We start from the raw sequence: 57,671 nt of genomic DNA, 5'->3' as shown, positions 1-57,671 counted from the left end.
ACTGAGCGAAATACTCTCACAGGCTGTCGGCTATGGCCACATAGTTGTGATACCGAAAGTCAGCGATCAGACCGTCTGAGACCGCTTGTTTAACCGCGCAGTCCGGCTCGTGCGTGTGACTGCACGGTTGAAACCGGCACTGTTCATTATACAAATCAAACTCGGCAAAGTAGTAGGGCAGTTGGTCGGTGTCCACCTCCCACAGACCCATCACTTTCAGGCCGGGCGAATCGACCACAAAGCCGCCGTCGGGCAACTCATACAATTCAATATTGGTCGTGGCGTGTGTTCCGCGATCACTGAAAGCCGACACTTCTTTGGTTTTGAGTTCCAGCTTGGGGATAAGTCGATTGAGCAGCGTAGATTTGCCCACTCCGGAATGACCGGCAAACAATGTGCGACTGACGGCCAGATTGCGTTCCAGATCATCGACACCAACACCTGAGACAGCCGATAGCATGAAAACCGGGATGCCGATTTTTTGGTAAGCTGCGGCGATTGCCTTTAGACTATCGGACCAATCGAGATCAACTTTATTGATCACCAAAATCGGCTCAAGCGAGCCCACTTGGGCCGCGACAAGAAACCGATCTATCAATCCTGTTTTGAGAGCAGGTTGTTTGGCCGAGACGACTATCGCCAGTTGTTCGAGATTGGCCGCGATCACTTGCAGTTTGCCTTCGACTCCTTTGGCCGGCCTACAGAACGTGGTGCGACGTTCCAGCACTTTTTCGATGGCGCCGGAACCTTCGTGACTGCGGCTGAACAGCACGTCGTCACCGACTGCCACCGGTGTGGTGTGCGCCACTTCGTCTTTTACTTTCTGACGTACTTCGCAACTGATCCGACTGCCGTCTTGGGTGCGTACTTCGAAGACTTTGCCGCGGGTTGCAACTACGATTCCTGGTTCAAACTTATCCATGTTCATATTCAATCTACCGGACCGAGCGGTTGGCAGCAAGAGGAAAGTGTGGGGTGGTGTTCCGGACCTCACAACTCTCATTGCCTCAGATATCAAATTTTCGTATCCTCCCTGAGTATAAACTCCAAGGAGTCAAAAGAGGTATGAAGAGTCTTATTACGAAAATATTCGGCACCAAGCACGACCGTGACGCCAAGAAAATGGAGCCGATGGTGCTTGAGATCAACGAGCATTTCGCAAAACTCAGTGATCTCTCAGAAGATGAACTCAAAGCAAAAACGGACGAGTTCAAAACGCGCGTGGCTGAGGGCGAGACGCTCGACGAAATCATGCCGGAAGCTTTCGCCGTAGTCAAAGAAGCCTGCCGGCGGCATCTTGGAACGTCGTGGGATGTGGCCGGGATCGACACCGAGTGGAACATGGTGCACTTCGATGTGCAGCTAATCGGCGGTGTCGCTCTTCACGAAGGAAAAATCGCCGAGATGGCCACCGGTGAAGGCAAAACGCTTGTGGCTACCCTGCCGGTTTATCTAAACGCGCTCGAAGGCAAAGGTGTGCACGTCGTCACGGTCAACGACTATCTGGCTCGACGCGATCGCGACTGGATGGGCGCCATCTACGAGTATCTCGGCCTCACCGTCGGCGTGATTCAGAACCAGATGACCAACGCCGAACGTCGAACGATGTACGAGAACGACGTCACCTTTGGCACGGCCAACGAGTTCGGGTTTGATTACCTGCGTGACAACATGTCACAACGGGCCGAGGATCGCGTCCATCGAAACTACAACTATGCGATTATCGACGAGGTCGACTCGATCCTGATTGATGAAGCTCGCACACCGTTGATTATTTCCGGTCAGGTGGAGCAGTCAGGGCACGACCGTTACCGCGAGATGAAACCGACTGTCGAGCGGATCGTGCGCAAACAGACCACTCTGATAAACGAGATGATGACCAAAGCCGAGGAACTGCTGGACAGCGGTAAGTCGGAAGATGAGTTCGAAGCCGGGATCAATCTGCTGGCGGCCAATCGGGGAGCGCCCAAGAACAAACGGTTCATGAAACTGCTTAAGGAAACCGGCATCAAGAAACTGATGACCGAGGTTGAGTCCGCCTTCATGCGCGACAAGAAAGTGCATGAGATCGATGACCGGCTTTATTATTTCATCGATGAGCGCGAGCATTCTATTGCCTTAACCGATCTGGGTACCGCCCAACTGTCACCCACGGAGCAGAAGCTATTCGAGATTCCCGACATTTCCACGATGTTGTCAGAACTTGACGGCGATGAATCGCTCACGCCTGAAGACAAACAGAAAAAGACCGAAGACATCTACCGCGTCCACGGTGAGTACTCCGAAAAGGTGCATGCAATCAACCAGCTCTTGCGCGGCTACGCCCTGTACGAAAAAGATGTTGAGTATGTCCTCCAGGACGGTAAGGTGATGATAGTCGACGAGAACACGGGACGTATCCTGCCGGGACGGCGCTACTCCGATGGCTTGCATCAATCGATTGAGGCCAAAGAAGGTGTTCGCATTGAAGCTGAGTCGCAAACGCTGGCCACCATAACGCTGCAAAACTATTTCCGCATGTACGACAAGCTGGCCGGTATGACCGGTACCGCCGAAACTGAAGCGCAGGAGTTGTTCGATATCTACAAGCTCGACGTGATGGTCATCCCCACCAACGTGGCCGTCGTGCGTGCGGATATGGAAGATGAAATCTATCGGACGCGTAAGGAGAAATACGAAGCTATCCTGGCCGAGATCGTCGAGAAACGTGAGGAAGGCCGACCGGTGCTGGTCGGTACGGTTACGGTGGACGTTTCGGAAACATTATCGCGACTGTTGAAGCGGCAGAACATCGCGCACAACGTGCTCAATGCCAAACACCACCAGAAGGAAGCGGAGGTTGTGGCCAATGCGGGGATGGCCGGAAGTATCACCATTGCGACCAACATGGCCGGTCGTGGTACCGACATCAAACTCGGCGAAGGTGTTGTCGATGCCGGCGGGCTGCACATCGTAGGCACCGAACGACACGAGTCGCGGCGCATTGACCGTCAGTTGCGCGGGCGTTCCGGCCGTCAGGGGGACCCCGGCTCGTCGAAGTTCTTCCTCTCACTTGAGGATGATCTGATGCGACTGTTCGGCGGCGACCGGCTCGGCGCAGTGATGGATCGGCTGGGTGTCGAAGAGGGTGAGGTTATCGCGCACAAGATGGTGACGCGCGCTATTGAACGAGCGCAAAAGAAAGTCGAGGCGCAAAACTTCGCCATCCGCAAACACACTCTCGATTACGATGATGTCATGAACGTCCAGCGCAAATGGATCTATGAACGACGCCTGGCCGCGCTGGAGCGTCCCTCGATCAAGGACGAAGTGGTCGAGTTGATCGAAGAAGTGCTCGAGTTGCTGATAGATTCCCATTGTCCGGACAAGACCTATCCCGAAGAGTGGAATTTGAAAGCTCTATCGGATGATTTGCGACAGGTGTATCTGTTGAACCTCGAGTACAAGCCGGAAGATATCGAGTCACTCACGCGCGAAAAGCTCAAGGAGAACCTGCTCGGTGCTGTGATGGGTTTCTATAATCAGAAAGAAGCCGCCTACGGCGATGAGATCATGCGTCAATTGGAACGGTATGCGGTGCTGTCGACCATCGACCGCCACTGGCGTGATCATCTGGCCGAGATGGAAGAGTTGCGCACGGGGATCGGGTTGCGCGCATATCACGGCGGGATGGGCAAGCCGATTGATATCTACAAGCGTGAAGCGTTCCGGACTTTTCAGGAGATGGTTGAAACGGTCGACAAGGAAATCATCAACCTCGTTTACAAACTACAAATCAAGGAGCCGGACAAATCGCGCGAGGAACGACGGCGTGACAAGCAACTGGTTTCGTCGCACGCCGACACCACCGGTATGGGTATGACTGCGCCACCGCAACCGAAACTGGCCGATGGACAACAGCAGAAAAACCCGATGGCCGAGGCTTCGCAGGCTGGCCAGCAGGATCGGACTTTCAAGCGCCAGACTAAGAAAGTTGGCCGCAACGATCCTTGTCCGTGTGGGTCCGGCAAGAAGTACAAAAAGTGCCACGGGAAGGGGTAGTGGCGCATTTGCATGATAAGTACGCCAATGAAGTGATTACCTACTCGGTGGTCAAAGGAGAGGCTGTTTACAACGTTGCCCTTCCGGTGAGAGCTTGGCCATTGACGGACGGCCGAATCACGGCGGTCTATCGTGCTTCGGCACGAGAATTGGGTGAGTCGGACTGGCAACCGCAAAACGTCATAGCCGGTGAGTTGGCCTTGGCGCAGATTAAGAGAGCAGAGGGAAATGTAATAGCAGCTCGGGCTGTTTTTACCTTATTGGGAACGGGCAAGTTCGAGTGCACTCTGAGTAAGTCGGCCCTTGAAGATCTCATTGAGGGTGAGGGAACGTCAAAGAAGATCATTAGATTAGAGATTCTGGAGTATATCGATAGGAGGATGGAAGAATATCCGAAACCGCCTCCTACGCTGATAGAAATACTGTCTGCGCTTCCTCGCAACCCAAATAGAATCATAGAGTCTCTAAATAACCTGTCTATAAGAGGACGTTTATTATTGGCGTCCCTCAAGGGTCCTGACTTTCCTACCTCCTTTGACAGCATGTTGTCTGCGGGACACAATCAAGAGTACGAGATGTTGCAATGTGCTGTGAACATAATTCCAGGTGCTGATGACAAAGTACACCAGGAGGCGGAGGAGTATCGAAGACGAGCGAAAGATCAACCCGTGATCGTGGGCCCACTCCGTGCTTTCATCAGTTATTCGACGAAGGACGCGAAACTCGCGGGGCAAATCCAAATGGCATTGGAGAAGCATGGAGTCAAGGCATTCTTGGCACACGCGAGCATCGAACCGTCTAAAAAGTGGATGACCAGTATTCTGAACGAACTCAACGACTGCCACGTGTTTCTAGCACTGCTAACAGAGAACTACAGAGGATCCGAGTGGACCGATCACGAAGCAGGCTATGCGGATGCTCGCGACAAGAAGATCTTTCCCCTGAAAGTGCTTGATGATCCGCACGGGTTTTTGAGTAAGTTCCAGGCTGTTGACCTCGATGTCGAAAACGTCGCGCCTGCCTGCGAGAAGATCTTCGAGGTCATTCGTGATGACGCGGAACTTAGTCCGCTGTTAAGCCAGTCGGCGTCCAACCACGTTACATAGCCATAGATACAGAGCTTCTTCAAAGTCCCCTCTTGAGAGGGGATATAGGGGTGTGTTATTGGTTTGACACCGCGAAGAACACACCCCGCCCCGCCGTCGGCGGGGCACCCCTCTCGAGAGGGGAAAAGAAAAAGAAAAGATGATGGATTCCTGCTTGTACAGGAACGACAGAAGCCGGCAAGCGGAGTCGCATGACGGCACAAGAGAAGATGGATTCCCGCCTGCGCGGGAATGACTGGCAAGCCAGGTTTGTGGTGCTTCGCGCTCTCCCACTTGGTGAGCGGTGTCGAACCACAGGCAAGCCTGCCTTTCGCGCTTCGCGCGGGCCCAAGCCCCAGGAGTATTCGGTTTACTAGCTATCTCCCCCGTGCGAATTTCTGGAGCACGCCGATGGTCTTGTCGATGTCGCGTTCGTTGTTGTAAAGATGCACCGAGACACGGATAGACCCCTCGCGCTGCACCAGGATAATCTTGTTCTTCAACAACTCACGATGCAGTGATTTGTAATCATCGCAGGTGAAAGTGAAAATCGACGAGCGATGGGTCGGTTCCATGTTGGACGTGATGGTATAGTAGGGATGGCTGTCTATAAAGTCGGCCAGGCGGTCGATGAGAGCGTAGTTGTGTCGCTGGATGTTTCTGATACCGAGATCGACAAACATCTCAGCCGCAGCCTTCATCGCCATCATGTTCAGCACGACGTAGTATCCCATCTCGAACCGTCGCGCCGAATCAAAAAACGGTTGCTCATATCGAAACAGATCAGTGAAGTTCATCTTCCAGTCCGACCCCAACCAGCTCATGAACGGTTGTTTGAGCCGGTCACGGATACGGTCGGACAGATAGAAGAACCCACACCCCTGCGGCGCCAACATCCACTTCTGACATCCCGACGTAAAAACATCGATGTCGATGATCTTGGTATTGATCGGTTCCACGCCCATCCCCTGGATACCATCGACCACGAAAAACATGCCGTTTTCGCGGCAGAATTCCGACAACTGTTGCAGGTCGGCCTTGTATCCATTGAAAAACTGCACCCACGACACGGTCAGCACTTTGGAACGCTTTGTCACTCCGCGCCTGAGTGCATCCATATCAAAACAGCGGCCGCGTGACTTGAGCACTTTCAGCCTGAAGCCGCGCGCCTCAGCCGCGGCCCGCCAGGTGTATCGAATAGCCGGGAACTCAACATCGGACACCAGCACTTCGTCGGTCTTATTCAGCGGCAAACCAAAGGCGGCAATGTTCAAACCAAATGAAGTATTCAGCCCGATACCGACTTCACGTTTGCGTGCGCCGATCATGCGCGCATAGATCGCCCGCAATTCATCCTGGGTCTCGAAGGCATCGTGTGAGTCATCACGCTCGGCTGCCACTCGCTGGCTGATGTTGGCTTCAATCGCCTGTTGCACATCGATGGAAAACGGCCCATAGGAACCGGCGTTGAAGTAGGTCACCTTTTTTGTGTGCGGAAACCGTCGTCGGATAAGAGCGAACTTGTCATTGGAAGCCATGCGTGACCCTTCTTAGAGTGAGTACAAGTAGCCGATAGTGGCCATCACCGCGGCCAGTTTCAAGAGTACGCCCAGAAGAATATACAACAAATACGACACCGACAACTTGATGCGAACAGAAACCGCCAACAGTGTCGGCGCCGCACCCAGTGTGAAAGCCATCACCGCCGCGGCCAGGGCCGGCTTGATGCCCTCAAGCGGCAAGGCTACGACAAATACCAGGTAGGCGAAGGTCGGCACGGCCACCAGGAACAAGTACTCCATGACAAAATTCAACAGATACCAGGCCGGTGAGGTCGGTTCGATAAGGGCGACGGGCATGTCTCGTGAGGCTTTGATTATTCTGCCGAGCAACTCATAAAGTACAGTAACCACCAACAGCGCCGCCCCACCCAAAACGAGACAGTATACAACAAGCTCAGTGGAAATCATTTGAGCCACCCCATACGGATGTACCAGTCATAGGTATCTTTTGCTCCCTGCGCGAATGGAATGCGCGACCGGTAATCCAACTCGTTGTGAGCTTTGTCAAGCGACATCTCCCACCAGTCGAGCAGTTCGGCCGCTTTCTCGCGGGTCAACATCGGCGTGGTGCGAAACAGCTTGCAGGCTACTTCCGAAACTACCGCCGCGGCTCGGAACAGTGGGGCCGGAAGCTTCAGCGGAAAACCCTTTCGACCACACGCTTGTTGCAACAAGCCGATTAGTTCGGCCATGGTGTAGGACATGTTCTCGGCAATGAAGTATACCGCGCCGGGTTTTGTCTCCTTGGTCAGGGCCAGAAATATCCCACGGGCCAGATCGTCGACATGCACTATTTGTATACGTCGTTTGGTATCGCCGATTAGCGGACGGATCCCTTTGTGCACGGCCTCAAAGAAACCGAAGATCTCTCTGTCGCCCGGTCCGTACACACCAGGCGGACGGATCGACAGAACCGGCAACCGGTCCGAGAACCCAAGGGCAGTCTGTTCACCCCCAAGTTTGGAGCGTCCATAGGTCGTGATGGGATGGGGCGTGTCTTCTTCGGTTACCGGACGACCCGGCACCGAGGGACCGGCCGCGGCCAACGATGATATGTAGACGATTTTTTTCACCGAGTTATTATGTTCGGCAGCCGCATCGAACAGCGCCTGGGTCCCTTGTTCGTTTATCCTTCGAAAGTCATCTTTGTTTCGCGCCTTGGTGATGCCGGCGTTATGCACGATGTAATCGACACCGGTCACCATCTCGGGCAGGCTCTCAGGCCGCGTTACATCACCATAGCGGTACTCGATATTCATAGACTCAAGCGACTTCAAGTCCGAGCTTTTCCGCACACCGGCCACAACGGCCAGGCCTTCCTTCAGCAGTAAGTGGCACAGTCGCGTCCCCACGAACCCGTTGGCGCCGGTGACCAGTACGCTCGGTTTTCCATTCGACATGCCGCCAATTTAGCGAATGCACCGACGGCTGACAAGGGAAACACCCGAATCATTCTAACCGAGTCGGCATACTATTAGGAGACATGTTCCCCCGAGCTCCCATGCTGTTGGGTCAGCGCCGCGCGATGCGTGAGAAACAGGGCTTGACCGTGTCATTACGAGTCGGCATACCAGGAGGAGACATGTTCCCCCGAGCTCCCATGCTTCTGGTTCAGCGCCGCGCGATACGCGAGAAACACGGCTTGACCGTGTCATTACGAGTCGGCATACCAGGAGGAGACATGTTCCCCCGAGCTCCCATGCTTCTGGTTCAGCGCCGCGCGATACGCGAGAAACACGGCTTGACCGTGTCATTACGAGTCGGCATACCAGGAGGAGACATGTTCCCCCGAGCTCCCATGCTGTTGGTTCAGCGCCGCGCGATACGCGAGAAACACGGCTTGACCGTGTCATTCCGATTGACATTACCTTAGGAAATCGTACTTTCCCAACCATGAACTTTGCCGCCGACCATACACGGGCCGAGAAACTGCTGCTTGAGGCCAGCCGCACTTTCAATTCGACTCTGGAATATGAGGAGTTGATTGAGCGGGTACTAAGATTGATTATCGCCGCCGCCGGTTCCGAGGCCGCTTTGGTGTTTCGAGTAGACCATGAACGAACCGACATGAAGGTTCGTTTCATGAACTCAGCCGATTTCGAGATGAAACATTTTTACCTTGACGTGGGCGCCGGGGTGGTGGGCTGGGTGACCAACTTCCGAGAGCCGGTAGTAATCGCCGATGCCTCGACCGACCAGCGAGTAGACCAGGAGATCGGACGCCTGGCCGGAGTGGAGACACGTTCACTGGTTTCCGTGCCGTTGATCGGTAAGGGCCAGATGATCGGGGTGATAGAGGCGATCAACAAACAGGAGGGGCAGTTTGATTCGGGCGACATGGATGTTTTGATCGGCCTGGCCAACCAGATCGCTGTGGCTGTCGACAACGCCCACCTGTACCGCATGGTTCGTCGCGAGGCTTTGCAGAAAGACCTGCTGTTGGAAATTTGTCGGCAACTGTCAAGTTCGCTCGGTTTGGATGAAGTGTTACGCATGATGTTGGATTCACTTAAAAGGGCAGTCGAATTCGATGCCGGCGGCGTTTTCCTGATAGATGCCGATACCGGTGATATTCAGACTCTCTCCACACAGGGATACGATTCCGCAAGTGGACCCAAGATACACTTGAAAGTCGGGCAGGGTCTGGTCGGCAGCGTGGCCAAGTCGGGCCGGGCGGTGATCGTGCCCGATGTTGCGGTCGACGAACGCTATGTCAATTCGCGCGATGACACCCGGAGTGAGATGGTGGTGCCGATCATTTTGGGGGACCGCACCATAGGCGCGATCAATCTCGAATCTGATCGCATAGCCGCATTCACCCAACCGCAGGCGTCTTTGGTAGCGGCCTTTGCCTCTCAGGCTGCCGTATCGGTCGAACGGGCCAGGATGCACGAGCGGATGTTGTCGGCCCACAAACTTGAAGAGCAGTTGCACATTGCACGAAAAATCCAGCGGAGTTTTCTGCCGGGCGCCAACCCACAGATCGCCGGTTATGATCTGTGCGGGCGAAATATTCCCTCCTTTGAGGTCGGCGGAGATTACTATGATTTCATCAAGATTGTCGAATCTCAGTTTGGTGTGGCTATCGGCGACGTCTCCGGCAAGGGAATCCCGGCCTCGTTGATAATGGCTTCTTTCCGTGCTTCACTCATCGCCGAAATCCGCAACAACTACGCTATCCGTACTATCTGCAGCAAAGTCAACAACCTCCTGTGCGAATCGGTACAGCCGGGTAACTTCGTGACGGCTGTCTATGGTGTCCTCGATTCAAAGAACCATGTCTTTACTTTTGCCAACTGTGGTCACTGCCTGCCGATTTTGATTCGGGCCGACGGGAGTGTCGAATATCTGAGCGAGGGGGGACCTTTGTTGGGTGTGTCCCCGGAGGCTGAGTACGAAGAGCGTCCGGTGTACATAAATGCCTCAGACATAATCTTTCTGTACACTGACGGTATCAGCGAAGTGTTCGATCCGGACGACAATGAAATCGAGTTGGAGCAACTGACCGAGGTCATCCGGGAAAACGCTGATAAGTCGGCAGCCGAAATACTCGAGGCCGTCTACCGTGCTGTCACCAGATTCGCCGCACCACAGCATGTTTATGATGATCTGACCATGATTGTCGTCAAACGACTGTCCGAATAATTCGCTTTTCAGATCACTTGGTCGGCCTTATCTTGTATAATGTACGATTGATTATCATTCAGGAGGATGGAATATGAAAAAGCTCATTGTGTCGACAATCGCCCTTAGCACGTTGTTATGGATCGGTTGTGGTGACGACGACGAAGTAATTCCCGGCGACAACAGCATAACAGTGACACCGGGTACCACGGTTGCCCCGGCCTGGCCGTTGGTCTACAACGACGCCGCCTGGGACGACGTTACTGCGACTACCATCTCACTCTCGACCGGCGCTGCCCTGCCGGTCGGTCCGATCAAATCACCACTTGGCCCCGACAAATCTTTGGCGGCGCCTTCCTCGGTCGACCTTCAGGCTATAAAGATAGGTGACCGGCTCTACCTGAGGTTTCAGTGGGCCGACGCCAGCCGGAGCATTCAGCGAGACAATTGGGAGCTCAACAACAACGAGACTTTCCGATTCACGTGGTATGAGGGGACTCGTGGCGAGGACGAAGTCTTCGCTATGTTCGAAGGAGCGCCCGGCGGTGGATGGGATACCTGGAACTGGAGATTACTAACCACCGGGACACAGAATTTGGCCGAGGACTTAACATTTCGTAATGACTCCCTGATCGCGGATGCCGGGGCTAACTCAGTTGCCTTCCAAAACCGACCCAAATCGATTAACGATCCGACTCAACCCACATACGTTGATTCCAGTGAATGGGAGTTCACCGGCGATGTCATGTACAGCAACCATATGAGAAATCTGGATATCTGGGTACAAGCCAACGCCCGCAACTGGACGGTTGGTCAAACGGTTCCTGGTTGGTACATAGTCGCCGGTGTCGACTGGGAGAACATTGACGAAAGCCGCTGGGATGTTCGCACCGCTCACCACTTCGACGAGCAGGCAGGACAATGGACAGTTGTTATGTCGCGCACGTTGGCCGGTTCGACCGATGATGTCAGCATGGCGAATATTAGTCGGATCAAAACCAGGATCGGTGTTCTTGACAACTATACCGATATTGCGCCCGGCAGTTCGCAACGTGCTTTCTCCGCTGATTTCTGGATTGCCCTGCCGTAAGCGCCCTTCACCATACAAAGATTGCCAAAGCCGGTGTTCTGCACCGGCTTTTTTGTCTTAGCGTCGGATCGCCGGCCATCTCTTCGCAGGCGGCCAGGAGATCAGTCCGCCGCGGCGGATCGTGGGCCTGGCATGGCGGGTCCACGCCGCGGCGTGCAGGCGAATGCCGGAATCCAATCTTCACAATGTCACCCCGAGCGGAGTCGAGGGGTGAGGTGATTTGCAGGTGGTGTTGGGCGACCCCGCCCGACACCTGCTATTCCTGCGGGCCCATCATTCTGGTAAATGATTCAATGTAATCACCACTGAACTTGAAATGCTCGGAGTACATTTCCTTGAGCGCATGAAAGGTCTCCACCGCATTTCGGTACACCCGTTGGGTGGTCATGGCGTCAAAAACATCTGCGATCGCAACGATTTTCGAGTATGGATGGATTTCGTCCGCTGTTAGATGGTGCGGATAGCCGGAGCCGTCCTCGCGCTCGTGGTGTTGCAGGATCGGGTAGTGTGCTTCGTGGGGTAGGATGTCGGTCTCAAGTATGATCTCGAAGCCCCACTGCGGGTGCTTCTCTATCAGTTTCCATTCTTCGGGCGACAATGAGCCCTTCTTATTCAGTATGGACTCATCTATTCTGGTCTTACCCACATCGTGCAAGAGCGCACCCAAGCCAAGCCGGCTCAGTTCTTCGTGGTCGCTGATTCCGGCCGCCTGGGCCAGGGCCAGTGAGAACGTGCAGACATTTATACTGTGCGTATAGGTGCTGTAATCGAATTGCATCACCTTCAGCATATTGTGAAAGGCGCTGGAGTTTTTCAAATTGTGGAGCACGGTGGTTTCGACCAGTTTCATGCTGCGCTTGATGGACTCAACCGAACTCGGTTTGGTCATGACATCTTTGACCAAAAGTTGAGCCGTGTCATACATGATGGTGGCTTTGGAGGAATCATCGACGCTGTCGTCCCTTAGGATATCTTCCAAATGTTGTTCAATGTACTTCTGGTATCCGCCGCAATCGGTCGAAGATACGAAGATGTTTGGAACGTTGTGTTCCATTAGCGCTTTTAGGGAGTGTCCGGAGAAGGCCGTTTCGTTTGCCCGGTAAAGTATGTATTCGCCGTTGATCTTGATATAGAGATCGAAGTCCAGCACCGTATCGATACGGAGCGTCTTCAGCGAAACGGGTATATATGCTTCAGCCGCAACCTTGGCAGCTTCTTTGGTGAACACCATTTGCCTCCTGCTACTACTACTCACTATATCGACTCTGTCTGCTGGTAAATCCACACCTGCAGGCATTATGTCTGAGATAATCCATCGGCGTCCCGGGTATCGCAAGGATACCTATCCGTCGCTCTTGCCTGAGAAAGAAGAAACTCCCGGCTTTTCATTCCTATGGCCAAAGCAAAACGGTCTTCCGGACCTCCTGTCATGCCGGGTGGTCTCTCTATTTGATTGCACCAAAACAGACCAAATCGGCGATGAGCACCCGCCGACGGACTCGATCGATGTTCCCTGTCCCCAGGGGATATGCTAATACGATCAGGGGCAGGACAGTCTGCGCAGGTTTCATCAAGAACGAGCAACCGCTTCTGCCAAATAGGTTAACTGGGGCCTCGGCTACTCGGATGAACCGTCAAACATTCCGGGAACCATTGACTATTAGGTCCGGTTATTCAGGTCAATAATCGGCTGAAGCGAAAGACATTGACTCAGAAAGGCCTCACATAAATGACTGATGATGCAAAGCCGCTGGTTCTCGGGATTCCCAAAGAGACATTTCCCGGCGAACGTCGCGTTGCCGTAGTGGCCGACATGGTTCCGCTCTTCGGCAAGGCTGGGATGACTATCGTTGTCGAATCGGGGGCCGGCCTTCTTTCCGGGCTGTCCGATGACGACTATTCCGCCAAGGGAGCCGAAATCGCCCCGGATCGCAAGTCTGTCTTTGACAAGAGCGATGTCATTCTGCAGGTTCGCGGCTTTGGGGCCAATCCCGATTTTGGAAAGACGGACCTTGAGCTGTTGCGTAAAGACCAAACATTGGTGGCCTTATTTGAGCCGCTGACAGCCAAGGATGAGGTAACGGCGGTGGCCCAGCGAGGCGTCCTGGCTTTCGCCATGGAGTTGATTCCCAGGATCACGCGCGCCCAGAGCATGGATGTGCTTTCTTCGATGGCTACCGTGGCCGGGTACAAGGCGGTCCTTCTTTCGGCTCAGTTGCTGCCCAAGATGTTTCCTATGTTGATGACCGCCGCCGGAACTGTCTCCCCGGCCCATGTCTTTGTAATCGGCGCCGGTGTGGCCGGTTTGCAGGCTATAGCCACGGCCAAACGGCTTGGCGCGGTAGTCTCAGCCTACGACCTGCGCCCGGCCGTGCGGGAGCAAGTAGAGAGCCTGGGCGCATCTTTTGTCGAAATCGATGTCGAAGCCGCAGATTCGGAAGACAAGGGCGGATACGCCAAAGCGATGGATGAAGAATTCTACCGCAAGCAGCGCGAATTACTAACCAAAGTGGTTTCAGAAAACGATGTTGTGATTACTACCGCCGCCATTCCCGGCCGAAAAGCACCGGTTCTGATCACCGCCGATATGGTCCGGCAGATGCGTCGAGGCTCGGTGATCGTCGACCTGGCCGCCGAACGGGGCGGCAATTGTGAACTGACCAGGCTCGATGAAACGGTTGTCGAAAACGGCATCACAATCCTCGGCCCCAACAACCTCCCCTCCACGATTCCGTTTCATGCCAGCCAGATGTATTCACGCAACCTGCTGGCGCTGATGAAGCACCTGATCGAAGATGGTAAGGTCCGCCGCGATATGGAAGATGAGATCATTCGAGATACCCTGATGACTCACGATGGCAAGGTGGTAAATGCCCGACTGCGTGAGGCTTTCGGCATGGATACAACGACAGAAAGGAGCGAGGGCTAATGGATGGATTCGTGATGATTCTGACTGTCTTCGTGCTGGCTATTGTAGTTGGCTTTGAGATAATAACGAAAGTTCCACCAACCCTGCACACGCCGCTGATGTCCGGGTCCAACGCTATTTCCGGGATTACTATTATCGGTGCGCTGGTGCTGGCCGGTCAGATGGATTCGAGTCCTTTGGCTCAGATTCTGGCCTTTGTTGCCGTGATATTTGCAGCCATCAACGTTGTCGGTGGCTTCCTGGTCACCGACCGCATGCTCAAGATGTTTAAGAAAAAGGACTGATCGTGCTGAATCCAAGTATCGTCAATTCCGCCTACCTTCTTGCTGCCATGTTGTTCATTTGGGGTCTCAAAGGTCTGGCCCATCCCAGGACAGCCGTGCGAGGCAACCGCATCGCTGCCCTGGCCATGATTGTAGCGATCGCGGCGACTTTGCTCAGCGGCAGATTTGAGTGGCATTACATCTTATTGGGCGTTGCCATCGGTTCTGTTCTTGGTGCGGCTGCGGCCATGAAAGTAAAAATGACCGCTATGCCTGAGATGGTCGGGTTGTTCAACGGCTTCGGCGGGGCAGCCTCTATTCTCGTCGCCGGATCGGCCCTGGTAGCAGTGATGCAGCATGTAGGCGCCTCTCCCAACATGCAAATGAAAGTCGCCACCGTGGCTACTGGAGTAATCGGTTCGGTCACTTTCTTTGGCAGCTACGTCGCCTTTGGCAAGCTGGCTGAGTTCCTGGCCGTCAAATGGAAACTGCACACCTGGCAGAAAGTTATCAAGTACGGTTTTTCACTGATCGTAGCAGGCGGCGCGATTTGGTTTGGGGTGGTGTCATGGACCGAAGTGGGAATGCCGATCTCCGGCGGGATCATGCTATCCGGCGTCCTGATCGGGCTGCTGCTACTCAACAAAAAAGACCGCTTCCCTGGAATGAATGCGCTGAAGATAATCATGGCCATAGTGTCAGTGGCGCTCGGCATCATGGTGGTGCTTGATCCGGCCAATATAATGTTGTTCTGGTTGATGGTGGGCGCAGCCGGTGTTCTGGGTGTTTTACTGACACTGTCGATCGGCGGCGCCGACATGCCGGTAGTGATTGCGCTGTTGAATTCATACTCAGGTATCGCCGCCGCGGCCACCGGATTTGTGATTAACAATAACGTGCTTATCATTGCCGGATCACTGGTGGGTGCTTCCGGGATTATTCTCACGCAGATCATGTGCAAGGCGATGAATCGTTCTCTCGCTAACGTCCTGTTCGGTGTCATGGGACCCACCAGTGACACACCCTCCGACGATGAAGTATACGCAGGCAAGGTCAAAGCCACATCGGCTGAGGAGATCGCCATGCTTTTCGACGGCGCCCGTCGGGTGGCCATCATTCCCGGTTACGGTATGGCTGTCGCCCAGGCGCAGCATGCCGTGCGTGACCTGGCCAATCTGTTGGAACAGCGCGGTATGGAAGTGGACTTTGCCATTCATCCGGTAGCCGGGCGGATGCCGGGCCACATGAACGTCCTGCTGGCCGAAGCCAATGTCGAATACGACAAGCTACGCGAGATGGATGAGATCAACCCGACTATGCCGCAGGTCGATGTGGCTATTGTCATCGGCGCCAACGACGTGGTCAATCCGGTCGCCCGGACCGATCCCACTTCACCGATTGCCGGGATGCCGATTATCGATGTCGACAAAGCGCGCACGGTTGTTGTTATCAAGCGCAGCCTCAGCCCCGGATTTGCAGGGATACCCAATCCATTGTTTGCGCTGGACAATACTCTGATGTTTTTCAACGACGGCAAGAAGGCTATCCTGGACATTGTGACTGCTGTGAAGGAGTCCTGACCCATAAATGGGAACTTGCCATAAATGGGTCTCTTGCGTTACCTTGCACCAACACGCGCGAAGCGCCAGAAACACGGCTTGACCGTGTCATCCTGAGCGCAGTCGAAGGATGAGGCTGGAAGTTACGGTATGTCGAAACCCCTGGTCCGTAGGACCGCCGCAGGCGGGTTTCGACACGCTAACTGAAGAACCCACCCGGCGTTGAGCTCTTGGTGGGGTACTGTCTTAGAAAGAGGTCGTTGTTATCCGTCCATTTTCTGTTCGTACTTGGCTCTAACATACTCCGGGCACAAGAACGTCACCGAAACCCCAACCGAATGAAGTGCGTCCTTAAAACCCCACCATTTGCTGTCGGTGGCTTGCAGTATCGGCGGTGCATCTCGGTGCGCTTTGGCAACAGCCACGAATTTCCTATCAGAAATATCAAAATCGGAGAGTTCGGCGTGATCGGGAAACTCGACGTATGAGTCTCCTGTTGGGGTGATGTCGACGCGATCCACCAAAGTATCCATCCATTGATGGTCGTGAAGCCACTTCATAAACACATCGCCTTGCCCAGGTTGACCGCGCATCGATAGACCCTTGCGATACTCATCAAATATCTCGCCACCTACATCGACAACCAGCCCGCCATTTTCAACGACATGTTCCACGGCTTGGATACATGCAAGTACGCACTCGCTCAGTTCATCAGGGATTGCCCCAGCTTTGGTTGCCATATTCGCATTTATGGGAATATTAGAATCAACTACACATTTCTTGGGAAGACTAACCATTCGGAGTATCTGCATGATCGGAGGTTTGATCAATTCTCTTTTCCATCGCGGCTTTGGCCTGCGCTGTTATGTCTCCCATGTCATCGCCAAAGAAGTTCTCCGGCCAATTCATGATATTACCGAACATATCTATCTGAAGAGTGTCCAATCGTGCCGGCATCTTCGATACATCTGAAAAATACGCTGAAACTTTGTTGGTTGAAATGGTCCCCTCAGCTATCCGTCGTTGCAACCGTCTCAAGAAGTGCTCCGAATGCGTTTCGACAATGAGTTGGATGTTCCGATCAGAACCATCTTCTCGTGAATTCATTACGTCAATCATGACATCGGCCAGAGCAGCCTGGGCTGATGGATGTAGGTGGATTTCCGGTTGTTCCATAATAATGATTGAGTTCCGAGGTGCATAGAAACACTGCACCAGCACGGGAAGTACTTGTGAAACCCCAAACCCCACATCTGGCAAATCAACCCAATCTTCCGAGCCTTTTGTGCAGACCTTAACTTCATATTCTTGACGCTGCTTAGAAATGGCGTTAACCTGAAATCTCTCTATCAGCCCCATTTTTGTCAGTTCTTCTGCAATGAGCTGTTGAAAAGGTTTGGCTGTTTGTTTATATCCAAAACTGATCTTGCGGTTCTTAGCTGCAAGCATCGCAGCTACTGTATTTTCGCCAGAGTAGCCTACTTGTTCTGGCTCGGTTCCTGTCCATGAATAGAGCCGTTCCGCCTTAGTCCGCAACGGACCGAGATAACACAATGAACGAAAGAGGTTTTCATGCACGAGATTCAATTCTTGCACAAATGCTGCATTTTGATAATAGGCGACTACTTCGTCAGGAAACCCATAAAATCGTACCGGCGATTTGGGATACCATGCTCGACCTTGGTTACGCACAAGCGTGTAGTTTTCTGCGTCAACTTCGTATTCTATTCTGGTTGTCTGCCGAAGAGCCATTTGAATGCTAAGGGCCGTTTCTTCGTCATCCTTGAGGATATATTTCAATTGGTTTAGGATTAGAGTTTTCTGACCTTCATCTTTCATGCCAGCAACGGCTGCAAACTCCAATTGTGTCCCAGTGAAGGACTTAAGTGAAATGGGGTCCTTGATTTTCAAAGAGCTTGCCAAGTCCCACGTATAATCGAAACTGATGCTTGCACCTGAATCACGCTGGTAGACCATGTCTTGGTAGGAACCTAACTGCACAGCCGAGTTCTTACCACCGGTATAGAAAACGGCCTTTCTATCAGGAGAGTCCACTGTTTGGCGGAGCATCATTAGGAATTGGCCAATACTTGACTTCCCGGAACTATTCGTCCCGAAAAATAATGTTATCGGCGACATTCTGATGGTCCCCGTATCACTCCAGCACTTGAAGTTTCCGATTTTGAGGTCACGTATCATGAGTGCCATCTCCTACAAAACTCATTCATCGATATCTTCCTTTACTCCTTACCAACAAACATGAAGAACGGTAAAACCATCATCAAATTCAACTAATATGAACTCTGAAATACAGGAACCAACACAGAGACCTTCCCCCCTACTCCCCCTCCCGCAGCTTCTCGGCCAACTCGTTCATGCGCGCGCGCATGCGTTCGGTGTCCGGATCATTAGGCGCTAAAGAGACGAATCTCTGATAGTAACGGATTGCAGCGCTGTAGTTCTCGCTCGCATCTTCCTGAAATGCCCGGACCAGGTAAGGATATGGCAGCGTCGAATCGGTGGCGTTCAACGACGATGCTAACTCGGCAGCCTCCTCTTTGTTGCCGATCTGATGATGCATCAGCATCAGGTCGGTGAGTATCTCCGGGTCATTCGGAAATAGCTCGACGGCACGGTCGATAGCTGCAAAAGCCTCGGTGTACTTTCGTTGATCGCGCCAGAAAATGTAATTGTTCTGATGGTGCTCACGCCGGTATGGTTGGAGCATCAACACGCTGTCGAGTTCCGGCCGGGTCTGGGCATAACGGCCCAGTCGCATCAGTACATTGATCAGTCTGGCTCGGGCATCGGTCCAATAGGGCCGTTTGGCTTTCATGGCGTAAAGATACCTAAGCGCCACCTCCGGCTTGCCGGCCGTGATCAGGTCGCCGGCGCCTCGCAGGTTAAGAAAATCTTCGGACTTGGTCGGCATCAGCCAATCCCACTGATTGGCCTTTTCGAGATTGGTTGTGTCCAGCCCGAGTCTGTGGCGTTGGCCGCCTGAGCTGTCGACGGAAACAGCCGATGAATCATAACCCTGTAGCAAGTTATCCGGAACGATATGTTCGAATCCCGGGATACGAATGATCGTCTTGCGTTCATCAAAGTGGCGTCGATAGAAGTAGGCATCTCTAAATGCGAAACCGGCGTGCAAATAGTGAACCTCTTGTTTGTCGAACTGCTCAACGGCATGCGATTCCACCCGGTCGATTTCCAACATTACCGGAAGATAGCAAAGCGGCACGATCAGCGACAGCGCCGCCATAGCTCCCAAGAGCCGTCGTCCCGCTGCTGAGTCGGTCGGCACCCTGGCCAGTAACAGTCCGGCCAAAAGGGCCACGGGCGTGAGAAAGGCAGCCATGCGCGGCATGTCGAAGACAATGCTGTTGAATGGGTCCATTACAAATAGAACCGTTCCGCCACCCAGGGCCATCAGGCTGAAGGCGACAAGATTGGCATCGTTTCGCACAGCGGACAGTCTGCGCATCCACAGAAGTTTGGTGACCACGACAGTCGGCGCTGCCAGAAAGAACAGTTGAACGACATCGCTGATGTGTCTCAGGGAGAACAGGCCGTAGTTACCGAAAGGACTTTTGCCCCCCGGGAACAGTAAGAACCGTGAGAACTCAAAGTCGATTACTCCTTGACGGTAGACGAAGGCCAACACGATAACGTATCCGACCAAGCCTACGATAAGGGTGCCCAGGGACAGTTTTTTGGTCTGCCGTCCAAGCCTGCGTACTGTCACAAACAGGGCGGAAGGAATCAGGAAAACCAACCAACTGTACATGAAGACGCCAACAGCGGCAATCAGCCAGAGCAGGGCCAGGTTTTTGACTCCTCCCTCGCGGTTGGTGCGCACCACCAAAAGCGCCAGCCAACTACAGATAGCCGGTACTACCGGTTCCACTCCGATAAACCCAAAGTAGACCACACCCTGCGGTCCGAAGAACATGACAGTGAAAAGCAGCCCCCGCCGCTGGGAGTCGGGGGCGAGAGCACGACTGAGCTGGATACATGCCACCAACGCGGCCAGGGTAGACATGAAACTCACAACCGTCCAACTCAACACCGCCGGCATCGTGCGCGGCATCTCAAACAGAGTGAGGAGCGTGTGCAGCCACGATACCAGCATCGATGTACCGTACTCAAACCACCGAGGGTTGAAGACTTCAGCTTGGGCCAGCATGGCAACCTTCAGGTTGCCGCCGCCGAGAACAAAAGAATCATGCCGGAATATGACCAACAGAACGAACAAGATGGTCGCCGCGATCACAACCTGCCTGGACGAGGTACAGAGTTTGCCGATAGACTCGATGCGACCGATGAACAGGTATAAAAGTCCGGCCGAAAGGGCCAGCCATAGGATGGGATACCAGAGCGGCAGGTGCCAAAAGTGGGTGAACGACCAGTTGTTTTCAAACAGGGCACCGCCCAGGAACCGGGCGGCCAGAAAGAGCAGGGAGACCGCCATCAACAGGTACAGCGCCTGGGAGATATGTCTGGAGTCAGCCATGATCAGAACTCAGAACTCCTGCCGCCCCTCCAAGGCCCGACCGAGCGTGGCCGAGTCGGCAAATTCCAGATCGGAGCCGACCGGCAGTCCGCGTGCGATACGAGTCACTTTCACGCCCAACGGCTTGAGCAGTTTGGCCAGGTAGATGGCAGTAGCCTCACCTTCGACATTTGGATTGGTGGCCAGCACGACCTCGGTTATGTCGCCGGACAGTCTTTTCAACAGTTCTTGTATTTTCAGTTCGTCCGGCCCCAGCCCGTCCAGCGGTGAGAGGCGTCCACCCAGTATGTGAAAGCGACCGTTGAATCCATCGACCTTATCGATAGCAGCGGCATCGGCCGTTTCTTCGACCACACACAAGACCGTTGCGTCCCGTTTGGGATCGCTGCAGATTCGGCAGGGATCATTCTCTGAGATGTTGAAACATGTTGAACAGAAGCCAACCTTGTCGATCACCTCGCGGATGATGTCGGAAAGCTCCAGCGCCTCTTCTTTGGGCAGGTTGAGAATATAGAAAGCCAGCCGCGAGGCCGACTTGCGCCCTATCCCCGGCATACGCGCCAGACGATTGGCCAATCGTTCAACCGAAGTAGCCGATTTGAACATGGCAGGTCTTTCCGCTTAGAACGGCAGGTTCATCCCGGGTATATTCAGGCCGCCGGTAAGGCTGGCCATTTTTTCTGTTTGCAATTCCTGCGCCTTGGTGCGAGCCTGACTGATCGCGGCTAGGATAAGGTCCTGCAGCATCTCAACGTCATCGGGATCGACCACTTCCGGATCAATGGTGACCGACACGATATCCTGTTTACCGTTGGCTACCACTTTGACCATACCGCCGCCTGCAGTTCCTTCCACTTCGGTCTGTTCCAGTTCGGCCTGAATTGCCTCCATCTTGGCCTGCATCTGTTGAACCTGCTTCATCATATTGCCGATGCCGCCCTTACCCATAATCATCTCCTGTGTAGGTCTGTCGTTCTTCTGTTATTCACCGTTTCTTACCCCGATGATCTCGCCGTCAACTTTCTCCATCAGTTTTTGCAGTCGCGGTGATTCTTCCACCAGTTTCTTTAGATCGACACTCGTGGACTGTTTTTTATCGTTATCGATTTTTTCGTCATCTTTCTGTGAGTCGGTCTCGAATGTTATACTCAGATTAGCGGCAAACTGATCGGCCAAGGCCGCTTTGATCAGGCTCACATTGGCTGGTTTTTCGGCCAACTGACGGGCCACCCCGGCCGACCGACCAAATACGGCCAAAATTCGATTGTCCTTAACATCACGGACTTCAGCCATAGCCAGCTGCGAGGCCAGCATACTGTTCTTCTGTTTGAGACGACCAATAAAACTTTTCCAGCCTGTCCGCATCATAACCAAATTGACGGCCCGCGATTTGAACGGCTCCGCGATTGGCGCCTGAGGTGGCTCTTCACTTCTGACTAATTTCAATCCTGCGCTGGCCTGTGGTTCACCCTTTTTTTTTTGATCGGGCCCGAACAGATTGCCGGTGGCGGTTGGAGCCGGTCCCTGTTTCAGGTGGGCGAGAATCTCTTCAAAGCGAACCGTTCCCTCCATCTCGGCCATCTTGATGGCGGCGACATCCAAAAGCAGTCGTTCATCCAGACCGCTTTTGCTTTTGAGGTCACGGTTGAGGTCCATACCTATCTTGATCATGCGGACAATATCGCCCAACGCGAAATTCCCGGCCTGTTGCGAAAGCTCGGTCAACTCGTCGCCGCTAAAACCGAGCAACTGACCGGCTTCTTCATCCGTGGCCAAGACCATCAACAGTCTGAGGTGTTCCAACAACTCGGCTGTAAAGTCTGAGATATCGCCGCCACCTTCGATCACCTGCCTGATCAAGGCCAGTACACCCTTGCTGTCACGGGCGGCAACAGCGTTGACGAAACTGAACAACATCTGACGGTCGACCAGTCCCAGCGCGGAAACCACCGTCTCGCTGGTTATTTTCTCCGAGGCAAAGGCGGTCAATTGATCCAACAGCGACAGACTATCACGTACCGAGCCGTCGGCCTTGCGGGCCAGCAAACTGATGGCCGCCTCCTCGATTTCAAGTCCTTCTTTGCGCGCAATCAAGGTCAGATGTGAGGCCAGCGCCTTGGCCGAGACCCGTTTGAGGTCGAAGCGCTGGGTGCGAGACATAATAGTCTCCGGCACTTTGGTCGGTTCGGTCGTGGCGAACATGAATATCACATGCGGCGGCGGCTCCTCCAGCGTTTTCAGCAGAGCATCGAAAGCGGCCCCGGAGAGCCGATGCACTTCGTCTATGATATAGATTCGTTTCTTGCCACCGGCCGGCAGATAGCGGACGTTTTCCCGCAGCGTGCGCACGTCGTCGACGCCGGTGTTGGAGGCGGCGTCGATTTCGAGTACATCCAGCGAACTCCCGGCCGTGATCTCTTTGCAGGCGTCACACTGGCCACACGGATCGGGCGTGGGACCGTTGACACAGTTGAGAGCCTTGGCCAGTACGCGCGCGGTGGTTGTTTTGCCGGTGCCTCGGGGTCCACAGAACAGATAGCCGGAGCCCACGCGGTCGTTCTTGACGGCGTTTTGCAGGGTGCGGCTGACATGCTCCTGGGCCACGATGTCTTCAAATCGTTGCGGACGATACTTGCGGGCCAACACCAGATAGCTCATAGACAACCAATATACGCAAAACCGACCGGCTGGGGAATCATATTTTATAAAGGGCTTCACCACCACTTAGTCAGTGCCCGGCGGGGGTGTCATGGCCGTAACGCAATTGTTGACATTGAATTCATGGATAACGACATTACTATCGATAGGCGCCAAAGAGCTATGACTCAAACGCTGAGACTACGGACCATGCCCATGACGACTGCTTCCGAACATGCAGCGCCGACTGCATTTGGAGAGGAATGGAGATCGGCAATGAGATATCCCAGCCCACTTCGGTATCCCGGGGGGAAGACCATTCTTTCCGAGTTTCTCACCGACGTCATTGACCAAAACGATCTCAGGGGCTGCGCCTATTTCGAGCCCTACGCAGGAGGCGCGGGTGCTGCCCTTACGTTGCTGAAGAACGGAGTAGTCCCCGAAGTCTATCTGAATGACGCCGATGTCCGTATTTATGCCTTCTGGCGAGCCGCTCTCCATCGCACCGACCGGTTTGTTGAGCGTATCGCATCAGTGCCATTAACTATTGCGGAATGGAGGAGGCAACACGAAATCTGTTCGCATCCGTCGAAATACCGTTTGTTCGATGTGGGTTTCGCAGCATTCTACATGAATCGGTGTAATAGGTCGGGTGTTCTTACGGGTTCGGGGCCGATCGGGGGGTATGAGCAATCTGGAGCGTGGTCCATGGGTGTACGTTTCTACCGAGACACCTTGACCGAGCGCATCTTAAGGCTCAGCAGGATGCGAAAGAACATTCATGTTTCTCGAAAAGATGCCATCGATTTTCTGAAGACGAATCTGCCGCGTGGACGCGGAAGAAAGCGTGTTTTTGTTTACATCGATCCACCCTATGTGAACAAAGGACAACGTCTTTACTTGAATGCGTACGAGGCAAAAGACCACAAGTTCCTGGCTAAGTATCTACGTACTCAGAAGACACTACCGTGGATTATGTCCTACGATGATAGCGCACTTGTACGAGAACTGTATCAGTCACGCAAGGTGGCGTTGCTGCCGATTCGTTACTCATTACAGTCAAAGCGGTCAGCCCAAGAGTTGATCATTGCGCCAGATAATATCGTGATGCCGTCTACCTGCCGCATGGGCCGGGACGAGAACCCTTTGTCGGAAATCGCATAGGAAGGAGAAGTCATGCCCAATTCGGAGATTGTTCAACTGCCGACTGCGGACTTGCACTTTGACTGGAAAAACCCCCGGCTTGCCGAGTATGGGATCACCGATAGAACAACCGATGACGATATCATTACCATCCTTTGGGATGCAATGGATGTGAAAGAACTCGTTCAATCTATTTCAGCGTGTGGCTTCTTTCCACATGAACCGCTGATAGTTACGATAGAAGACGAAAAGTACATTGTTATCGAGGGGAACCGGCGACTCGCTGCTGTAAAGGCACTCACAGTTCCAGACCTCGCTAAATCGATGGGATGGGGTATTCCTACAGTAACCAACTTCGATCCTGCGGAACTTAACAACCTGCCCGCTACTATCTCAGGACGTAAGGATGCTTGGCATTATCTCGGATTCAAGCATGTTAACGGTCCAGCAAAATGGACCAGCTATGCCAAGGCCAAGTACATTTCGAGTATTCACAATGAATACAACATCTCACTGGAGGACATCGCGGAGCAGATTGGCGACCGGCACAAGACAGTGCAGCGCCTCTATCGCGGCTTGATGGTCATAGAGCAAGCGGAGCGGGAGAATGTCTATGATCGCGAAGATCGGTTTCGTCAGCGATTCGCCTTTTCTCATCTGTATACCGGGTTGGGTTACAACGGCATCAGCAAGTTTCTTACGCTAAAACCTGCGGACGCCGAAACCAGAAATCCAGTTCCAAGAGAAGCGCTGAAAAAACTCGGGGAGTTGTGTGTTTGGCTGTATGGAAGCAAGAAGGCTGACATACCCCCGGTTGTTCAATCGCAAAACCCTCACCTTGGCCAACTCGATGATGTCTTAGCCAATCTTGAGGCTGTTGATTCCCTCAGAAAGGGTAATGGCTTGGCAGCTTCTTTTGAGTTAAGTCTTCCACCGACTAAGGTCTTCGGAGAAGCTCTGCTCGCAGCCAAGCGCGAACTCCAACGGGCCGCCAGCCATCTCACCGCCGGCTATGATAATTCAGAAGAACTTCTTCGTATCGCCGGTACAGTTGCCAACCTGGCCGATGATATTTATGAGCAGATGGAACGCAAGATAAGTCCGGGCAAAAAGGCTCGTCGGACGGAGAGCTGAATGACGTTCAAATTACCGCATCCGCCGTCTGCACAAGCGGGCACACATGAGTTAGCAGACTATGCTGAACTGTTGTGCTGGATTCGTGGAAGCACATCGGAAAGTGAAATCGTTGCAGACCTCGGGCGACTTGACGACAACGAAACAAATGATGGCTGCCATGATGATGAGGATAAGCACGCAGAGATGCTTGACGAAGTCATGAATGAAATTGAACATAGGGAAACTGCCTGCGGCTCGGGCTATCCCTTTACTCTTGACTCGACAGGTACGGTCTTAAAGTGCGATTGTCCCGATCCCGAAAACGCTCAGTCAATAGTGTACATGTACCTTCTACTTAGTACGCGCCTGAAGATGAAGGATAATCGCATCCATGCCAGCATTGATGGCACATATTTGCTTGAGACTCTTTCGGCTCAGGTTTTGAAGACTTACCTTGGGCAGTCGAAGGCGCGATCTCTTGTCTTTGGAACTTCCAGCCAAAGTACGTTTCGGAATAAGGTTGACAATCTATGTCAGGAACTTCGTGAAGGTTCTGGATTTCGTAACCCACACAACACGCTCACATATACGAAGGATGGCAAGTTGGATGCGGTTGCCTGGGTTCCATTTGCTGACGGTTTGCCCGGTCAGCTAATCGTCTTTGCTCAATGCAAGACAGGCACGAGCTGGCGTGATTCGACGACACAGCTACAACCCGGTGATTTCGTTAGATTGTGGATCGAAGGGAACGTTTTTGTCACTCCATTGAAAGCGTTTTGCGTATCAGAGGCGGTAGACAGGGCCAAATGGGAAGAATACAATACTTTAGCTGGTGTCCTTCTCGACAGATGCCGTCTAGTCGAATTCAGTAGGAACATCCCTGACGAAACGGTATCAGAAATCCGAACCTGGACCTTAGCTGCAAAGAAAACCACCGGCTTGGATTGAAACTGCGCTAGTCCGTAGCGGTACTAAGCGAATAAGCCCCATTTGTAGCCGGCGGAACCAGACGCGGTTCTACCACCACCCTCACAAACCCAGGAACAATGCCACCGCGGCCTGCGTTTATTTGGCATCGACAACGTAGTCAATATGGATCGTTGTAAGCAGCGTTGGTCGTCAAACTTCTGAATAGGAATCCGGATGGAATCTGTAAGCCCGGCCCGAACCACCAAACTGCCCCTGATCGATAGCCACGGAAGAAAAGTGCGCAAGCTCCGTGTCTCCCTTTTGGAAGACTGCAATTTCCGCTGTCATTATTGCATGCCTCTGGACGCCAGATTTCCTCATCGCAGCAACCGTATTCCGCCCGATGAAATAGTGCGCTTGTGCCGGATACTTCTGGATTACGGGGTCGAAGAAATCAGACTGACAGGCGGCGAGCCGACCATGCGCCCTGAGTTCAATGAGATCGTCACACGGCTTTCGGAACTGCCGCTTAAGATGCTGGCTCTGACTACCAACGCATCAAAGCTCGAGCGGCTGCTGCCGTTTCTCAAGACGACCAATTGTAAACATATCAACATCAGTCTGGACTCTCTCAAGGAAGAACGTTTCAACCAGATTACTCACTCCAAACATTTCACGAGAGTCATGCGGGCCATAGAAGCCACCAACGATCAAGGTTTTCACACCAAACTCAATGTTCTGGCCATGCGTGATGTCAACGACGATGAGATTCTGGACTTTGTCGACTTCAGCGAACGAACGGGGATCGAAGTTCGTTTTCTGGAACTTATGCGGATCGGTCAGGCGCGTGAAAACCAGATAAGCAACTTCATTCCGGCCGATGACATTCTCGAGATAATCCGCGGGCGATACCAACTCGAAGTCCGTACGGCTTCTTACGATTCAACCTCGATCAATTTCAAGACCACTTCCGGCGCCAAGATCGGAATCATAGCATCGGAGTCCAAGCCGTTCTGTGGCGCTTGTTCTCGCTGGCGTTTGTCCTCGACCGGCAAACTGAGGCCATGTCTGATGAAAGAAGAAGGCCATGACATTGCCTATAAGAACGACGACCAGCTTGACGAAGTGTTTCATAAGACACTCAAATTGAAGCCGACCGGCAGGATCTACGAAGTGCCTCAAAACATGAACGAAATCGGAGGTTGAGCATGACGGCAGATATGGAGAGGATCAGATGAAGCAGATCAAGATGCTGTACTTCGCCAAACTCAAAGAAGAGACCGGAGTTGATTCGGAAACTGTTTCAACCAGCGCCCACACGGCGGCCAATCTCTATGATGAATTGCGTGACCGCTACTTGTTCTCACTCGACTCTTCCGTTACCCAGGTTGCCATCAACGAGGAATTCGCAACAATGAACACTGAGTTAACCGACGGCGATCAGGTCGTGTTTATTCCGCCGGTGGCCGGGGGTTGAGTTGTGTTTGAGATTGCCCGGACAGAGATCGATGTAGCAGCCATTACCCGAGGGTTCACCAGCGATTCCGCCGGGGCTCTCGCATCTTTTGAAGGCAGAGTGCGCAACCGGCACCAAGGACGGTCGGTAGGCAGCCTCGAATACCATGCCTATGATGCTCTGGCGACAAAAGAAGGCAGGCGAATAGTTGCTGAGGCGATTGATAAATTTGACATAATCAAAATTGAGGCTGTGCACCGGGTGGGTTCGCTTCAGATCGGCGAGGTTGCGATTTGGATAGGTGTCCTGGCCGCGCATCGGGCGGCCGCTTTCGAGGCTTGTCGGTACGTTATCGATGAGATCAAAAGGCGCGTACCTATCTGGAAGAAAGAGTTCTACACCGACGGAAGTATCGACTGGGTAAGTTGCACCCACACCGGGAAACCCGACCTCTCAGAAAGCGACTACTACTCAAAACAACGGTTGTTGCCCCAGGTCGGGACATCGGGACAAGAGCGGCTGAAAAACGCCCGGGTAGCTGTGGTCGGCGCCGGCGGGTTGGGATGCCCGGTACTGACCAATCTGGCTGCTGCTGGAGTCGGTCGGCTGGCCGTTTTTGATCATGATAAGGTGGAGACCTCCAACCTGCACCGACAGACTCTATATACGGTCGACGATGTCGGACGTGACAAAGCGGTCGCAGCCAAAGAGCGCCTTGAGGCGTTGAATCCATTCGTTAAAATCGAAGCCCACTCACTCCGAGTATCCACCGACGAATCCCTGCACATGCTTGATGGTTTTGACGTCGTGGTCGATGGAACCGACAATCTCGAAACGAAATACCTGCTCAACAGGAAATGTCTGGACACACAGACGCCGTTGGTGCTGGCAGCGGTTCATCACTGGCAGGCGGTTTTGCACACTTTCTTCACCCAAGACTCAGGCGGCTGCTTTAATTGCCTCTCTGATAACACGCCGAACGACGATTGTGTCACCGGCTGCACGGAATCGGGTATCATGGGTGTCGTGCCCAACCTGGTCGGCACGCTGCAGGCCGGTGAAGTCATCAGTCTCTTGCTTGGTATGAAACCAACATCGGCCGATCATGGTATCCTCATCGATTTACAGAGTCTCGCGATTCAGCGGTACCGCCGTATGCAACGGGTGGGTTGTTCTGTCTGCTGTCCGGATGCCGATACCGACAGCCCAAGGCCAGCGGCCAGAGCGAGTCAATTCGGTGAGTTCGAAGTTGACTCTCGGAACGTCGCCAACCATCCGAGCAGGTTTGTGACCGTCGATCTCAGAGCCGAGGCCAGCGGGCTTGTCGATTCCGGAATTCCCAACGAATCTCAGACCGTCGGGCAGCCCAGCCTTGAGCATCTGCAAACCTTGCCACCGGGCCGAGAATACCTGCTGATCTGCGAGCATGGTAACACCAGCAAACGGTTAGCTCATCAGCTTCGTGGTCTGGGGCTGGGTAATTTTTACTCCCTTCACGGTGGCGCAGAATCCCTGTCAAAGCATACTAATCACTGTTAACGATTGCACCAGGCAGAAGACTTCATTACCTTCAACTGACCGTTGGACAACGTTTCCAGGAGGTAAAAATGGGCAAGTTCTTGTTACTGTCAGCAGTTCTCATCGCCATGCTCAGCAGCGTTCGGGCGCAGCAACCGGATAGTACTGAGCCGGCTAAGGCCGAAGACACTACCACGCCGACCAAAACGTTCAAGAAAGAGACAGCCTCAAGCCTGACTGTCGAAGCTAAACTCTGCACCTCAGTCGTCGACCGTAAGGCCCAGGGCGAAGCAATCAAATTCGGCAGTGAGGTAGGCCAGGTTTACCTGTGGTGTCGGGTCAATGGTGCCACCGACACAACGCATGTCGAGCATCTTTGGTATTACAAGGGTGAAGAAAAGGCTTCGATCAAGCTGCCGGTCAAAGCGGCATCATGGCGCACCTGGAGTAAGAAGACAATCATGCCGCACTGGACTGGTCAGTGGGAAGTGAAAATCGTTGATGCCGACTGGCACGTCTTGAAGACGATTGCGTTTACGGTGGAGTAGCCCGTAAATGGCTTTCTTGCGCTTCGCGGTGATAAATCACTCTCTCTCGCTTCGCGCGCCGCTGACAGGCAAGCCTGTTTTTCGTGCTTCGCTCTATAGTACCATCCAGTCGAGTAGCCCACCAAGGGTCTTGCGTTTTGTCATACTGGCGCAGGCCAGTATCCAGCCTGAAGTAGGGTCCGTCCGTCCGTGGACCCGCCGGGGTTGATTGCGGTAGAAGGGCAGTCCGCCGCGGCGGACGCCCCAAAAAACTACCGCCATCGAAAATTGGCTGGCGGGTTCACGCCACGGCGCGCAGGCGAAGACGGACCCGCCCTACTTCTCAAACCATGCCCTTAGCACCTACCACCGCACCCTGAGCGGACAGGCCGGGTGCGCGGCAATCTCATTTCGTGGTTCGTATGTCGTACCGAGCGCAGTCGAGGCATGAGATCGCCACACCACGCGACTTAGGAGCCATTCGTGGCCGCGTGGGCCGCAATGACGTTGGCGAGGGTATATCGACAAGTTCCGGAACAGATGCCCTCAACTCTTCAGACAATAAAACGTGTCCATGCCGGGATAGACGGCACTCTCACCGATAGTTTCCTCGATTCGGAACAACTGATTGTACTTGGCGATTCTATCGGTTCTACATATCGAGCCGGTTTTGATTTGCCCGGCGCCTGAGGCCACCACTACGTCGGCGATGGTGGCATCTTCGGTTTCACCCGAACGATGCGACACCACCGCGGTGAACCCGGCTTTCTGGGCCATGTCGATTGTGTCGAGCGTTTCGGTCAGGGTGCCTATCTGGTTGAGTTTAATCAAAATCGAGTTAGCTGTTTTCTCGTCGATGCCGCGTTTTAACCGTATCGGGTTGGTGACAAAGATATCATCGCCGACAATCTGTATCAAGTCACCCATCTTGGCCGTGAACTGTTGCCAGCCCTCCCAATCGTCCTCGGCCAATCCGTCTTCGATTGAAATGATCGGATACCTTTCGACCAGTCCGGCGTAGAAATCGATCATCTCCGCAGACGACAGTTTGCGACCCTCGGCGGCCAGATCATAGAGCCCGCTTTCTGAGTCATAAAATTCGGTCGAAGCCGGGTCCAGGGCCAACATGATATCTTCACCCGGTTCGTAGCCCGAGGCATTGATTGCTTCCATGATAACTTCGAGTGCTTCCTCGTTGGACTTCAAGTCCGGCGCGAAGCCACCTTCATCGCCTACCGAAGTATTGTAGCCTTTGGCCTTGAGCGTCTTTTTGAGATGTCCGAATACCTCGGCCCCCATCTGCAGCGCGTGGCGAATATTCTCGGCGCCGACCGGCATGATCATGAATTCCTGCAGATCGACGTTGTTGTCGGCGTGTTTGCCGCCGTTAAGGATATTCATCATCGGCACCGGCATGAGCTTGCAGTTGCAGCCGCCGATATATTCGTACAAAAACCTCCCGCGCGACTCAGCCGCCGCCTTGGCTGTGGCTAACGAGACGCCCAACATGGCGTTGGCGCCGAGATTGCCTTTGTTCTGAGTATCATCCAGGCCGATCATGAAATTGTCCAGAGTGACTTGATCAAACGGATCAATCCCTTCGTTCATCAAGGCCGGGCCTATCTTGTCGTTGACATTGGCCACCGCCTTGGTGACACCTTTGCCAAAGTAAACTTTCTTGTCACCATCACGCAGTTCGACCGCTTCGTGAGCACCGGTGGATGCCCCGGATGGGACCGCCGCGCGTCCCAGCGTTCCGTCGGACAGACAAACATCGACTTCAATGGTCGGCGTACCGCGACTGTCGAGAATCTGGCGGGCGTGGATATAGGCAAAATCAGACATCGGAATCTCCTCTTGAATTATCGTAGCGGCAACTTATTCGAGGGGCTTGTCCCGATCAACTTTTAACATCTCAAATTGACGAAATCCTTCAAGTAAAGACCGGCGCCCACACTTTTCGTGAACGAGTTCTTAGACAATCGGCTTGATGTCAATCATTTGGCTGCCGGCACGGCAGTTGTATATGTTTCAGTAAGAGTTCAGGTGGTCAGACCACCGAAGACAGGGTCAGTGGATTAGAAAAGACCTGGCCTGGGGCCGGCTTCGACCGGCCCTCTTTTTTTCCTTTTACCAAGCTTCGTGCATCTATAGCTCACCCCGAGCGCACCCCCACCTCACCCCGAGCGCACCCCCACCTCACCCTGAGCGCACCCCCACCTCACCCTGAGCGGAGTCGAAGGGTGACTCGGTCGAGCCGTGTTGCTGTGGTTTCGTTAGATTGTTGGCACACAAGCGCCCCGTTGCGAAAGGGACAGGCTTGCCTGTCGCCCCAAACAAGGCCTGAGACGGCCACCCCGCCGGGTCAAGGATTGCTGATTTGTGGTCGACAATCCTAATGAAGTCCGGATTCGGCATTTACTGGTTCACAGTTATATCCGGTGTTTCTCTGTCAAAGGTATTTGTTTGTGACCAACGAAGTTAAACCCAACGTGGAACCATCCGGGCGTCTAATGGGACGTCTGGTATCCCACCCTCCGTGGACAGCGGGGGCTGTTTTAATGCTCGGGCTGGTAGCATCTTTGATTCTGCACGGCTCAGTTAGCAGGCTGGAACAGAACCGGGCGCAGGACAACTTCGATTTGGTCGCGCTCAAACACCTGAACTTGCTCGAACGATCGATCGAGGCCAGTATTGCTCCCCTTGAGACTCTCCGCGCCTTTTACCGCTCATCGGATTCTGTTTATCGTGATGAGTTTCGTTCGTTTGTCGAACCGCTGCTGACAGCACACCCGGAAATCGAAGCCCTCCAGTGGATTCCCCGCCTGGCCAGAGTCAAACAATCCAAATATGAAGAAACGGCGCGAGCCGAAGGCATAGTCGATTTCGCCGTGCGGTCCTGGCCGACCGGTGAGTCTGCTCGGGAAGGCGAGTATCTGTATCCGATTTACGTCACCGAACCATACGATGAAAACCGGAACCTGATGGGACTGAACCTGGCTTCACATCCCGAATTGGTAGAGTCCATCTCCTGGTCCTGCGATCAGAATACCGTGGCCGCCACCCAAATGCTGCGAGTGGATAATCACCCCGATGCCGACCCGGTCATGTTTGTGTTGATGCCGGTCTATCAAACCGGACACCAACTTACCACCGTCAAGGACCGCCGCAAATACCTCAGAGGATATGTAGCGGCTTCATACCAAACAGATCGCATTATCAGTCTGACTCTTACCCCACAGGAAATAGAGCAGTTCGACCTGGTGGTCTCGGACATGATGGCTCCGTCCGGGCAACCACTACTGTACCAAACGGAAATGAAAGGCCGCGAGAAAACTCGTTTGTTATCTTCTGATGATGAAATCGAGGCAAGCGATGAGGTAAGCCACTCAGCCGTTCTCAATCTGGCTGATCGTCTTTGGTCGGTTCACTATCTTCCAACTGACTCGTTTCTGCGCCGACAGGAATCGGGGATGGGCATAGCGGTTCTGGCAACCGGCCTGGTGGTTTCGATCCTGCTGGCTGTAGGCGCCCTGACCGGATTGCATCACACGGCCAAAATTCGTGGAGTCTCCCGCCAACTGAGGACGGCCAAAGAGACGCTGGAGCAGGATATGCGCAAACGCCGCAAAATGGAACAAGACCTACGCCTGACCCAGTTCACCGTCGACAAGGCGGCTGACGCAGTCTATTGGATGGGGTCTGATGCCCGCTTTGTCTATGTAAACGAAGCTGCTTGTCGCGTGCTCGGTTACACCAATGAAGAACTGCTGGAATTGACAGTGTACGACATTGATACCAACATGCAGGCTGATCTGTGGCCCAAACATTGGGAGGATCTCAAACAGTTCAGGTCTTTCACCATCAAATCGAGCCATCGAACCAAGTCCGGCCGGGTTTTCCCGGTTGAGGTAACAGTGAATCTGCTTGAGTTTGAAGATCAAATGTACAACTGCGTTTACGCGCGGGACATCTCAGACCGTCAAAACCAGCCGTCTTCGTCCGATACCAGTTTGTGCAGTTTCCAGAACTTTGCCGACAATTACGACCAGGGGATTGCCGTGATCAGCCCCCGAAAGACAGTGCTCTTCATGAATCGAAAACTCAAACAAGAGTATCCCGACGTCGATCTCGGCCAAAGCCCACAGTGTTTTGAGCTGTTCAACTCAGGCGTCGGTAATGGTATCTGTACCGGCTGTCCGGCGGAAATCAGCGTCGAGCAGGGGGCTACCTGCCGGGCCAGAGTGCAACGAGTCACCCAGGATAGTCGCCAACCGTCCAACATCACCACCTCGCCGATACGAGATAAAGATGGCGAAATAGTAGCCTTTGTTGAGATAATGATCGATGGCGCCGACCCTTCCGAGATCAGCATCATCAAGGAAAGCTCTGTATTGGCCAAGGCTTCCAAACAGGATTCACCTTTGGGGTAGGACCTTCGCTGCAGGCCCCCGACCAGGGGCTTGTTGACAATCCCCGTTTATGTTGTGTTGGGTCCTGAGTGCGCCGAAGGCGTGATTGTGACCCGACACCTAACTCCATACTGGACAGCGGCGGCGGGTCACCCGACAGCACCGGCACCGCGACCCAGGCCACCCGGCAGCTCGGAGGGTTTGTCAACTTTTGCTCAGGCCGGCCTCTCCCCTGGAAGATAATTGCACAGCGGGAAGTTGGCTCGGATCGGTCTATTTTTTCGAAAAACTAAAGTTGACCCGCGTATTGTGCGATCTATATTAATACGGTACCAACACGTCCAGAAGGACCACAAATTAAGAGGCGACCATGAATCCCAAATCGATTGCACTATTCACAAGCTTGATTCTGACCTTGATGTTATCAACTTCGCCGGGCACCGGTGTGGCTGCTATTGTTGCCGACCACACCGTCATACCGGAGTTTGAAAGCATACCTGCCTCGGTAATACAGCAAGTGAAGAGCGACTTTCGGTTGTTTTATGGCCACACCTCTCATGGTAACCAGATAATTGCCGGGATGAATGTCCTGCGTGGAGAGGACCCGTTGTATGCGTTCACTCGGGGGCCGGTGGCTGCCGATTCTTTGTCAATCGAGGAAAACGATCAAAACGACCTGTGTGGAGTCTACGATTTCCCATGGATGAACCAAACACGCACCGCTCTGGATCAAGAGGGTTGCGATCGTAACGTTGTCATGTGGTCGTGGTGCAGCGGCATGACCTGGCAGACCGAGCAGGGTATCAATATGTTCTGTGATTCGATGAGTCAGTTGGAAGCCGAGTATCCCGATATCACCTTCATTTACATGACCGGCCACCTTGACAATTCCAACGGCGACAACCTGCTGCTGCGCAACCAACAACTGCGCGACTTTTGCGTGGCAAACAACAAGGTCCTTTTTGATTTCGCCGATATCGATAGCTACGATCCGGACGGTGTCTATCACGCCGACCCCAGCGAGTGGTGTGATTGGTGTGATGTCTGGTGTGCTTCGCACGATTGCCCCAGCTGTTATGACATCGGATGTTCGCATTCGCACGACTTCTCTTGCTACCGCAAGGGGAAGGCGTTCTGGTGGATGATGGCGACGATGGCCGGCTGGAGTCTGGCGTTGGATGTCGAGGACTATCGGTCGGGTACCCTTCCGGATCGGTTCCTGCTTATGCAGAACTATCCCAACCCGTTCAACCCGCAGACCAGTATTCGCTTCGAGTTGGCCGGCGCGGGCTATACAAGCCTGGAGTTGTACAATGTCGCCGGGCAGAAAGTTGCTACGCTTGTTGATGAACACTTGAGCGCGGGCGAGTACGTGACATCCTGGAACGGTCACGACAGCAACGGAAATCAGGCGGCCTCGGGCGTCTACTTCTATCGTCTCGAATCAGGTGAGCTTCGGTCCACTCGTAAGATGGTGCTGCTCAGATAAACGGCCGCCTGCGTTCTATCACTCACGGAACTACCTCAGCCGGATCGCCTCGATCGGCGCCGTAAATCTCCTGAAACCTGCCCCAACCAACCACGTATCCAGTGGTAGCAGACAGACAAATTCAAGTTCAGGAGAGAGACGTGAAGAGACTTATCAAAAAAATGGTGCCGACAGTCACGTTGTTGGTCACACTGATGGCCGGTTCTGTTTCGGCCGATTGGTTTGGTTTCAATTCTCGCGGGGTCAAAGGCTCGGGCGATGTTGTCACCGAAGAGCGGGATGTAAAACCGTTCAAGCGCATAGAATCCAACGGGGCGGCGGATATCTACATTACCGTTGGTGATGAACTGTCGGTCAAAGTTACCTTCGACGACAACCTAATCGACTTGATTGAAACAGAAGTCCGCGGCAAGACGCTAAAGATCGGGAACCGTGAGAACTACCGTTCGCGTAACGGCTGCAAGATTGAAATCAGTGTCCCCGAACTTGAACGGGTCTACTTGCGTGGATCGGGCGATGTTCTGGTTGAACGGCTGGAAGCGGAGTTTTTTGAATTCAAACTGGCCGGCTCAGGCAGTCTGGTAGCCGAAGGCACTACCGACGAGCTGGAGGTGCGCCTTTCCGGTTCCGGAGATATTGACACCCGTGATCTGATCGCTCAAGAGGCTTATGTCAGCCTGTCCGGCTCAGGTGAAGTTAAGGTGCATGCCGAAGAGTCGTTCGACGGCAGCCTTTCAGGATCGGGCGACATTGCCATATACGGTAACCCGGCCGATTTTTCCAAAAGCATCTCGGGGTCGGGCAGTATACGCAAAAGAAAACGCTGATCTAAACGCCCTAATACAGATTGTGTGAGATACTCGCATTGAATTGCCAGAGGCCCCAGTCGTTTTCGTAATCGTAAACTGAGCCGTAATCGTTAACATTCAGCTCACTGTGGAAACGATAGCGACCGGAGATCGTCAGTTTGGTCGGTATCGACAACCGATAGTTCAGGGAACTACCAAGGTTTCCCTCCCAGGATTTGATAGTTCTGGTACGATCCGAACCTGACTCAACTGGTGTGTCGTAACGACCGTAGGTAAAGTCTCCCCAGAATCGCAGGTTTGTCCGTGAATTCAGAATGTAGGTTCCTACGCTACTGCACTTGAATTGGTAGTAATCATCAAGCCCCCGGACTTCCACAAGGAGAGGAGAGCGGCTTGTCCTGCGTCCCAAAGCGCTGCTCGGATTCCGATGCCTCACACCTTCGGCATGGACGAAGTAGGTCAACTCAACATTGGTGTCCCACTGCCATTTCAGAGAGAGCGGCTTGCAGTGGTTGGCAGCAAGGAATATGAAAACATTATCCAATTCTCGTCTTGATGTAAAGTCATTGTGAGTGGTGTTGGTGCTGTATGTCAGTGTGTCTACCTCATCCACACTATCCACATGATGCTGATAGGTCAGAGTGAATCTAAGATCATCTCGCGATTGGTCCAACATTGAGTAATAATAATCCCATCCCGCGCCCACCTTCACTTGTGTTCCAAAACGTCGACTGTTGTGAGGGAAGAAATCCCAGACGTCCTGGATGAGGACATAGCTCATCCGGGGGGACTCGGTGATTGATCCAATATCCGTCAGGAATGCCATTACGGCATCGAGGGCGTCAATCTTCGCAAGCCGGTGGTCCACTTCGTGAGTCATGCGATTTTGATATATGATCTCGGTCAGTTCCACCATCTCCAGGGTGGAAGGTTCATGTTCAAGCAGCCCGCTGCTCTTCAGTTCGTCGACAATGTACAAAGCTGTGGCAGCAAAATGACCTTCATACAACCGCCCCAAGCCTGTACCTACAGTTAGAGAGATGGCTGCATACTTCTGAACTTCCGTCCCATCAGAATCACGATGATAAAGATAGTATCGTTTATAATCACCGAGTTGGCGCTCTTGATAGCTGGATTCCTCGTAATCTTCCTTGGGTATCTTCATATAGCCAAACGACCCGTTGCCCGTCAGGCCCATGAACAGATCGCCGATCAAGTATGTATTGTAATCCAGAGACGGGCTGTACGAGATCGAATACGTGTGTTCGGTGCTCTCACTCTCCATAGACCGAGGCAGTCCTTGAGAATCGACACGGTCGAACAAAGTCTCCTGCTTGTTCCTATACATTGAGATGCCAAATCCGGAGCCCAGGGTGAGGGTACGGGGGATCGTTTCGTAACGGTATAGTAACCACGTACTCAGGTCGAGCCTGTTGTATTTTTGGTCTGTCTGTCTTTTCTCATTGCGGGGTTCGTCTGTGGCCACCGGCAACTCATCGCGATCTTGGGATAATCCCCTAAGTTCAAGCCTGCCGTTGAGCCGCCACTCCAGATCGGTGAACTTCTGTGGGACATAATCTTCGATCTTGAATGCCTGGGTAGCTGATGCGGCAACGCTTCCGCACAGTACACTTAAACAAAACACTGCCGGTACCCCAATAGTCGTTATGGTTTTGATCACACTGTCCTCCCGGTCATAGAATATGTCGAACTGAGAAGCCGCCTTCGTTGCAGGGCTGCCTCGCTGTCATATTGTTATACCGAACTTAATACAAAGCTTTCCATTTGTGAAGCAAAACCGTGGCGATCCAGCGCAAGGGGAGTGTTGAAAAAGGTCCATGTCGTGGGTGGTGTTGGGCGACCCCGCCCGACACCTGCCGTCCAACCCACTGGCTGTCAGGCGAGTCGCCTTACAGCACATGCACCGCAAGGCACGTCACCTGACGGCGCAGAGGCTTTTTCAACAGGCCGCAAGGTGGCATGCCACCACTCAACAATCTTGTTGCTTTGGCCACCGGCGTCCGTTTATTCTAAACCAATGTGCTATGGCAAGACTTCTCGTCAACATGCATAGGAGAGATGTATGGACTCCCAACTGGTATTGACCATTTCATTCATTGTATATAGTGCCGGGATCGTTGCCTTTGGTTTGTATTCCACCAAACTGCGCAAGAAGACAGGCGACGATTTCGTTCTGGCCAATCGCGAGTTAGGACCGTGGGCGGCGTCGTTATCGGCATCGGCCAGTTCCGAATCCGGCTGGGTAATGCTTGGTCTGGTTGGCGAGGCATACGTCTTTGGTTTTTCGGCGCTTTGGATTATTCCGGGCATCGCCGCAGGCTATCTTTTCAATTGGTTCGTCATCGCCGAACGACTGCGCCGCTGTAGCCACGAGAGCGGTGCGGTGACACTCACCCAGTTTATCATGCATCGCTTCGGATCAAAATCTGCGGCGCTGCGTGTTATCCCGGTGTTGATCATCACTGCCGCCATGCTCGGCTATGTGGCGGCGCAAATGAACGCTGCCGGCAAAGCGTTCCAGGCGACGTTCGATCTCGACTACAGTTGGGGCGTACTTGTCGGCGCTGCGATCATACTGACATACACCGTCACCGGCGGCTTCCGGGCCATCTGCTGGACCGACATCGTTCAGGCCACGTTCATGGTTATTGCCCTATTGGTGATGCCGTTTATCGTCTTGACCAAGCTGGGTGGATACTCCGAGTTCATGGCCACGATAAGTGCGACCAATCCCGACCTGCTCACCTGGGCGTCTGGTAACGCGGGATTTGTGGGCTTGGGTTTCGTGGTTGGATTGCTCGGAATCGGCCTGGGCTATCCGGGCATGCCGCACGTGCTGTCGAGATTTATGGCGGCGCGTAATCTTGCGACGGTAAGAAAAGCCGGGATGATCTCGATGGTGTGGTTCGTGCTTGTCTACTTCGGAGCCGTGTTTTTCGGACTGTTTGCTCGTGCCTACTTTCCTGACCTGCCTGATCCGGAACAGGCGCTGCCGTTGGCTGTCAACGAATTCCTGCCGCCGGTGCTGGGTGGGTTTGTAATTGCGGCCATCGTGTCGGCAATATGCTCCACAGCCGACTCACAGTTGATCGTGATGTCCAGCACGATTTCCCGCGATGTAATTGTGCCCCTGAAGAAAAAGCTGGGGATGTCATCCGATGGTATGGAGAGCTATCTTTCCACGCAGCGCTGGGACCGATGGATCCTTGTTCTCCTGGCCTTCTTGTCGATCGGATTTGCGCTATCTGAAAACCGTGTCATTTTCGATTTCGTTCTGTACTCCTGGTCGGCCCTGGGGGCCGCTTTCGGACCCGTCGTGATCCTGGGTCTCATGTGGAAAGGCACCACCAAAACCGGCGTTATCTCGGGCATGCTCGTTGGTGTGGGTGTCACTTTGGTGTGGCGCAACACGCCCGCTCTCAAAGGGGCTCTGTACGAGTTGGTGCCGGCTTTTGTCTTAGCCATTCTGACTGTCTGGCTGGTCAGCCTTGCCACCAAACATGCAACCGACAGCGACAGTTGAGTCGTCCCACTTCAGGAAGTGAGTAGTCCATGAAACCAGCCGGTCGCCGCGCCTTAAAGGGAGTACTGTTAGCCGTCGTCGGCTTGCTTGTCGGTTTTTGCATCGCCGGGTATGTTTTGCTGCAGCGCACTCTTCCGCCCACCAGCGGAAGTGTCGGGCTGGACAAGTTGCAGGACAACGTGTCTATTACCTTCGATAGCCTGGGTATCCCCCAGATCTGGGCACAAAGCGAGACGGATGCTATCTTTGCCCTTGGCTACCAACACGCGGCCGACCGCATGTTTCAAATGGACTTGATTCGTCGTTTGTCGCAGGGACGGCTTTCCCAAATGCTCGGTAGTGTCACTCTTGAGGCGGACAAAAGACAACGTATGATTGGGCATGCCCGCATCGCCCAAAAAGCCCTCATGCAACTCTCCGATGACAATCGTAATCTCCTCCAAGCCTACTCAGACGGCGTCAACAGCTACTATGTAACCTGTGGTTCGGTGCCGTTCGAGTACAAACTTCTGCCTGTCGATTTTGAACCGTGGACAGTGTATGACTGCCTGGCCGTTCTCAGTTTCCAGACATGGTTCTCCGATGCACTTCAGAACCGCGACCGCTTTCACCTCGATCTGATGGAACTGCTATCACGCGATCAGGCAAGGCAACTGGTTGGCAGCTATCCGGACTGGGCGCAGTCCACTGTTCCGCATGAAAGTGAACATGGCAGCCTTCGGCACCCGGTAGACCGGCGTCTGAAAGGTCGCGACCTAAAGATACCAACTGACTACGGTGCCGAAACTGATGCATCTATCGAGTCATCATCTACGGCATTTCAACTGGCCGTTGCAGGATCGCTGTTTGACAACGATGTTCCCGCGTTGTCAATGAGCGCTGCATCCAATTCGTGGGTGGTATCTCCGGATAAGTCCGCTTCCAACCATGCCCTGCTGGCCGCCGATCCGCATCTGGAGATCGGACGACTGCCGCAGTTTTGGTATGCAGTGGGGTTACATGTCGAACAGTCTTCGTCTGGCGTGCTTGGTGTCACGGTGCCGGGGCTACCGTTCGTCGTCATGGGTCACAACGGCGCCGCCGCCTGGGCCTTCACCGCCGGTGGCGTGGACATAACCGACTACTACGAGGAACAACTGTCCGATGACGACAGCCTGAGCGTTATGACAAACTCGGGAGTCGAGCCACTCGAAGTGGTCGTGGACACCATCTATGCAACAGATGCTCTGCCGCTTGAGGTAACCACCAAACTCACTCGTCACGGGCCGATCATGATCGAAAAAGGCGGCAAGCTGTTTTCTCTCAAGTGGGCCGGGTACGATGTCGATATCGACGCGGCGATATCATCGGGGTTTGCGCTACACCAGGTGCAGTCGTTCGAGCAGTTTCGCACCGTTGTGACCAAACTGGGTGCGCTGAACGCCAATTACATGTACGCCGACAGTTCAGGCGATATAGGCTACCAACTGGCCACGCCGGTCCCGATTCGCCGTGACGGAGATGGAACCTTTCCCAGCCAAGGATGGATGTCGACCGGTGAAGAAGAAAAAGGATACTTGCCTTTGGATAAAACACCACATGCTCTCAATCCCTCTCAAGGCTGGCTGGTTAGTTGTAACAATCTGGCGAGTCGGTTGCACGATGTCCCCGGAAACTACGCTGCCGATCGGATTCTGCGTGCGGTCGGACTGCTGAACGCCGGCAGTGTTGTTACCGTGGACGAGATGTGGACATGGCAACTGGATCAACAGGATGAGTACTTGTTAAGATGGCGGGATGTCCTTGCCGATGCTCTGGAAGCCATCGACGAGTCTGCAGCGGCGTCTGAAGTGCGCAACTGGGATGGACGTTCAACGGACGAATCCAGCGTGATGCCGTTAATGGTGCTGTTCCTCAGTCATCTCAAAAGGCTGACCTACCAGGACGAACTTGACGGGATGCATTTGCAAATCTCGAAACTCACTCTGGATCGAATGTATCACTCCGACGACCTGAGCTGGTTCGACAATGTCGATACCGATGAAGCAATTGAAACGCGCAACGAGATTGCACAACAAGCCGCGCGCAAGGCGACCGAGATAGTCTACGGCGTTGAAGCCGACCGTGATCTGCTGCCGCCCAGACAGTGGGGCGAGATGCATAGTTTGAGTATGCGTCATCCCATGGCCGTGGTACCGGTCATCAACAGTCTGCTCGACTTGCAGCACGGACCCTGGCCGTGGTCGGGCAGTCCCGGATCGTTGAACTCGTCGTTTTACAGCAAAGTCAACGACACGACGTTCAACTGCGTGGTGGGTCCAAGCTGGCGCTTTGTGGTCGACTTTGCCGATATCGATGCCGTGACGATGGTTTTACCGGCCGGTAATTCCGGCAATCCGATGAGCGAGCATTTCTTTGATTTCAATCGAATGTGGCGCGAGGGCCAACGGTGGACCGTACCTTTTTCACGCGACAAAGTCCACGCGCGGGCCGTGTCGACGTTGACGCTGAGGCCGGGGGATACAGAACAGTAGGGCGGCATCCCTGCGATGCCGCCATGCGAATCCGGAAGTCTTCGTAGGTCGAAACCCCTGGCCCGAAGGGCATAAATACCATTTATGGCCGCCGAAGGCGGGTTTCGACAGGCAAGCCTGCTTTTTGCGCTGCGAACGACAAGACAAAGGCTCACGCGAAGCGCGTGATGTCGAAACCGCAAGGGGTCCTGACCTACTGTTAACTACTGTCAAAAGATTCACGGTAACGCCATTGCGAGGAGTCCGGCGGCGGCGGGTCCACGCCGCGGCGCGCAGGCGAAGACGGACCCTCCCTACTGAAGACCAAAGCGGCACATGCTTCGACTCCGCTCAGCATGAGGTGTCAGGCGGGGTCGCCCAACACCACACCGGACGCATCTCAACCCACCGCTTTGCGGATGGTGTCGATCACCTGGTCCTGTTCGGCGGCGGTAAGCTCCGGATAAACCGGGATCGACAAAACCTCTTCGCAGGCCTTGTTGGTGACGGGGAACTCGTTCGGCTGATAGCCCAAATACTCAAAACAGGGTTGGCGATGGAACGGCACCGGATAATAAATGCAGTTACCAATACCGGCATCGCGCAAAGCTGTCTGGACAGCTTCCCGATTGGTCAGGGCGATAGTGTACTGGTTGTAGATATGAAAAGTCGAGTGTTCGGTCACATGCGGCGTGGTAAGGCCTTCAACGCCGGCCAAGGCTTCGTCGTAGGTGCGGGCATGTTCGATACGTTGTTGCGACCATTTGCGCAGGTGGGCCAGTTTCACCTGCAAAATTGCCGCCTGCATAGTGGCCAGGCGCGAGTTGTAGCCAACGGTGTCGTGATAGTACTTACGTTTGGCGCCGTGCACGCGCAGATAGCGACAGCTCTCGAAACTCTCTTCGGTAACGGCCACAATCATGCCGCCGTCACCACCGGCGCCTAAGTTCTTGCTGGGGAAAAACGAAAAGCATCCGTATTCGCCGATGGAACCGGCTTTGCGCCCCTTGTACTCGGAACCGATAGCCTGGGCTGCATCCTCGACCACTTTGAGGCCGTGTTTGGCCGCGACTTTCATGATCGGGTCCATGTCGGCCACCTGCCCAAACAGATGGACCGGGACGATCACCTTGGTTTTGTCGGTGATGGCAGCCTCGATCAGGTTGGGATCGATGTTGTAGGTGTCGCTCTCGATGTCGACAAAAACCGGTTTGGCGCCGAGCCGGTGGATAACTCCGGCCGTGGCAAAGAACGAAAAATCGGTGGTGATAACTTCATCTCCCGGCTCAACACCGGCTGCTCGCAAGGCCAGCAGGAGAGCGTCGGTGCCGCTGGCCACGCCGACGGCATAGTCGACTTCGCACAGCGACGCCACTTTCTTTTCAAGCTCGGCCACTTCCGGTCCGAGGATAAACTTGCCGTGCGTCAGCACGCGGATCACGGCTTCATCCAGGTCCGGTTTCAGGTAAGCATATTGACGACTCAGATCCAAAAGCGGTACGGGCATTATATTCTCCTTACTTGTCTTCCCAGCCCTGGTTTTCAAGCAACTGTTCCTCGGGTACATCGCGGAACGGTTTGGCCGGGGCGCCTAACATGATTTTCCTGGCCGGGGCATCTGTTGTCAAGGTTGCACCAGCGGCGATCAAGGCATCTTCGTTGATGGTTTTGCCGGGCAGCACGGTTACGTTTGCACCTACACGTGCGCCTTTCCGAATTGTAACACCCTTGAAGTGCTTGAACCTCTCTTCGGTACGTCCGACAAAGTTGTCGTTCGAGGTTGCCACGCACGGGGCGACAAAAACACGATCTTCTATTTCGGAATAGGCGGTGATATAAACATTGGTTTCGAGTTTTACGTAATTGCCGATCTTGCAGAAGTTTTCAATAGCCACACCGCGTCCCACAATCGTGAACCGTCCGATGGATACGTTCTCGCGCACGGTCGAAAGGTCGGCGATCAGCACCTTACGACCGATTTCGGAACCACGGTATATGACCACATTGGTGCCGATGATACAGTCTGACTCAATCGTGCACGGATCGAGCTGCTGTTCTTTGGTCACGGCGGAATTGGCCGCCCGCATGGGCGACTTACCGATTGACGTTCCGTCGTCGATGCGCACGTTGTCACCGATGGAGGTGTCGTCGTGGATCACGACGTGGTGTCCGATGACACACCCGGCACCTATCGTAACGTTTTCGCCAACGACACACTGTTCACCGACGCTGGTACTTTGATCGATTCTGGCCGTTGCTGCTACAATTGAAGTCGACATTGTAAATCTGCCTTATTGCTGGTTTGTTGGCTCACCCAAAGGGATCTGGCCTCACAGTTTAATCGGCGCCCCACTTTTGGCCAGCGATTGCTGAGCGGCATCGAGAACTTTCAACACGCGCAGACCCTCGACGCCGTCGGAGCGGGGTTGCGTACGAGTCTCGATACAGTCCAGAAAGTGCCGGCACTCTTCGGCCAGCGGTTCAGCCGTTTTTATTCGTGGAATGACGATGTCGCCGGTACGGATAGCGAGATACTCGCCGTAGGTTTCATAATCCTGCCTGGTATTAACAGTCTTGTCGTAGAGACGGATTTTCTCAGCAGCCTGGCTATCGTCGAACTCGGCCATTTTCTCAGAACCGACCACAACCAGCTTGCGGTCCTTGCGCGGGTCGAGCCAGCTGACATGAATGTGAGCCATGGTGCCGTCTGCAAAGTGCAACACGGTGAAGACCACATCTTCTATTCCAGGTTGCAGGTAGGACGAACCGGTGGAGGTGACCTGTACCGGCATCTTTTGTAACAAAAACAGAATGATCGAGATATCATGCGGCGCAAAAGACCACAGCGCGTTTTCGATATTGCGCACTTTGCCGAGGTTCACGCGACTGGCGCATAAATAGTAAACCGTGCCCAAATCACCGGAGTCGATCTTCTCTTTCAAGTAGAGGGTGGCCGGATGATAGACCATGATATGGCCGACCATCAGCACACGCTTTCGTTTGTCCGCCTCTTCGACCAGTTGTTCACCTTCGGCCACCGATAGGACCAGCGGTTTTTCCACGAAGACATCTTTGTCGGCCTTGATAGCGGCCATGGCCATCTCAAAATGGGCGGCCGGCGGCGTGGCCAGGACGACCGCCTCAATGTCGTCACGCTTGATGACGTCGTTATAGTCTTTGGTCGTCTTCAGATCGGGGTACGTCTGGTTGACGTACCTAAGCCGCTTCTCATCACCGTCGCAGGCCAACACCAGGTGCCCATCGGCCAGGGTGTGAAAGTTGCGAAGCAGGTTTCTGCCCCAGGCGCCAACGCCGGCTATGGCAATGTTCTTCATAACGTCTTATACTCTGTTTTGTCTTTCAGGATTTGTTGGGTTTTCCTACTCCCGGCAACCAGCCAAGAAAGGCATTGAGGAATTGGGAAACGCGCTTGTAATCGTCGGGACTCTGCGTTCTCAATCGCGACACAAATTCAAGCCAGGCCGCCAGCAATAGCGCGCCTATCAAACTCAATCCGAAAGCCAAAAGGACCATTATGGTTCGCTTGGGTCGGCTTCTCATCTCAGGCGGCACGGCCCAGTCGAGAACGGTGATAGTCGGCAACTCCTCGTTCTCCTGGATTTTCGCTTGTTCCAGTTGTCCCAGCAGAGTGGTGTACAGTCCTTCGTTCACGCGCACCCGGCTATACAGTTCCTCGTACTGACCCTTCAACACGGGAATCGCAGACACGGGCAAAGAGAAGAAGGACGAATCACTGTTGGTCGATTCCAGTCGGTCCAGTTGCTGAGCGACCGTTTGGCGTCGCCGTAAGCGATCCTGAAGTTCGGCGTTGTCGTCGCCCAGTTTGGACCTGAGTATGGCAAGTTCCAGATCGATCTCCCCCAGCTTGATCTTGAGTTCGATGGCCTGATCCACGGCCAGCCTGATTTGCTGTGTGAAATCGACCGTTTTGTGGGTCATCTGAAAGGATTCGAACGCGCTCCGTGCGGAATCAAGTTCGGCTGTGATCTGACTAAGTCTTCCTTCGATGAAGACACGGTTTTGTCGGGCGCGGGAGGTAGCTATCTCCCGATTGACCTGGTCGAGCCGTTCGACAAAACTGTTGACCATCTCGGCCGCCATAGTTGGATCGCGATCCTCGACGGCCACATTCAGCAAGCCTTCGTCGGTGACCGAAAACTCGGCATTCTCCAAAAGGGTCAGGTATGCCTCGTCCCGATTGCGCGCGCCGTAACGCTCGACAAGTTCAAACTGCTCCATTATCCCGTCGGTGATCCGGTGGCTCATCAGCATGCGACGGTAAACATCCGATGTAGTGACCAACACCGGCAAGTTCAATCCCTTGGTTACCGACACCACTTCCGATATCCGTCCCAGTCCGGCCACCGGGATGCTCACATCTTTCGGCGGCAAAAGAAGGGCCGTAGCCAGGTAGTATTTGGGCAGGATCAACGACACGACAACGGCGGTCAACGTTACAACAATGACAATGCTCAGGATCAAAGTGCGGCGGCGCGTCATTACCTCCATCAGAAGCCACAGATTGGTCGAACCGGTAGAGTTCATCTGAGTTCCTCACGCAGGTTGATGATAAGTTCATCGCCATCGTGAACCATCACCCCGGTAGAGAATTCGGCGGTAGTCTTGGCTATCCGATTATAGATTGAGATTTCTTCGGTGTTGGCTCTGGGCAAAAATCCTCCGGCCGTCATGACGTAAAACAGGGCATCTTTGTTATCAATAAAGGGATACCGTCCGGGATTAAGCACCTCGCCGGTAACGTTGACATAACCGACCTGAAAGGGGACATAAACCGAATCTCCCGCTCTTAAGGTCATAGCCAGTATATTACCATCGGCCCCCACGGCGCTGGTAATCGGATAGCGTCGTTCCGAAATGCGGCCCCATTCATCGGCCCCGGCTTTGCGAAACAGTGTCACCATTCCCCGGCTGGCTTCCTGAGTGAAACCACCGGCCTTTCCAACCAGTGATTCCAGCGTGAGGCCGGTCGAAAACGCATACATTCCGGGAGCCGACACCGCGCCGAAGAGTTTCAGCATTTCCTGATCATGGGTACGCTCACGAGCCGGTACGGTGATAATGTCTCCCTGCTGCAACGGCGGCAGTACACCTTCATCGGGAGTTATTACAACATCGGCGCCTCTGGATATACTCACCTGAGAGACATCTGCACCGGCGCGAAAGCCACCGGCCAGAGCGATGAGAGTCGACACCCCGTCACCCGGTACCAGTTCGATCTCGCGCGGACGGTTGACCTCGCCTACTACCTGGACCCGCAGGGCCGATTTACTGGGGACGTGGATGCTGTATCCGGCGTAAAGACAGGGATTTGAAGAATTGTCACCGAGGTACCTGACTTTGTCGAGATCGATAATCAAAGGACGAGGTCCACCGGTGAACTCAATCTGTCGGGTCGAGCCGTGCCAGGCAATGCCGCCCGCCTGCTCGATGATTTCTGAGACACGATGCGAGGTGAACCCTTTGTACATACCCGGCCTGGTTACAGCGCCCGATACCTGCACGGCTGTCCGCTGCGGTTTGAGCACCGATATTTCGATCTGCTCAACTTTGTAAAGGTTCTCCAAAGCGCCCTCAAGCAGTGTCCTTGCCTCCGCCAGTGACTTGTGCGACAGGTCGAACAACCCAAGCGTTGGGTGCACGATCCGGCCTTGCGGATCGACAGTCAAAGTCAGCGGCCCCAGCTTGGCCTGGAGAAAAGTAACCAGCAGTTCTTCACCGGGCCGGATCAGGTAGGTTTTTGGGTCGACCGGCTCATCAAAGAAGCGATACATCTCAGCCCACGAGCCTTCAAGACTGTCGACCTCGGCCACAGCTTGGGCAGCTACCGGAACCGCCGCCACAAACCACAGACAAACCACCAGGAGCCATGAGTGTCTCAAAATACGATTGATCACGAACCTTTCGGGCACGGTATTCGACATTTAGGTGGCAAGAATAGCGAAAAGGGTCTACAAAGTCAACCGGTGTGATGAATCACGCTGTGATAAATCACGCTATGATAAATCAGACCCAAATGGCCCATAAATGGGTTCCTTGGGTTTAGCGGTGACAATTCACATCCATGGCCATCGCGCATCTCTTCAGTGGTGCTGTCAAAGTCATTCCTGCGAAAGCAGGAATCCATTGATTCGTAGGGCAGAACCGCTTCTGGATCTGCCGTCGCGCTTGTCGGAACCGCTAATCCGCCGCGGCGGACGACCTACTGACTGAGCGGAGTAGTAGGTCAGTACCCTTAGCGGACCTGACTTGTTTGGGGTGGAAGCAAGCTCGTCTTTCGCGTTTTGCGCGTCTGTCGGCGGTGTCGAAACCTCGCCCTTCGACTGCGCTCAGGACGACCCTTCGAGGCAGCGACGGGTGGCCGCCTCAAACCTTGTTTGGGGCGGGGAATTGCCGGCGAGCAAACATCGACGCCAAGACAGTACCAACAACAAAGATCAAAGAGATAACCAGACCGTGACAAAAATACGGCGTACCATAGACCATGACCACCCGCTGACTGCCTGCTTCAAAACTAAATGACAACAAGCCCTGCCGCTCTGTGAGCTCTCGCCCGTCTTCGGTTCGCCAACCTCGGTCATATCCCATGCCGATTATCAGTTCACCCGGCTGAGTGGCGGTAAACTCATACTCAATCCGATTGGGGGTGTATTCTCGTTGAACCGAATCAATCTTTCCAGAGGCGACATACTCGGCGTGTACGACATTGGCCATATCGACCAAGCCGCGGCTGGGGTGGTAAGCCGACAGCCAGGGAGTCACCAGCGATCCGCGATTGGCCAGGTAGTTTTTGTACGCCTGAGGTTGGTCATCGACCACCTGGACAAATGTATCTGATCGTGGCACCGCTTGCGGCGGTTGTTTGAAGGCGCTGCTCATGATCGGCCAGGCCAGAATCAAGTTGGTGGCAATGATTATCACAACCGAGAGACTGATGGCGCTGTTGACCCAAACTCTTCGCGCCGATTCTGCGAAACGTCGCCGGATAAGATCGAATCCGAAACCACCCAGTATGGCTATCGACAAAATGACCATCTGAAAAGCTCGTCCGGTGCACCGGGCCGACGAAAACCCGGGCAGATGCGACAGCAGCGACCAGGGCGAAAACCATCCGAAATTGCCTAACCCCAAAATCAAAAAAAACAAGGCGAGCACTATCCAATACCAATGACGTCGCCAGCAGAGAATCAGCGCGAACACTGCCAGAATCACCAGCAGCGGTGACATGTAAGCGCCGTATTCATGCCAGGCCCAGAACTGCTCGGCGAAATTCTGCTCGTACAGCGAGTGTTTCAGTCCGAAGAATATCGAGCCCAGGGCAGAAAGAGGAACGGACTCGTCTGGATTGCCCGGCCACTTGTTCTGGTACAGGTAGACAAGCATCGGCACGAGTTTGACCGCTGCCAGCCCGGCTCCAACGACCGTTGCAATGAATAGTTTTTGCAACAAAATGTACTTTTTTCTCGTCAATGATACCAGAAGCAAGAGTAACGCAACGAACGACAGAGAGTACAACATTGGAATCGCGGCGCCGTTGCCGAGAACAATCAAGGCAATCCCCACCCCGGCGCCGATTAAATCCCTCACACCAGAATCTGATCGCAACAGAAAGTATGCGATCCAGGGTAGGAAACAGAAATGCGTGAAGGGTATATGACCCTCCGCGAAGTGCAGCGCAAAATGAACCGAACCGAAGTAGCTGACCAGAACCAGGACAGTCGCTGTTTTCGACATGCCCAGATGTTGGGCCAGTTTACCGCTGCCGTAAAAACCCAGCCAATAGCAAACCAATACCTGCAGTTTCAAGCCGATCACGGCGCCGAAGATCAGGTACAAAAGCATGAACGGCGAGAATATGGCTACCTCCGGATGGTGGAACAAAATGTTACCGCCACCCAGGTATGGATTCCAGAAGGGGAACTGGCCATAGTGCATAATACTGCCGACGGGCACGGCGGCCATTGTGGTGAAAAGGTCCCAGTCGCGCCCGCCCCAATAAGACAGTTTCAACAGAAAAGGCAGCGTGTAGAAAAAAGCCAGAAGTCCGGCGAGGCCGGGCATAAAAGAGCGGTGGTTTGTAATGCGCTGTATTGTCATGGGCCGTCACACACGAGTCGAAACATTGTGTTAACTTAATGAATCTCTCGATACTAAAAAGCAAAAGTTTTCAACGACCCACGCTGTTGTTTCTGGCCTTCATCCTGATTTTTCTGAGCCTTTTGCAAACCGGTCCCACCAAGTACGATAGTCTGCTGCGAACCTTGATTCAGTGGGACAGTCGGCTCTATCTTTCCATTGCCCGCGACGGATACGAGCTGTTTCCATGCGGTGACGACACCGGTCATCTGTGCGGCAACGTCGGATGGTTTCCTATGTACCCTCTGGCGGCCGGTCTGTTGACCCGGGTTGGGTTGGAACATCGGTATTCACTACTGGCTGTGACCTGGCTCTCACTTTGGCTGGCCTTGCTGCTCCTGTATCGATTAGTGGCCAGACGGTTTGGGGGTCGAGCCGCGCTGCTCAGTTTGATCTGTTTACTTTTGTTTCCAGGATCATTCTATCTGCTGACCGGCTTTCCGTATGCTTTCTTCCTGCTTCTTTTGGCCTCGGCCTTGTATCTTTTGGATACCGAAAATTACCGCTGGCTGATTCTGCCTTGTTGTCTGTTGGCTGTTACCTATCCATCCGGTATGGTGATCGGTCTGCCGGTTTTGTGGGTACTGGGCACTAAGTACAAACAGCTTTCGCAACCTGATCGCAACGCTTTGATGACGACCGTGGTGGCCATGGGTGCTACTCTTATGGCTTTCTGCCTCTACTACTATTGGCGCTTCGACGACTTCTTCTTGTATTTCACTTTCCAATCTCAGGACTACTACGCCCACGAAACCAGTTTTCCACTCTGGACGATAATTCGTTCGCTGCACGATCTACCCTGGAGCCATCCGGTCGCATTAATACTGTTGTTCGTGATCGTGGTCACGGCTCTGTTCTACAGTCGCAAACTGCCGCGCACCTGGCATATTCTGATGTTCGGACTGCTTCTCTTCACACCCTCGGCCGGAACCACCGATTGTTACTACCGGCACATCGTGGTTGCATTCCCACTCTTTGTGATGGTGGCGTTGGCCGTTACCGGACCACGCAGGCGTTGGTTGTTGCCGATATATGTCGTGGTCTGCCTGATTCTGATTTTCGGTGTTTATTTGCCCGCCTACAAAACGGGCGCGTTGATGTAGTCTTGCAGGTCAGGCGCCTTCTAGCGGTTCCGACGACAGCGGGTGGCCGCCTCAAACCTTGTTTGGGGCGGAGAAATAGAGCCACCCCCAAACCGAGTTTGAGGGTGCCACCCAGTGCAGCTTTTCTTGTAAGTCGATACCCCTGGTCCGAAGGGCATGAATGCCATTTATGGCCGCCGAAGGCGGGTTTCGACACTTTTGACTGCTCTTCGGCGGGTCCGCGCTGCGGCGCGCAGGCGAAGACGGACCCACCCTACTTGTTCATCTGGCCGATAATGCGCAGGCCGTCCAATGTCAGGTCCAGGTCGACCTTCTGGATATGACGGGAATGCATCTCGATACCGGTGGCTAACCCGCCGGTCGCTATGATGGTCGGGTCGACCATGCCGGTTTCCTCGATGATTTTGTCGATGATATGATCCACCTGCCCCACCGTGCCATGAAAGAGCCCCGACATAAGGGCCGTCTCAGTGTCCCGTCCAACCACTTGTGAGGGCGGTTCAATGCGTACTTCGGGCAGTTGCGCCGTCCGCCGAACCAGTTGTGCCATCGAGGTTTTATGGCCCGGCGAAATCACGCCGCCTATGTAGGCTCCATCTGAGTTGACAATATCAAAAGTTGTGGCCGTCCCAAAATCGACCACGATCAGCGGCCCGCCCCAGCGAGTGAAACCAGCCGCAGCATTGGCTATCCGATCGGCGCCGGCTTGGTGCGGGCGATCGATATCGATTGTGACCGGCAGATTCAAGTCGGCTGAGACCACCACTGGGTCGCAACCGAGGTACTTGCGTACCGTTTCTTCAAACGCAGAGGTCAAATGCGGGACAACCGAACCGATCACCACCTGGTCGAATTTGTCGGGATCGAACTCTTTGCGGCTGAGAAAACCGGTGACCAGCAGACCGGCTTCATCGGAGGTCAGACTGTCGCGGGTGGTCAGGCGTATGCTGCCCTCCAGCTTTTCGCCTGCGTAGAGGCCGATGACGATATTGCTGTTACCGATGTCGATCACCAGAATCATGGCGCCAATATACGTCCGGGAACCACGAAGTCAATAAGGGCCGGTCGTACCAGGTTGCGCTGGGTCCTTCTCGCCGTAGGCGGGTGAGACCCAGCGCGCCAGCCACCAGCAGGGTCACACCGTCACCTGCGGTGAAGCCAGGACCCTGCTGAACACTAAAGAACACACCCCGCCCTGGTATGAACCGGGTACATAGGTTACACTTTAGACCGGGCAGATGGGTAACAAAGCTACGGTAGGTCGAAAACCCTGGCCCGCAGGGCATGAACGCCATTTATGGCCGGCGAAGGCGGTGGGTGGCACCCTCAAAGTCGCTTTGGGGGTGATTCATCATCGGGTGAATCCCCCGATCCAAACAGGGCTTGGGGCCACCCGGCCACGGCAAGAGAATCCCGCTTGGCGCGGGATGTCGAAACCGCAGGGGTTTCGACCTACGGTTTTTTGATTGAAGACAGGGCTTGCCCGCCGTCCTACTTTGGTACCTCAAGCGGAGTTTTCACCCTGTCACCCTGAGCGCAGTCGAAGGGTGGATTCCGTCCTACCGGGCTGATTTACAGCCCCATGGAGCCAGCCGCCAAATCGGCCGATAAAATGAAAGATAGTCAATAATCCAGTCTGACAGGAGATCGGCTTGACCAGATTCGTGACAATTTCAGGCCTGCTGCTTATCGCGACAATCCTCTCCGGTTGTGGCAAACAGATGACAGTCACCCGGGCCAAACTGATCGAGGATCGCTCGCCAGTCACGTCGGTGTCGCCTGCTTCTGAACGGTCATTCAGCGATGGTTTGAGTCTCTACCGCGCCGACAAGCTTGAAGCGGCCACCGCCCATTTCCGGCGGGCGGTCGAAATGGACGCAGCCCACTGGCAAGCTCACTATTTCCTGGGGCTGATTTACCGCAAACAGTCCGATAAAACCGCTGCCGTGGCTGCCTTGCACACGGCCCTGACTTGCGCCCCGGAAGAAAGCCGGGAACGCGCTTTGATCTACCTGGCCTTGGGTGAACTTTGGGAACAACAAGGGGACCTCTCGCGGGCCGAACTGAGTTACCACACGGCGCTCAATTTACACCCCGGTTCTTCGCGCGCTCAGTCCGGGTTACGACGTTTGGAACAGTTGTCACAGCGAATCGAAAAATAGATTTTGCCCGCGCGCAAATCGGCTATATTGGCCTCATGGAAAGACACATTCCCACCTATCATCTTGGCCAAGATTTCCGTGCACGACTCGACGATTTTACCCGGCAGGTTCTTTCTGAGGGATTCGAGTTTTTCACCAAAGAGTTCAACAGGATCGACGCCTATGTCGAGAAGGCACAAAACAACGACCACGGTGAATCCTTGCGCAGCACCGACAAAGCAACCTATCTGATGGAATTGCTGGCCTTCAGCGTTCAGGACAAGCGGGACCGCCAAGCTTTTAACAACGCAAAGAAAACACTGATCGTCATGCCCGATTGTCTGACTTTGCACAATCCCAACTGCGAAAAAGTCGACACCCCCTACGGCGATGTCTGCAAACGATGCGTCCAAACTTGTCAGGCTTTCGGTATCACCGAATTGGCCGCACGATACCGATGCAAGGTTATCTTTTCCAAACGGAAACTGACCCAACAACTCGAACACTATCAGGAGACGATGGGTGAAATCGGCGTCATCGGCGTGGCCTGTATCAAGATGCTGGCCACCGGCATGCGCACGGCTGCAGAAGTAGGTATCCCGGCGCGCGGCGTACTGCTGAACTTCTCCGGCTGCGAACACTGGAATGACCAGCCCTGTGCATCGGAGTTCTCCATGGCTTGGTTGCAGGATATCTTAGAGGAGAAATATGGACCGCGAACTGAGAAGACTGACCGCTGACGACTACCACGACATCATCCGTGTCTGGGCTGATGCCGGACTGCCGTACCGACCACAGGGACGAGACCATCGGGACCGGATAGCGATCGAAATCGCCCGGGAAGACACTGCTTTTTTCGGGCTGTTTGAAAACGATCGGATGCTGGCGGTCGGGCTGGCGACATTCGATGGTCGCAAGGGATGGATCAATCGTGTGGCGGTCGATCCGGACCGTCGCGGCGAGGGCTTCGGCGGGGAGATTATCAAAGCGTTGGAACAGTTCCTCAGAGCGCGTGGGGCGGATATCATTGCCGCTTTGATCGAAGACGTCAATAGTCCTTCGATCAGCCTCTTTCAGAAACATGGCTACACGACCATGAAAGAGGTCCTCTATTTTTCCAAACGTGATTCGTGGGATGTGTAGGGGGGATGGGGAATCTGGTGAGTCAGTTGTCTTCTACTCGATCCCTGATTATGTCTCTAAGAGCTCGTTCCTCCTTGCTGTCTTTGGGTACAAGAGCATACACTCTAGCTATGCGTTGTTGGTAATTGCTTAGAACACGGATGATAGAGCCGGGATCTTGAATTAGGTCACCGGTTTTCTCACTCGAGTGGATCTTCACCAGTTTGTAAAGATCTTCGGCATTAGGTGGCTTCTTATAGTATGGCCGGGAGTACGTGACACCCTCGAAGTCGATCTGTTTTGAGAGTACGACAACATCATCGACATTGAGTCCGGCTTTGTCTAGAGAGTCCTGACAATCTTGTCTTGACCGAAGGTCGTCCAAGAGTTTCTCGGACACGTATTTAAAGGGAGAACTTATCTCGTCGTTGCTCAGGTCTGCCACCAACCTCTCTTCCCAGAGAGGTCGTAGGGGTTCTCTGTGCAGCAGATGCCTTCTTAGTCTTTTGAACAGGTCATCTCCAAAACCAAGTTCTCCTGATTTTTCCAAGTAGTACCAAAAGTACTCATCTGTGAAATTCGCAAGAAACTCCGGGTCACTCCCAATTCGATCATCTACTTCCGCGAGTGATGTAGCGATTCCCCCGTAGGAGTCTTTTGGGAAGGAGTCGTCGGACATCATCATGAAAAACAGTGTTTTGGCCATGAGTTCAAAGCCCATTACCGTCTTGTGGTAAGTCAAGTTGTAAGAGAAGTACCTCGACATGATAAAGTGCTCAATAGCGTTCTTGGCCTTTGATTTGAAGCAGACGCGTTGAGACTCTGAATCCCAGTAGATGTTCGCAATAATATAATTGATGTCCACCTGGCCAAAACTCGTACCAGAGGCCAAAGAGTCTCTCAAGAGGAAGTCTACTCTGTCGCAGTCAAGCGTACTGCTCATTAACTGAATGTGAAAAGGATTATCCTTGTCTTCGGCATTAATTATCCGAGCTATTTCCGCGGGTTCGAATCCAGCCTCTGCAATCAGCCGTCTGAGCTCAGACTCCGAGTGCGTGAGGATCTTTTCTCCAAGTCGTTCATGCTTTGCAGCCTGACTCTTTGGACTTTCGGCTGCTCGCTGCAGTAGGCTTCTGCGATCCTCCAACTCCTCGCCTTCTGTTACTCCTTCTACTCTCTTAATGTAATCAACCCATTGAAAAGCTTGCTCCCCCAAATGGGCCAGAGGATAGTGCCCTATATCGTGCAATAGTGCAGCAAGTCTCAGCTTCTGCTTGATCTCGTCACCGTTTTCACCAGACACATGTGGGCATTTGGCTGCTCTGAGACCGTCAACCATCCGCGACATAATGTGCATGGCGCCAATAGAATGGGCAAAGCGTGAGTGTTCTGCACCAGGAAAGACCAAGGACGCAAGCCCCAACTGCTTGATCTTCTTGAGTCGCTGGAAAGTGCGAGTGTTAATTATCCGCTGCTCGAGTTCAGATATGCCTATCGACCCGTGAACACTATCACAAATGGTCTTTGCGTTAAAGTCCATGCCCCACCGCGGATTCTATAGAGGAAGTTTAATATTCCCGATTAGCCCAACGCTGTCCAGTTGATCCCACGCAGCAACTGCCTCCTCGTCGCTAAACCAATCTTTGCCAGCCCTTCCAAGAATAGCACCAGCAACATCCTTGCTAGCTATGGCCTTTGAAATATGTTTCAAATAGTGGATTGAACCAAGCAATTCCAGCCACGAAGACGGCGTCAACGATTCTGGCTTCGCCTCCATGAGTTTTTTCAGCTTGTTTATGGCTGGCCTAACCTCCGGTCGAATTGTAAGTTTCTTGGCTTCGTCTTGCATAGATTTGTTACTGGTTAACTCAAAAACTGACTGAGTCAAATGAGTTGAGTATGGCCCTCTCAGATACCAGGAAAAACGATATCTCAGATCAATTCCAAGCACTTGCAACAGATAAATCGCTTTCTGTACGAATACTCTATCTTCGAGGTCATCAATCCCGAATCCGCCCAATTCCTCCATGAGCAGATATATCCCCGCCAGTCTCTTGTCTATCATGATCCTACTCCTATGCGCCAGTACTCCTGTCCGTCTGATAAGATATGGCTTGTCAACTCCATGCACAATCACTTATCACTGTCAATTACTTTTTTGCCAACTGTATTGTCAACAAAATCTCATGCTTTCTTACTTTCCACCGTATACCAATGCCCTAACGGGTTCCCCCTCCCCCCCACAAAATCGCTTGTCAGTCTGAATTTGGTTACGTATTATTCTAACATGGACCATGAAAACCCAGCGCCGCATTGTTAAATATGGAGCCTATAGCCGGTTATAGAAATATGGCTATTCGGTTTAAGGTGCTGCCAGCGGGAACTTTAGGACCGGGGATTATGTTTAGA

General features: G+C 53.6%; 46 protein-coding genes. 24 read left to right on the top strand and 22 right to left on the bottom strand.

Annotation, left to right across the window (positions count from 1 at the left end; genetic code table 11):
• Window positions 1-16: 16 nt before the first annotated feature.
• Complete coding sequence (rsgA, locus tag OEV49_05900; GenBank protein ID MDH3890597.1) at window positions 17-922, bottom strand: ribosome small subunit-dependent GTPase A; 906 nt, start codon at window positions 920-922, stop codon at window positions 17-19.
• A gap of 143 nt (window positions 923-1,065) precedes the next feature.
• Between rsgA and secA the strand changes: the two genes are divergently transcribed.
• Together secA and OEV49_05890 are read left to right on the top strand one after the other, a co-directional pair.
• The gene (secA, locus tag OEV49_05895; protein MDH3890596.1) at window positions 1,066-4,041 is read left to right on the top strand and encodes a preprotein translocase subunit SecA; all 2,976 of its coding nucleotides are present in this window, start codon (window positions 1,066-1,068) and stop codon (window positions 4,039-4,041) included.
• Window positions 4,041-5,147, top strand: a complete 1,107-nt coding sequence (locus OEV49_05890) for a toll/interleukin-1 receptor domain-containing protein (GenBank protein MDH3890595.1) — start codon at window positions 4,041-4,043, stop codon at window positions 5,145-5,147. Before secA ends, OEV49_05890 begins: the two co-directional genes overlap by 1 nt.
• Window positions 5,148-5,503: 356 nt before the next feature.
• On the opposite strand, the gene OEV49_05885 is transcribed toward OEV49_05890, so the two are convergent.
• The 3 genes from OEV49_05885 to OEV49_05875 are packed head-to-tail and all read right to left on the bottom strand — an operon-like array spanning window position 5,504 to window position 8,088.
• Window positions 5,504-6,664 carry an aminotransferase class V-fold PLP-dependent enzyme gene (locus tag OEV49_05885; protein ID MDH3890594.1) on the bottom strand — a complete coding sequence of 387 codons (1,161 nt, stop codon included), beginning with the start codon at window positions 6,662-6,664 and terminating at the stop codon, window positions 5,504-5,506.
• 12 nt (window positions 6,665-6,676) lie between these two features.
• Window positions 6,677-7,096, bottom strand: a complete 420-nt coding sequence (locus tag OEV49_05880) for a hypothetical protein (protein ID MDH3890593.1) — start codon at window positions 7,094-7,096, stop codon at window positions 6,677-6,679.
• On the bottom strand, window positions 7,093-8,088 hold the full coding sequence (locus OEV49_05875) for an SDR family NAD(P)-dependent oxidoreductase (protein ID MDH3890592.1): 996 nt from the start codon (window positions 8,086-8,088) through the stop codon (window positions 7,093-7,095). Before OEV49_05875 ends, OEV49_05880 begins: the two co-directional genes overlap by 4 nt.
• A 493-nt stretch (window positions 8,089-8,581) precedes the next feature.
• Between OEV49_05875 and OEV49_05870 the strand changes: the two genes are divergently transcribed.
• Complete coding sequence (locus OEV49_05870) at window positions 8,582-10,333, top strand: SpoIIE family protein phosphatase (GenBank protein ID MDH3890591.1); 1,752 nt, start codon at window positions 8,582-8,584, stop codon at window positions 10,331-10,333.
• Between the two features lie 73 nt (window positions 10,334-10,406).
• Window positions 10,407-11,402 (top strand): hypothetical protein, encoded by a 996-nt coding sequence (locus tag OEV49_05865; protein ID MDH3890590.1) that lies wholly within the window; start codon window positions 10,407-10,409, stop codon window positions 11,400-11,402.
• 256 nt (window positions 11,403-11,658) lie between these two features.
• Here the strand turns inward: OEV49_05865 and OEV49_05860 are convergent, their stop codons facing one another.
• Window positions 11,659-12,633, bottom strand: a complete 975-nt coding sequence (locus OEV49_05860; GenBank protein MDH3890589.1) for an HD domain-containing protein — start codon at window positions 12,631-12,633, stop codon at window positions 11,659-11,661.
• A 67-nt stretch (window positions 12,634-12,700) separates the two neighbouring features.
• Here OEV49_05860 and OEV49_05855 point away from each other — a divergent pair, with 67 nt between their 5' ends.
• From OEV49_05855 to OEV49_05840, 4 genes are all read left to right on the top strand, one after another.
• Window positions 12,701-12,937, top strand: coding sequence for a hypothetical protein (locus OEV49_05855; GenBank protein MDH3890588.1), 237 nt, complete (start codon window positions 12,701-12,703; stop codon window positions 12,935-12,937).
• A 194-nt stretch (window positions 12,938-13,131) separates the two neighbouring features.
• The gene (locus OEV49_05850) at window positions 13,132-14,331 is read left to right on the top strand and encodes a Re/Si-specific NAD(P)(+) transhydrogenase subunit alpha (protein MDH3890587.1); all 1,200 of its coding nucleotides are present in this window, start codon (window positions 13,132-13,134) and stop codon (window positions 14,329-14,331) included.
• The gene (locus OEV49_05845) at window positions 14,331-14,615 is read left to right on the top strand and encodes an NAD(P) transhydrogenase subunit alpha (protein MDH3890586.1); all 285 of its coding nucleotides are present in this window, start codon (window positions 14,331-14,333) and stop codon (window positions 14,613-14,615) included. Before OEV49_05850 ends, OEV49_05845 begins: the two co-directional genes overlap by 1 nt.
• Window positions 14,616-14,617: 2 nt before the next feature.
• Complete coding sequence (locus OEV49_05840) at window positions 14,618-16,174, top strand: NAD(P)(+) transhydrogenase (Re/Si-specific) subunit beta (protein MDH3890585.1); 1,557 nt, start codon at window positions 14,618-14,620, stop codon at window positions 16,172-16,174.
• Window positions 16,175-16,416: 242 nt separating this feature from the next.
• Here OEV49_05840 and OEV49_05835 read toward each other — a convergent pair whose 3' ends face one another.
• The 6 genes from OEV49_05835 to dnaX form a co-directional block, all read right to left on the bottom strand.
• The gene (locus OEV49_05835) at window positions 16,417-16,893 is read right to left on the bottom strand and encodes a hypothetical protein (GenBank protein ID MDH3890584.1); all 477 of its coding nucleotides are present in this window, start codon (window positions 16,891-16,893) and stop codon (window positions 16,417-16,419) included.
• Window positions 16,894-16,942: 49 nt separating this feature from the next.
• A complete protein-coding gene (locus tag OEV49_05830; protein ID MDH3890583.1) occupies window positions 16,943-18,352 on the bottom strand; it encodes a DUF3696 domain-containing protein in 1,410 nt (469 codons plus the stop codon).
• Between the two features lie 139 nt (window positions 18,353-18,491).
• On the bottom strand, window positions 18,492-20,669 hold the full coding sequence (locus OEV49_05825; GenBank protein ID MDH3890582.1) for a tetratricopeptide repeat protein: 2,178 nt from the start codon (window positions 20,667-20,669) through the stop codon (window positions 18,492-18,494).
• 9 nt (window positions 20,670-20,678) lie between these two features.
• The gene (gene recR / locus OEV49_05820) at window positions 20,679-21,275 is read right to left on the bottom strand and encodes a recombination mediator RecR (protein MDH3890581.1); all 597 of its coding nucleotides are present in this window, start codon (window positions 21,273-21,275) and stop codon (window positions 20,679-20,681) included.
• A gap of 15 nt (window positions 21,276-21,290) precedes the next feature.
• Window positions 21,291-21,617 carry a YbaB/EbfC family nucleoid-associated protein gene (locus OEV49_05815; GenBank protein ID MDH3890580.1) on the bottom strand — a complete coding sequence of 109 codons (327 nt, stop codon included), beginning with the start codon at window positions 21,615-21,617 and terminating at the stop codon, window positions 21,291-21,293.
• 33 nt (window positions 21,618-21,650) lie between these two features.
• Window positions 21,651-23,327, bottom strand: coding sequence for a DNA polymerase III subunit gamma/tau (dnaX, locus tag OEV49_05810; protein MDH3890579.1), 1,677 nt, complete (start codon window positions 23,325-23,327; stop codon window positions 21,651-21,653).
• A 255-nt stretch (window positions 23,328-23,582) separates the two neighbouring features.
• On the opposite strand from dnaX, the gene OEV49_05805 reads away from it, so the two are divergent.
• The 7 genes from OEV49_05805 to OEV49_05775 all read left to right on the top strand — a co-directional run bounded on the left by OEV49_05805 (window position 23,583) and on the right by OEV49_05775 (window position 29,996).
• Window positions 23,583-24,470, top strand: a complete 888-nt coding sequence (locus OEV49_05805; protein MDH3890578.1) for a DNA adenine methylase — start codon at window positions 23,583-23,585, stop codon at window positions 24,468-24,470.
• A 12-nt stretch (window positions 24,471-24,482) separates the two neighbouring features.
• Window positions 24,483-25,583, top strand: a complete 1,101-nt coding sequence (locus tag OEV49_05800) for a ParB N-terminal domain-containing protein (GenBank protein ID MDH3890577.1) — start codon at window positions 24,483-24,485, stop codon at window positions 25,581-25,583.
• Complete coding sequence (locus OEV49_05795) at window positions 25,584-26,513, top strand: hypothetical protein (GenBank protein MDH3890576.1); 930 nt, start codon at window positions 25,584-25,586, stop codon at window positions 26,511-26,513.
• 195 nt (window positions 26,514-26,708) lie between these two features.
• A complete protein-coding gene (moaA, locus tag OEV49_05790; protein MDH3890575.1) occupies window positions 26,709-27,680 on the top strand; it encodes a GTP 3',8-cyclase MoaA in 972 nt (323 codons plus the stop codon).
• A gap of 28 nt (window positions 27,681-27,708) precedes the next feature.
• Window positions 27,709-27,951: a molybdopterin converting factor subunit 1 gene (gene moaD, locus OEV49_05785; protein ID MDH3890574.1), complete on the top strand. Its 243-nt coding sequence runs from the start codon at window positions 27,709-27,711 to the stop codon at window positions 27,949-27,951.
• A 3-nt stretch (window positions 27,952-27,954) separates the two neighbouring features.
• A complete protein-coding gene (locus OEV49_05780; GenBank protein ID MDH3890573.1) occupies window positions 27,955-29,469 on the top strand; it encodes a ThiF family adenylyltransferase in 1,515 nt (504 codons plus the stop codon).
• 68 nt (window positions 29,470-29,537) lie between these two features.
• Entirely contained in the window at window positions 29,538-29,996 is a 459-nt protein-coding gene (locus OEV49_05775) for a DUF2914 domain-containing protein (protein ID MDH3890572.1), read from the top strand.
• Between the two features lie 525 nt (window positions 29,997-30,521).
• Here OEV49_05775 and eno read toward each other — a convergent pair.
• The gene (gene eno / locus OEV49_05770) at window positions 30,522-31,820 is read right to left on the bottom strand and encodes a phosphopyruvate hydratase (protein MDH3890571.1); all 1,299 of its coding nucleotides are present in this window, start codon (window positions 31,818-31,820) and stop codon (window positions 30,522-30,524) included.
• A gap of 623 nt (window positions 31,821-32,443) precedes the next feature.
• Between eno and OEV49_05765 the strand changes: the two genes are divergently transcribed.
• From OEV49_05765 to OEV49_05755, 3 genes are all read left to right on the top strand, one after another.
• Window positions 32,444-34,408: a CHASE domain-containing protein gene (locus OEV49_05765; protein MDH3890570.1), complete on the top strand. Its 1,965-nt coding sequence runs from the start codon at window positions 32,444-32,446 to the stop codon at window positions 34,406-34,408.
• A gap of 349 nt (window positions 34,409-34,757) precedes the next feature.
• Window positions 34,758-35,876, top strand: coding sequence for a T9SS type A sorting domain-containing protein (locus OEV49_05760; protein ID MDH3890569.1), 1,119 nt, complete (start codon window positions 34,758-34,760; stop codon window positions 35,874-35,876).
• A gap of 140 nt (window positions 35,877-36,016) precedes the next feature.
• A complete protein-coding gene (locus OEV49_05755; GenBank protein ID MDH3890568.1) occupies window positions 36,017-36,703 on the top strand; it encodes a DUF2807 domain-containing protein in 687 nt (228 codons plus the stop codon).
• A gap of 10 nt (window positions 36,704-36,713) precedes the next feature.
• Here OEV49_05755 and OEV49_05750 read toward each other — a convergent pair whose 3' ends face one another.
• Window positions 36,714-38,366 (bottom strand): hypothetical protein, encoded by a 1,653-nt coding sequence (locus OEV49_05750; protein ID MDH3890567.1) that lies wholly within the window; start codon window positions 38,364-38,366, stop codon window positions 36,714-36,716.
• Between the two features lie 402 nt (window positions 38,367-38,768).
• Between OEV49_05750 and OEV49_05745 the strand changes: the two genes are divergently transcribed.
• Window positions 38,769-40,229, top strand: coding sequence for a sodium/proline symporter (locus OEV49_05745; GenBank protein MDH3890566.1), 1,461 nt, complete (start codon window positions 38,769-38,771; stop codon window positions 40,227-40,229).
• A gap of 29 nt (window positions 40,230-40,258) precedes the next feature.
• Window positions 40,259-42,742, top strand: coding sequence for a penicillin acylase family protein (locus OEV49_05740; protein MDH3890565.1), 2,484 nt, complete (start codon window positions 40,259-40,261; stop codon window positions 42,740-42,742).
• A 379-nt stretch (window positions 42,743-43,121) separates the two neighbouring features.
• On the opposite strand, the gene OEV49_05735 is transcribed toward OEV49_05740, so the two are convergent.
• The 6 genes from OEV49_05735 to OEV49_05710 form a co-directional block, all read right to left on the bottom strand.
• A complete protein-coding gene (locus OEV49_05735) occupies window positions 43,122-44,228 on the bottom strand; it encodes a DegT/DnrJ/EryC1/StrS family aminotransferase (GenBank protein ID MDH3890564.1) in 1,107 nt (368 codons plus the stop codon).
• Between the two features lie 10 nt (window positions 44,229-44,238).
• The gene (locus OEV49_05730; protein ID MDH3890563.1) at window positions 44,239-45,000 is read right to left on the bottom strand and encodes an N-acetyltransferase; all 762 of its coding nucleotides are present in this window, start codon (window positions 44,998-45,000) and stop codon (window positions 44,239-44,241) included.
• A 51-nt stretch (window positions 45,001-45,051) separates the two neighbouring features.
• Complete coding sequence (locus tag OEV49_05725; protein ID MDH3890562.1) at window positions 45,052-46,056, bottom strand: Gfo/Idh/MocA family oxidoreductase; 1,005 nt, start codon at window positions 46,054-46,056, stop codon at window positions 45,052-45,054.
• Window positions 46,057-46,081: 25 nt separating this feature from the next.
• The gene (locus OEV49_05720) at window positions 46,082-47,287 is read right to left on the bottom strand and encodes a Wzz/FepE/Etk N-terminal domain-containing protein (protein ID MDH3890561.1); all 1,206 of its coding nucleotides are present in this window, start codon (window positions 47,285-47,287) and stop codon (window positions 46,082-46,084) included.
• On the bottom strand, window positions 47,284-48,657 hold the full coding sequence (locus tag OEV49_05715; protein MDH3890560.1) for an SLBB domain-containing protein: 1,374 nt from the start codon (window positions 48,655-48,657) through the stop codon (window positions 47,284-47,286). Before OEV49_05715 ends, OEV49_05720 begins: the two co-directional genes overlap by 4 nt.
• A 469-nt stretch (window positions 48,658-49,126) precedes the next feature.
• Window positions 49,127-50,857, bottom strand: a complete 1,731-nt coding sequence (locus tag OEV49_05710; protein ID MDH3890559.1) for a hypothetical protein — start codon at window positions 50,855-50,857, stop codon at window positions 49,127-49,129.
• Between the two features lie 38 nt (window positions 50,858-50,895).
• Here OEV49_05710 and OEV49_05705 point away from each other — a divergent pair, with 38 nt between their 5' ends.
• Window positions 50,896-51,999 carry a hypothetical protein gene (locus OEV49_05705; protein ID MDH3890558.1) on the top strand — a complete coding sequence of 368 codons (1,104 nt, stop codon included), beginning with the start codon at window positions 50,896-50,898 and terminating at the stop codon, window positions 51,997-51,999.
• Between the two features lie 253 nt (window positions 52,000-52,252).
• Here OEV49_05705 and OEV49_05700 read toward each other — a convergent pair whose 3' ends face one another.
• A complete protein-coding gene (locus tag OEV49_05700) occupies window positions 52,253-53,020 on the bottom strand; it encodes a type III pantothenate kinase (protein MDH3890557.1) in 768 nt (255 codons plus the stop codon).
• Window positions 53,021-53,651: 631 nt separating this feature from the next.
• Between OEV49_05700 and OEV49_05695 the strand changes: the two genes are divergently transcribed.
• Genes OEV49_05695 through OEV49_05685 form a run of 3 tightly spaced genes read left to right on the top strand, consistent with a single transcriptional unit; the run spans window position 53,652 to window position 55,283 of the window.
• Window positions 53,652-54,161, top strand: coding sequence for a tetratricopeptide repeat protein (locus tag OEV49_05695; protein MDH3890556.1), 510 nt, complete (start codon window positions 53,652-53,654; stop codon window positions 54,159-54,161).
• A gap of 35 nt (window positions 54,162-54,196) precedes the next feature.
• Window positions 54,197-54,880: a DUF116 domain-containing protein gene (locus OEV49_05690; GenBank protein MDH3890555.1), complete on the top strand. Its 684-nt coding sequence runs from the start codon at window positions 54,197-54,199 to the stop codon at window positions 54,878-54,880.
• Complete coding sequence (locus OEV49_05685; protein MDH3890554.1) at window positions 54,849-55,283, top strand: GNAT family N-acetyltransferase; 435 nt, start codon at window positions 54,849-54,851, stop codon at window positions 55,281-55,283. The genes OEV49_05690 and OEV49_05685 overlap by 32 nt, the downstream gene beginning before the upstream one ends.
• A 22-nt stretch (window positions 55,284-55,305) precedes the next feature.
• On the opposite strand, the gene OEV49_05680 is transcribed toward OEV49_05685, so the two are convergent.
• On the bottom strand, window positions 55,306-56,802 hold the full coding sequence (locus tag OEV49_05680) for an HD domain-containing protein (GenBank protein MDH3890553.1): 1,497 nt from the start codon (window positions 56,800-56,802) through the stop codon (window positions 55,306-55,308).
• Window positions 56,803-56,817: 15 nt separating this feature from the next.
• Window positions 56,818-57,327: a hypothetical protein gene (locus tag OEV49_05675; GenBank protein MDH3890552.1), complete on the bottom strand. Its 510-nt coding sequence runs from the start codon at window positions 57,325-57,327 to the stop codon at window positions 56,818-56,820.
• Window positions 57,328-57,671 lie beyond the last annotated feature (344 nt).

The sequence above is a fragment of the Candidatus Zixiibacteriota bacterium genome (genome assembly GCA_029860345.1).
Classification (GTDB): Bacteria; Zixibacteria; MSB-5A5; order GN15; family FEB-12; genus JAJRTA01.
The sequence above is the reverse complement of the archived record's forward strand: the minus strand, read 5'-3'. Positions and strand labels throughout refer to the sequence as shown.

Excerpts from the sequence above, each read along its gene's own strand:
- rsgA (MDH3890597.1), bottom strand. The coding sequence starts at position 922 with ATGGATAAGTTTGAACCAGGAATCGTAGTTGCAACCCGCGGCAAAGTC.
- secA (MDH3890596.1), top strand. The coding sequence starts at position 1,066 with ATGAAGAGTCTTATTACGAAAATATTCGGCACCAAGCACGACCGTGAC.
- OEV49_05885 (MDH3890594.1), bottom strand. The coding sequence starts at position 6,664 with ATGGCTTCCAATGACAAGTTCGCTCTTATCCGACGACGGTTTCCGCAC.
- OEV49_05880 (MDH3890593.1), bottom strand. The coding sequence starts at position 7,096 with ATGATTTCCACTGAGCTTGTTGTATACTGTCTCGTTTTGGGTGGGGCG.
- OEV49_05875 (MDH3890592.1), bottom strand. The coding sequence starts at position 8,088 with ATGTCGAATGGAAAACCGAGCGTACTGGTCACCGGCGCCAACGGGTTC.
- OEV49_05870 (MDH3890591.1), top strand. The coding sequence starts at position 8,582 with ATGAACTTTGCCGCCGACCATACACGGGCCGAGAAACTGCTGCTTGAG.
- OEV49_05865 (MDH3890590.1), top strand. The coding sequence starts at position 10,407 with ATGAAAAAGCTCATTGTGTCGACAATCGCCCTTAGCACGTTGTTATGG.
- OEV49_05860 (MDH3890589.1), bottom strand. The coding sequence starts at position 12,633 with ATGGTGTTCACCAAAGAAGCTGCCAAGGTTGCGGCTGAAGCATATATA.
- OEV49_05855 (MDH3890588.1), top strand. The coding sequence starts at position 12,701 with ATGTCTGAGATAATCCATCGGCGTCCCGGGTATCGCAAGGATACCTAT.
- OEV49_05850 (MDH3890587.1), top strand. The coding sequence starts at position 13,132 with ATGACTGATGATGCAAAGCCGCTGGTTCTCGGGATTCCCAAAGAGACA.
- OEV49_05845 (MDH3890586.1), top strand. The coding sequence starts at position 14,331 with ATGGATGGATTCGTGATGATTCTGACTGTCTTCGTGCTGGCTATTGTA.
- OEV49_05835 (MDH3890584.1), bottom strand. The coding sequence starts at position 16,893 with ATGGCAACCAAAGCTGGGGCAATCCCTGATGAACTGAGCGAGTGCGTA.
- OEV49_05830 (MDH3890583.1), bottom strand. The coding sequence starts at position 18,352 with ATGATACGTGACCTCAAAATCGGAAACTTCAAGTGCTGGAGTGATACG.
- OEV49_05825 (MDH3890582.1), bottom strand. The coding sequence starts at position 20,669 with ATGGCTGACTCCAGACATATCTCCCAGGCGCTGTACCTGTTGATGGCG.
- recR (MDH3890581.1), bottom strand. The coding sequence starts at position 21,275 with ATGTTCAAATCGGCTACTTCGGTTGAACGATTGGCCAATCGTCTGGCG.
- OEV49_05815 (MDH3890580.1), bottom strand. The coding sequence starts at position 21,617 with ATGGGTAAGGGCGGCATCGGCAATATGATGAAGCAGGTTCAACAGATG.
- dnaX (MDH3890579.1), bottom strand. The coding sequence starts at position 23,327 with ATGAGCTATCTGGTGTTGGCCCGCAAGTATCGTCCGCAACGATTTGAA.
- OEV49_05805 (MDH3890578.1), top strand. The coding sequence starts at position 23,583 with ATGAGATATCCCAGCCCACTTCGGTATCCCGGGGGGAAGACCATTCTT.
- OEV49_05800 (MDH3890577.1), top strand. The coding sequence starts at position 24,483 with ATGCCCAATTCGGAGATTGTTCAACTGCCGACTGCGGACTTGCACTTT.
- OEV49_05795 (MDH3890576.1), top strand. The coding sequence starts at position 25,584 with ATGACGTTCAAATTACCGCATCCGCCGTCTGCACAAGCGGGCACACAT.
- moaA (MDH3890575.1), top strand. The coding sequence starts at position 26,709 with ATGGAATCTGTAAGCCCGGCCCGAACCACCAAACTGCCCCTGATCGAT.
- moaD (MDH3890574.1), top strand. The coding sequence starts at position 27,709 with ATGAAGCAGATCAAGATGCTGTACTTCGCCAAACTCAAAGAAGAGACC.
- OEV49_05775 (MDH3890572.1), top strand. The coding sequence starts at position 29,538 with ATGGGCAAGTTCTTGTTACTGTCAGCAGTTCTCATCGCCATGCTCAGC.
- eno (MDH3890571.1), bottom strand. The coding sequence starts at position 31,820 with ATGTCTGATTTTGCCTATATCCACGCCCGCCAGATTCTCGACAGTCGC.
- OEV49_05760 (MDH3890569.1), top strand. The coding sequence starts at position 34,758 with ATGAATCCCAAATCGATTGCACTATTCACAAGCTTGATTCTGACCTTG.
- OEV49_05745 (MDH3890566.1), top strand. The coding sequence starts at position 38,769 with ATGGACTCCCAACTGGTATTGACCATTTCATTCATTGTATATAGTGCC.
- OEV49_05740 (MDH3890565.1), top strand. The coding sequence starts at position 40,259 with ATGAAACCAGCCGGTCGCCGCGCCTTAAAGGGAGTACTGTTAGCCGTC.
- OEV49_05735 (MDH3890564.1), bottom strand. The coding sequence starts at position 44,228 with ATGCCCGTACCGCTTTTGGATCTGAGTCGTCAATATGCTTACCTGAAA.
- OEV49_05730 (MDH3890563.1), bottom strand. The coding sequence starts at position 45,000 with ATGTCGACTTCAATTGTAGCAGCAACGGCCAGAATCGATCAAAGTACC.
- OEV49_05725 (MDH3890562.1), bottom strand. The coding sequence starts at position 46,056 with ATGAAGAACATTGCCATAGCCGGCGTTGGCGCCTGGGGCAGAAACCTG.
- OEV49_05720 (MDH3890561.1), bottom strand. The coding sequence starts at position 47,287 with ATGAACTCTACCGGTTCGACCAATCTGTGGCTTCTGATGGAGGTAATG.
- OEV49_05710 (MDH3890559.1), bottom strand. The coding sequence starts at position 50,857 with ATGACAATACAGCGCATTACAAACCACCGCTCTTTTATGCCCGGCCTC.
- OEV49_05705 (MDH3890558.1), top strand. The coding sequence starts at position 50,896 with ATGAATCTCTCGATACTAAAAAGCAAAAGTTTTCAACGACCCACGCTG.
- OEV49_05700 (MDH3890557.1), bottom strand. The coding sequence starts at position 53,020 with ATGATTCTGGTGATCGACATCGGTAACAGCAATATCGTCATCGGCCTC.
- OEV49_05690 (MDH3890555.1), top strand. The coding sequence starts at position 54,197 with ATGGAAAGACACATTCCCACCTATCATCTTGGCCAAGATTTCCGTGCA.
- OEV49_05685 (MDH3890554.1), top strand. The coding sequence starts at position 54,849 with ATGGACCGCGAACTGAGAAGACTGACCGCTGACGACTACCACGACATC.
- OEV49_05680 (MDH3890553.1), bottom strand. The coding sequence starts at position 56,802 with ATGGACTTTAACGCAAAGACCATTTGTGATAGTGTTCACGGGTCGATA.
- OEV49_05675 (MDH3890552.1), bottom strand. The coding sequence starts at position 57,327 with ATGATAGACAAGAGACTGGCGGGGATATATCTGCTCATGGAGGAATTG.